The sequence below is a fragment of the Paraburkholderia sp. BR10954 genome, from assembly GCF_040965775.1.
Taxonomy (GTDB): domain Bacteria; phylum Pseudomonadota; class Gammaproteobacteria; order Burkholderiales; family Burkholderiaceae; genus Paraburkholderia; species Paraburkholderia youngii.
The window spans coordinates 115,344-173,014 of the sequence record NZ_JBFRCK010000009.1 but is presented as its reverse complement, the minus strand read 5'-3'; the positions used below and the strand labels follow the sequence as shown (position 1 = coordinate 173,014).

Annotated in this window: 46 protein-coding genes, 3 tRNA genes and 3 pseudogenes (2 of these 52 cut by a window edge); 26 read left to right on the top strand and 26 right to left on the bottom strand. The window is 61.5% G+C overall.

Annotated features, from left to right (window positions below):
• The 4 genes from AB4Y34_RS15920 to AB4Y34_RS15905 all read right to left on the bottom strand — a co-directional run.
• Positions 1–37, bottom strand: the 5' end (the start) of a protein-coding gene (locus AB4Y34_RS15920; protein WP_368716569.1) for an acyl-CoA dehydrogenase family protein. Its footprint begins 1,748 nt before the window's first position; only the first 37 of its 1,785 coding nucleotides appear in the window; it begins with the start codon at positions 35–37; its stop codon lies beyond the left edge, outside the window.
• Positions 38–54: 17 nt separating this feature from the next.
• Positions 55–1,935: a feruloyl-CoA synthase gene (locus AB4Y34_RS15915; RefSeq protein WP_368716568.1), complete on the bottom strand. Its 1,881-nt coding sequence runs from the start codon at positions 1,933–1,935 to the stop codon at positions 55–57.
• A 162-nt stretch (positions 1,936–2,097) separates the two neighbouring features.
• Positions 2,098–3,549 carry an aldehyde dehydrogenase gene (locus tag AB4Y34_RS15910; RefSeq protein WP_176107414.1) on the bottom strand — a complete coding sequence of 484 codons (1,452 nt, stop codon included), beginning with the start codon at positions 3,547–3,549 and terminating at the stop codon, positions 2,098–2,100.
• A 38-nt stretch (positions 3,550–3,587) separates the two neighbouring features.
• The gene (locus AB4Y34_RS15905; RefSeq protein ID WP_176107413.1) at positions 3,588–4,415 is read right to left on the bottom strand and encodes a p-hydroxycinnamoyl CoA hydratase/lyase; all 828 of its coding nucleotides are present in this window, start codon (positions 4,413–4,415) and stop codon (positions 3,588–3,590) included.
• A gap of 175 nt (positions 4,416–4,590) precedes the next feature.
• Here AB4Y34_RS15905 and AB4Y34_RS15900 point away from each other — a divergent pair, with 175 nt between their 5' ends.
• Both AB4Y34_RS15900 and AB4Y34_RS15895 read left to right on the top strand, forming a co-directional pair.
• On the top strand, positions 4,591–5,034 hold the full coding sequence (locus AB4Y34_RS15900; protein ID WP_368716567.1) for a MarR family winged helix-turn-helix transcriptional regulator: 444 nt from the start codon (positions 4,591–4,593) through the stop codon (positions 5,032–5,034).
• Positions 5,035–5,067: 33 nt separating this feature from the next.
• The gene (locus tag AB4Y34_RS15895; RefSeq protein ID WP_368716566.1) at positions 5,068–5,973 is read left to right on the top strand and encodes an amidohydrolase family protein; all 906 of its coding nucleotides are present in this window, start codon (positions 5,068–5,070) and stop codon (positions 5,971–5,973) included.
• Between the two features lie 51 nt (positions 5,974–6,024).
• Here AB4Y34_RS15895 and mhpT read toward each other — a convergent pair whose 3' ends face one another.
• Positions 6,025–7,254, bottom strand: coding sequence for a 3-(3-hydroxy-phenyl)propionate transporter MhpT (gene mhpT / locus AB4Y34_RS15890; RefSeq protein WP_176120509.1), 1,230 nt, complete (start codon positions 7,252–7,254; stop codon positions 6,025–6,027).
• Between the two features lie 223 nt (positions 7,255–7,477).
• Here mhpT and AB4Y34_RS15885 point away from each other — a divergent pair, with 223 nt between their 5' ends.
• The 3 genes from AB4Y34_RS15885 to AB4Y34_RS15875 all read left to right on the top strand — a co-directional run bounded on the left by AB4Y34_RS15885 (position 7,478) and on the right by AB4Y34_RS15875 (position 9,243).
• Complete coding sequence (locus AB4Y34_RS15885) at positions 7,478–7,963, top strand: MarR family winged helix-turn-helix transcriptional regulator (RefSeq protein WP_176107409.1); 486 nt, start codon at positions 7,478–7,480, stop codon at positions 7,961–7,963.
• Between the two features lie 233 nt (positions 7,964–8,196).
• Positions 8,197–8,775: a DJ-1/PfpI family protein gene (locus AB4Y34_RS15880; protein ID WP_368716565.1), complete on the top strand. Its 579-nt coding sequence runs from the start codon at positions 8,197–8,199 to the stop codon at positions 8,773–8,775.
• 129 nt (positions 8,776–8,904) lie between these two features.
• On the top strand, positions 8,905–9,243 hold the full coding sequence (locus AB4Y34_RS15875) for a ribbon-helix-helix domain-containing protein (RefSeq protein ID WP_176368476.1): 339 nt from the start codon (positions 8,905–8,907) through the stop codon (positions 9,241–9,243).
• Positions 9,244–9,336: 93 nt separating this feature from the next.
• Here AB4Y34_RS15875 and AB4Y34_RS15870 read toward each other — a convergent pair whose 3' ends face one another.
• Entirely contained in the window at positions 9,337–10,575 is a 1,239-nt protein-coding gene (locus tag AB4Y34_RS15870) for an MFS transporter (RefSeq protein WP_368716564.1), read from the bottom strand.
• A 374-nt stretch (positions 10,576–10,949) separates the two neighbouring features.
• Between AB4Y34_RS15870 and AB4Y34_RS15865 the strand changes: the two genes are divergently transcribed.
• From AB4Y34_RS15865 to AB4Y34_RS15830, 8 genes are all read left to right on the top strand, one after another.
• On the top strand, positions 10,950–11,327 hold the full coding sequence (locus AB4Y34_RS15865) for a hypothetical protein (protein WP_368716563.1): 378 nt from the start codon (positions 10,950–10,952) through the stop codon (positions 11,325–11,327).
• A 59-nt stretch (positions 11,328–11,386) separates the two neighbouring features.
• Positions 11,387–11,605, top strand: a complete 219-nt coding sequence (locus AB4Y34_RS15860; RefSeq protein ID WP_246391999.1) for a hypothetical protein — start codon at positions 11,387–11,389, stop codon at positions 11,603–11,605.
• A gap of 824 nt (positions 11,606–12,429) precedes the next feature.
• Positions 12,430–14,976, top strand: coding sequence for a phosphoenolpyruvate--protein phosphotransferase (ptsP, locus tag AB4Y34_RS15855; protein WP_368716562.1), 2,547 nt, complete (start codon positions 12,430–12,432; stop codon positions 14,974–14,976).
• A 22-nt stretch (positions 14,977–14,998) separates the two neighbouring features.
• On the top strand, positions 14,999–16,792 hold the full coding sequence (gene ptsG, locus AB4Y34_RS15850; RefSeq protein ID WP_368716561.1) for a PTS glucose transporter subunit IIBC: 1,794 nt from the start codon (positions 14,999–15,001) through the stop codon (positions 16,790–16,792).
• 25 nt (positions 16,793–16,817) lie between these two features.
• On the top strand, positions 16,818–18,407 hold the full coding sequence (locus AB4Y34_RS15845) for an aspartate:alanine exchanger family transporter (RefSeq protein ID WP_368716560.1): 1,590 nt from the start codon (positions 16,818–16,820) through the stop codon (positions 18,405–18,407).
• A gap of 106 nt (positions 18,408–18,513) precedes the next feature.
• Positions 18,514–19,818 (top strand): cytochrome c, encoded by a 1,305-nt coding sequence (locus AB4Y34_RS15840; RefSeq protein WP_368716559.1) that lies wholly within the window; start codon positions 18,514–18,516, stop codon positions 19,816–19,818.
• Positions 19,815–20,297: a (2Fe-2S)-binding protein gene (locus tag AB4Y34_RS15835; RefSeq protein WP_368716558.1), complete on the top strand. Its 483-nt coding sequence runs from the start codon at positions 19,815–19,817 to the stop codon at positions 20,295–20,297. Before AB4Y34_RS15840 ends, AB4Y34_RS15835 begins: the two co-directional genes overlap by 4 nt.
• A complete protein-coding gene (locus tag AB4Y34_RS15830; protein WP_368716557.1) occupies positions 20,294–22,594 on the top strand; it encodes a molybdopterin cofactor-binding domain-containing protein in 2,301 nt (766 codons plus the stop codon). The genes AB4Y34_RS15835 and AB4Y34_RS15830 overlap by 4 nt, the downstream gene beginning before the upstream one ends.
• Before the next feature lie 63 nt (positions 22,595–22,657).
• Here AB4Y34_RS15830 and AB4Y34_RS15825 read toward each other — a convergent pair whose 3' ends face one another.
• On the bottom strand, positions 22,658–23,131 hold the full coding sequence (locus tag AB4Y34_RS15825) for a carboxypeptidase regulatory-like domain-containing protein (protein WP_368716556.1): 474 nt from the start codon (positions 23,129–23,131) through the stop codon (positions 22,658–22,660).
• 404 nt (positions 23,132–23,535) lie between these two features.
• On the opposite strand from AB4Y34_RS15825, the gene AB4Y34_RS15820 reads away from it, so the two are divergent.
• Together AB4Y34_RS15820 and AB4Y34_RS15815 are read left to right on the top strand one after the other, a co-directional pair.
• Positions 23,536–24,546 (top strand): dienelactone hydrolase family protein, encoded by a 1,011-nt coding sequence (locus AB4Y34_RS15820; RefSeq protein WP_368716555.1) that lies wholly within the window; start codon positions 23,536–23,538, stop codon positions 24,544–24,546.
• Positions 24,547–24,918: 372 nt separating this feature from the next.
• A pseudogene (locus tag AB4Y34_RS15815) lies at positions 24,919–25,050 on the top strand (aldo/keto reductase); the annotation flags it as partial.
• Between the two features lie 272 nt (positions 25,051–25,322).
• On the opposite strand, the gene AB4Y34_RS15810 reads toward AB4Y34_RS15815, so the two are convergent.
• From AB4Y34_RS15810 to AB4Y34_RS15800, 3 genes are read right to left on the bottom strand one after another with little or no spacing between them, the layout of a single operon-like run.
• On the bottom strand, positions 25,323–26,327 hold the full coding sequence (locus tag AB4Y34_RS15810; RefSeq protein ID WP_176107395.1) for a substrate-binding domain-containing protein: 1,005 nt from the start codon (positions 26,325–26,327) through the stop codon (positions 25,323–25,325).
• A gap of 29 nt (positions 26,328–26,356) precedes the next feature.
• A complete protein-coding gene (locus AB4Y34_RS15805; protein ID WP_368367219.1) occupies positions 26,357–27,397 on the bottom strand; it encodes an ABC transporter permease in 1,041 nt (346 codons plus the stop codon).
• Positions 27,394–28,167 carry an ATP-binding cassette domain-containing protein gene (locus AB4Y34_RS15800; protein ID WP_368367220.1) on the bottom strand — a complete coding sequence of 258 codons (774 nt, stop codon included), beginning with the start codon at positions 28,165–28,167 and terminating at the stop codon, positions 27,394–27,396. The genes AB4Y34_RS15805 and AB4Y34_RS15800 overlap by 4 nt, the downstream gene beginning before the upstream one ends.
• 312 nt (positions 28,168–28,479) lie before the next feature.
• On the opposite strand from AB4Y34_RS15800, the gene AB4Y34_RS15795 reads away from it, so the two are divergent.
• From AB4Y34_RS15795 to AB4Y34_RS15785, 3 genes are all read left to right on the top strand, one after another.
• Positions 28,480–28,665, top strand: coding sequence for a hypothetical protein (locus AB4Y34_RS15795; protein WP_176379764.1), 186 nt, complete (start codon positions 28,480–28,482; stop codon positions 28,663–28,665).
• A gap of 179 nt (positions 28,666–28,844) precedes the next feature.
• Positions 28,845–29,297: a universal stress protein gene (locus AB4Y34_RS15790; protein WP_176379765.1), complete on the top strand. Its 453-nt coding sequence runs from the start codon at positions 28,845–28,847 to the stop codon at positions 29,295–29,297.
• A gap of 53 nt (positions 29,298–29,350) precedes the next feature.
• Positions 29,351–30,496 carry an alpha-hydroxy acid oxidase gene (locus tag AB4Y34_RS15785; protein ID WP_176379766.1) on the top strand — a complete coding sequence of 382 codons (1,146 nt, stop codon included), beginning with the start codon at positions 29,351–29,353 and terminating at the stop codon, positions 30,494–30,496.
• A 28-nt stretch (positions 30,497–30,524) separates the two neighbouring features.
• Here AB4Y34_RS15785 and AB4Y34_RS15780 read toward each other — a convergent pair whose 3' ends face one another.
• Both AB4Y34_RS15780 and AB4Y34_RS15775 read right to left on the bottom strand, forming a co-directional pair.
• The gene (locus AB4Y34_RS15780; RefSeq protein WP_368716554.1) at positions 30,525–31,367 is read right to left on the bottom strand and encodes a tetratricopeptide repeat protein; all 843 of its coding nucleotides are present in this window, start codon (positions 31,365–31,367) and stop codon (positions 30,525–30,527) included.
• Positions 31,364–32,293, bottom strand: coding sequence for a Ku protein (locus tag AB4Y34_RS15775; RefSeq protein WP_176120492.1), 930 nt, complete (start codon positions 32,291–32,293; stop codon positions 31,364–31,366). The genes AB4Y34_RS15780 and AB4Y34_RS15775 overlap by 4 nt, the downstream gene beginning before the upstream one ends.
• 463 nt (positions 32,294–32,756) lie before the next feature.
• Here AB4Y34_RS15775 and AB4Y34_RS15770 point away from each other — a divergent pair, with 463 nt between their 5' ends.
• Positions 32,757–34,520, top strand: coding sequence for a Rieske 2Fe-2S domain-containing protein (locus AB4Y34_RS15770; protein WP_368716553.1), 1,764 nt, complete (start codon positions 32,757–32,759; stop codon positions 34,518–34,520).
• A gap of 241 nt (positions 34,521–34,761) precedes the next feature.
• The gene (locus AB4Y34_RS15765) at positions 34,762–35,430 is read left to right on the top strand and encodes a Crp/Fnr family transcriptional regulator (RefSeq protein ID WP_368716552.1); all 669 of its coding nucleotides are present in this window, start codon (positions 34,762–34,764) and stop codon (positions 35,428–35,430) included.
• Between the two features lie 41 nt (positions 35,431–35,471).
• On the opposite strand, the gene AB4Y34_RS15760 is transcribed toward AB4Y34_RS15765, so the two are convergent.
• The 9 genes and pseudogenes from AB4Y34_RS15760 to AB4Y34_RS15720 form a co-directional block, all read right to left on the bottom strand.
• A complete protein-coding gene (locus AB4Y34_RS15760; RefSeq protein ID WP_368716551.1) occupies positions 35,472–35,822 on the bottom strand; it encodes a hypothetical protein in 351 nt (116 codons plus the stop codon).
• Between the two features lie 220 nt (positions 35,823–36,042).
• Positions 36,043–36,117 (bottom strand) — tRNA-Thr (locus AB4Y34_RS15755).
• 19 nt (positions 36,118–36,136) lie between these two features.
• Positions 36,137–36,212: transfer RNA gene (locus AB4Y34_RS15750), tRNA-Gly, on the bottom strand.
• 3 nt (positions 36,213–36,215) lie between these two features.
• Positions 36,216–36,291: transfer RNA gene (locus AB4Y34_RS15745), tRNA-Asn, on the bottom strand.
• A gap of 150 nt (positions 36,292–36,441) precedes the next feature.
• On the bottom strand, positions 36,442–37,686 hold the full coding sequence (locus AB4Y34_RS15740; protein ID WP_368716550.1) for a hypothetical protein: 1,245 nt from the start codon (positions 37,684–37,686) through the stop codon (positions 36,442–36,444).
• A gap of 381 nt (positions 37,687–38,067) precedes the next feature.
• A pseudogene (locus AB4Y34_RS15735) lies at positions 38,068–38,496 on the bottom strand (IS6 family transposase); the annotation flags it as partial.
• Between the two features lie 64 nt (positions 38,497–38,560).
• A complete protein-coding gene (pqqA, locus tag AB4Y34_RS15730; protein ID WP_176379822.1) occupies positions 38,561–38,635 on the bottom strand; it encodes a pyrroloquinoline quinone precursor peptide PqqA in 75 nt (24 codons plus the stop codon).
• A 151-nt stretch (positions 38,636–38,786) separates the two neighbouring features.
• Positions 38,787–38,971: pseudogene (locus tag AB4Y34_RS15725) on the bottom strand (IS6 family transposase); the annotation flags it as partial.
• 194 nt (positions 38,972–39,165) lie between these two features.
• Positions 39,166–41,190 (bottom strand): hypothetical protein, encoded by a 2,025-nt coding sequence (locus AB4Y34_RS15720; RefSeq protein WP_368716549.1) that lies wholly within the window; start codon positions 41,188–41,190, stop codon positions 39,166–39,168.
• A 621-nt stretch (positions 41,191–41,811) separates the two neighbouring features.
• Here AB4Y34_RS15720 and AB4Y34_RS15715 point away from each other — a divergent pair.
• Together AB4Y34_RS15715 and AB4Y34_RS15710 are read left to right on the top strand one after the other, a co-directional pair.
• Entirely contained in the window at positions 41,812–42,825 is a 1,014-nt protein-coding gene (locus AB4Y34_RS15715; protein ID WP_368716548.1) for a hypothetical protein, read from the top strand.
• Between the two features lie 45 nt (positions 42,826–42,870).
• Positions 42,871–44,079 (top strand): acyltransferase, encoded by a 1,209-nt coding sequence (locus AB4Y34_RS15710; protein ID WP_368716547.1) that lies wholly within the window; start codon positions 42,871–42,873, stop codon positions 44,077–44,079.
• 491 nt (positions 44,080–44,570) lie between these two features.
• Here the strand turns inward: AB4Y34_RS15710 and AB4Y34_RS15705 are convergent, their stop codons facing one another.
• The 5 genes from AB4Y34_RS15705 to AB4Y34_RS15685 form a co-directional block, all read right to left on the bottom strand.
• Entirely contained in the window at positions 44,571–47,963 is a 3,393-nt protein-coding gene (locus tag AB4Y34_RS15705) for a beta strand repeat-containing protein (protein ID WP_368716546.1), read from the bottom strand.
• A gap of 448 nt (positions 47,964–48,411) precedes the next feature.
• On the bottom strand, positions 48,412–48,804 hold the full coding sequence (locus tag AB4Y34_RS15700) for a hypothetical protein (RefSeq protein ID WP_368716545.1): 393 nt from the start codon (positions 48,802–48,804) through the stop codon (positions 48,412–48,414).
• A 190-nt stretch (positions 48,805–48,994) separates the two neighbouring features.
• Entirely contained in the window at positions 48,995–50,461 is a 1,467-nt protein-coding gene (locus AB4Y34_RS15695; protein ID WP_368716544.1) for a TolC family outer membrane protein, read from the bottom strand.
• 1 nt (position 50,462) lies between these two features.
• Entirely contained in the window at positions 50,463–51,827 is a 1,365-nt protein-coding gene (locus AB4Y34_RS15690) for an HlyD family type I secretion periplasmic adaptor subunit (RefSeq protein WP_368716543.1), read from the bottom strand.
• Positions 51,828–51,841: 14 nt separating this feature from the next.
• Positions 51,842–53,680, bottom strand: a complete 1,839-nt coding sequence (locus tag AB4Y34_RS15685) for a type I secretion system permease/ATPase (RefSeq protein ID WP_368716542.1) — start codon at positions 53,678–53,680, stop codon at positions 51,842–51,844.
• A 248-nt stretch (positions 53,681–53,928) separates the two neighbouring features.
• On the opposite strand from AB4Y34_RS15685, the gene AB4Y34_RS15680 reads away from it, so the two are divergent.
• From AB4Y34_RS15680 to AB4Y34_RS15665, 4 genes are all read left to right on the top strand, one after another.
• Complete coding sequence (locus AB4Y34_RS15680) at positions 53,929–55,095, top strand: glycosyltransferase family 4 protein (protein WP_368716602.1); 1,167 nt, start codon at positions 53,929–53,931, stop codon at positions 55,093–55,095.
• A gap of 138 nt (positions 55,096–55,233) precedes the next feature.
• Positions 55,234–55,923 (top strand): ABC transporter permease, encoded by a 690-nt coding sequence (locus tag AB4Y34_RS15675; RefSeq protein ID WP_368716541.1) that lies wholly within the window; start codon positions 55,234–55,236, stop codon positions 55,921–55,923.
• A complete protein-coding gene (locus tag AB4Y34_RS15670; RefSeq protein WP_368716540.1) occupies positions 55,920–57,173 on the top strand; it encodes an ABC transporter ATP-binding protein in 1,254 nt (417 codons plus the stop codon). The genes AB4Y34_RS15675 and AB4Y34_RS15670 overlap by 4 nt, the downstream gene beginning before the upstream one ends.
• Positions 57,170–57,671 carry the 5' end (the start) of a methyltransferase domain-containing protein gene (locus tag AB4Y34_RS15665; RefSeq protein ID WP_368716539.1) on the top strand. 800 nt of this gene lie beyond the right edge of the window, so 502 of the gene's 1,302 nt are visible here — the first part of the coding sequence; it begins with the start codon at positions 57,170–57,172; its stop codon lies off the right edge, out of view. The genes AB4Y34_RS15670 and AB4Y34_RS15665 overlap by 4 nt, the downstream gene beginning before the upstream one ends.

Sequence of the window (57,671 nt, the reverse complement as noted above, 5' to 3'; positions counted from 1 at the left end):
GCATGTCGCGCAGCGGCGCCTTATAAGTCAACGTCATTTCTTCGTGTCCCCGGACTAGCTGCCTTTGCGCGCATGGATCACCGTCGCGTCGGCTGCGTCGGCTTCGTGCATGGCTTCCACGAGCGCGGCGCGGTGCTGGAGCACGGCGCGCTGATTGATCGAGCCTTTGTCGGTGATCTCGCCGAGGTCGAGCGACGGTGGCACGCTCAGCAGGTGCATGCGGGCAATGAACGACGCACTGCCCGTCGCACTCCGATTCAGCCGCGCGACGAGTTCGCTGAAGAAATCGCGCACGGGGGCCGTGTTGAGCACCTCCTCCGTGCTCGCATCCGCGGGCGAACCCGCCAATGCGCGACACGCGTCGAGGCGCGGAAAAATCATCACGCCGACTTCGTCACGGTTGATCCCCGTAATGACCGCATCCTGAACGTAGGGCGCCCCTTCGCTGATGATGCGCGCGCGCATCGGCCCAACGCTGACGAAGGTTCCCGACGCCAGCTTGAAGTCTTCCGCAATGCGGCCATCGAACATCAGGCCCAGTTCCGGACGTTGCGGGTCGACGAAACGCACGGCGTCGCCGGTGCGGTAGTAGCCTTCGTCGTCGAACACGCTGCTCTGAAGCGCCGGCGATGCGCGCCAGTAACCGCCCATCACGTGAGGGCCACGAAAGCGTGCTTCGAATTTGCCATCGACGGGCGCGATCTTGGCCTGGCACCCCGGCGGCGGCAAGCCGATATAGCCGGCGCACGATACGGGTCCGGTCGTGAACAGACACGACGGGGCGGTTTCGGTCATGCCGAGGCCGGCCATGATGCGGATGCGTTCTCCGCAATGTTCGAGCGTCACGCGTTCGAGACGCTCCCACGCCGCCTGCGACAGACCGGCGCCCGCGAAGAAATACATCTTCACGCGCGAGAAAAACCGCTCGCGCAGCACCGCATCCTTTTCCAGCGCGATGGTCAGTTCTTCCCAGCCCTTCGGCACGTTGAAGTAGATGGTCGGCGCGACCTCTCGCAGATTGCGCAGCGTCTCGTCGAATTTGCCGGCGATGGGTTTGCCGTCGTCGATATAGAGCGTGCCACCGTTGTACAGCACGATGCCGACGTTGTGGCTGCCGCCGAACGTGTGATTCCACGGCAGCCAGTCGACGAGGACCGGCGGCTCGATGCCGAACTGCGGAAAGGTTTCGAGCAGCATCTGCTGGTTTGCGCCCAGCATGCGATGCGTGGTCGGCACGGCTTTCGGCAGGTTCGTCGAGCCGGACGTGAACAGGAACTTCGCAATCGTGTCGCCATTCACGCGCGCGTTGGCCGCGTCGACGTTGCGCGGGACGGTGTCGAGCAATGCGTTAAAGCGCGTCACCCTGGACGCGTTCGGCGCGGGCGCCGCGCTGACACGTTCAACTTCGCCATCCAGCGCGGCATCGAGCGCCGTTGTATATGCACCGATATCGTCCGCGTAGACCAGACCCGGTTTGAGCAGTTCGAGGACATGGCGCAGCTTTCCGTAATCGCCCGACATCAACGAATAGGCCGGCGACACCGGTGCATAAGCGATACCGGCCCACATCGCGCCGAGTGCGAGCTGCATATGTTCGACGCTATTGCCCGACAGGATCACCAACGGGCGCTCGGCGCTGAGATCGCGATCGAGCAGCGCCTGCCCGATCGCACGCGCGCGCTCGAGCATTTGCGCATATGTGATGCCTTGCCACGCGCCATTGGCATCGCGTCGCGCGACGAGCAGCCGGTCGGGATGCGCGCGTGCGCCGCTCAGCAAGCGGTCGGTAAAGCGCTCCGGAAACGGGCCCAGAGGTTCAAGTGACTCGAGGTACCAGCAGTCGCCGCGTTTCTCGATCCGCGAGGAAGGCGCTCCGATGGCGACGCTCCGGTATCCGGTCGCCAGAGAGCTTGCGTGGCTGTGCTCCGATTCCAAAACCTGTCTCCTATGTCGACCAGAGTTAGCGCTTTAGCGCTTACTCTGGTCCCATGCGATCTATCGCGGTCGACCAGAATTAGCGCTTTAGCGCTTACTCTGGTCCCATGTTGGTTGTATCGCTTTTCCTACCCGTAGGGCATTGCGGCCGGAAGCCGACGTCTAGATCGGATAATGACGCGGGCTCGTCTGCACCGTGATCCAGCGCAACTCGGTGAACTCGGGAATCGACGCCTTGCTGCCGAAGCGCCCATAACCGCTCGCCTTCACGCCGCCGAACGGCATCTGCGCCTCATCGTGCACGGTCGGGCCGTTGATGTGGCAGATGCCCGACTCGATGCGTTTCGCGACGTTCATCGCACGCGCAATATCGCGGCTGAACACGGCCGCCGACAAGCCGTACTCGCTATCGTTGGCGACCGTCAGCGCCTCTTCGTCGCCGTCCACGCGCTGTACCGTCACCACCGGGCCGAACGATTCGTCAGCATATAGCTTCATCTCGCGGGTAACGTTCTCGACAATCACCGGCTGCATGATCGCGCCGTTCACCTCGCAACCGAGCGGCAGATTCGCACCCTTTTCGCGGGCATCTTCGACGAGCGCGCGAATGCGCCGCGCGGCGGCTTCGCTCTCTAGCGTGCCGAGAATCGAGCCCGGCTGCGTCGGATCGCCTGCCTTCAGCGTGCGCGCTTTCGCGACGAGCTTCTCGACGAACGCATCGGCAACCTTGCGATCGACGATCACGCGTTCCGTCGACATGCAGATCTGGCCTTGATTGAAGAACGCGCCGAAGGCGATACCTTCGACCGCGGCGTCGAGGTCCGCGTCGTCGAGCACGAGCACCGGCGCCTTGCCGCCCAGTTCGAGCAGCGCGGGTTTCAGATGGCGCGCCGAAAGCTCGGCGACGATGCGGCCGACCCGCGTCGATCCGGTGAAATTCACGCGCTTCACGGCGGGATTCGCGACCAGACGCTCGACGATCGCGGGCGCATCTTCCGGCGCATGCGTGAGCACGTTGACGACGCCTTCGCCGAGACCCGCGTCGTTCAACACTTCGCCGATCAGCGCATGCACGCCGGGACACCCTTCCGACGCCTTCAGCACGACCGTGTTGCCGCACGCGAGCGGCATCGCGAGCGCACGCGTCGCGAGAATCACGGGCGCGTTCCACGGCGCCATGCCGAGCACGACGCCGCACGGCTGACGCACGGCCATCGCGAGGCTGCCCGGCACGTCCGAAGGAATCACCGCGCCGTCGATCTGTGTCGTCATCGCCGCGGCTTCGCGCAGCATGTTGGCCGCGAGCATCACGTTAAAGCCGTACCAGTTCGCCATCGCCCCGGTTTCGGCCGCGCCGATCGCGATGAACTCGGCCGTGCGCGCGTCCATGCGGTCGGCGGCGGCGAGCAGGCGTTTGCGCCGTTCCGTCGGCGTGAGCGCCGCCCATGCCGGGAACGCGCGCGCCGCGGCGGCGACGGCCGCATCGGCGTCCTCGACGGTGGCCGCCGCGGCGCGGGTGGCCACCGCGCCCGTCGCGGGATTGATGCGCTCGAAAGTCTTGCCGTTCGACGCGGCACGTTTCGCGCCGCCAATCAACAGGTTCGTTTGATGCATGTGTTCGTCTCCTCAGTCGTGGCGGTGAAGTGCGCCGCTTAGCGCTTGTAGGTCTGCAAGCCCGGCTTGATGCTCTTGTCGTCGAGGAACTGCTTCAGGCCCTGTTCGCGGCCGCCTTCCGGATCGCGGTAGTTCGCCTGGTCGAGCTTCGCGTACAGGTAGTCCTCGTTCTGCTCCCACGTGAGTTCGCGCGAACGCTTGAAGCCATGCTTCGCGTTGCGCAGCACGACCGGGTTCTTGTTCAGCAGTTTCGCCGCGAGAGCGATCGTTTCGTCGCGCAATTGCGCGAGCGGCACGCTCTTGTTCACGAGACCCATCTTCGCGGCTTGCGGACCCGTGAAGGTGTCGCCCGTCATGATGTAGTACAGCGCTTCACGATGCCCGACAGTATCGGCCATCGCCTTGCTCACGAGGTTGCCCGGCGGAATGCCCCAGTTGATTTCGGACAGGCCGAACACGGCTTCGTCCGCTGCGATCGCCAGATCGCAGGCGACGAGCGGCGAGAAGCCGCCGCCGAAGCACCAGCCGTTGACCATCGCGATGGTCGGCTTCGAGTACATGCGCAGCAATTGCCATTGCCAGCGGCTCGCGTCGCGGCGAATCCGCTCCTGCAGCACGTCCGGACCCGCGTCCACTTCGCGGAAATATTCCTTCAGGTCCATGCCGGCCGTCCACGCGCTGCCTTCGCCGGTCAGCACGAGAACCTGGGCTTCGGCGTCGAGTTCGAGCGTCTCGAGAACGTCGATCATTTCCTTGTTCAGCGTCGGGCTCATCGCGTTGCGCTTCTCCGGACGGTTGAACGTGACCCAGGCGATTCCGCCTTCCACCGCGACCTTGACCGTTTTCCAGCGTCCTTCGTAACTCATCTGCATCTCCGTATCAATGCCGCCCTCGCGGCCTGAGCTCAATTTAATATCAGGCGACCTGATAAGTAAAGTACAATGTAGAGGTCTTGGTACAAACCCCTAACCGCCTATGCCGACGATCAAGAGAAAGCCGTCAGGGTTCGAAACCACGCCAGGCGCCACGGTGCGGCGCAACGTGCGCGATCGAAGGCATGCTGCCGCCCCGGTGCGTCTGACCTACCTGGCCGGGCAGCTCGACAAGTTTCTCACGCGGCAGCTTTCCGAAGCGCTCGCGTCGCACGGTCTGACGTTGCCGCAATACACGGCGCTGTCGGTGCTGCGGGCGCGCGCGCGTTCGTCGAACGCGCAGCTCGCGCAGCGCTCGTTGATCACGCCGCAAGCGGCCAGCGCGGTCGTCAAATCGATGGAAGCGAACGGATGGGTCACGCGCGTGGCCGATCCGTTCAACCGTCGCGTCGGGCTGCTGTCGCTGACGCGGGCCGGCGAAACATTGCTGGATCAGTGCGACGGTGCCGCCGACAGGGTCGAGCAATCGATGCTTGGCGAAATCGATGAACACGGTTCACAGATGCTGAAAGACCTGCTGTCGACGTGCGTGCGCAATCTTCGCGCAGCCTGACGCATCAGCCTTAATTACACATAGGAGACGCCATTGAACATCGATCAACTGAAGGCCATCGACACCCACGTGCATGCCGAGGTGTCGTGCTGTCAACCGCCAGACCTGTTTGCCAAAGAATTCGACGAAGCCGCCGACAAGTACTTCGGCACCGTGCTCAAACAAGGGCGCCGCCCGACCATTCCCGAAACGATCGAGCACTATCGGGAGCGCAAGATCGGCTTCGTGATGTTTACCGTCGACTGCGAAGCGAACGTCGGGCGCCGTCGCATTTCGAACGAAGAGGTCGCGCAGTTCGCGCAGAACAACGCCGACATCATGATCGCGTTCGCCAGCATCGATCCGCACAAAGGCAAGTTCGGCGCGCGCGAAGCACGGCGGCTCATCGACGAGCACGGCGTGCGCGGCTTCAAGTTTCACCCTACGATGCAGGGCTTTTTCGCCAACGACCGCATGGCGTACCCGCTATATGAAGTGATCGCCGAGTACGGGCTGCCGGCGGTCTTTCACAGCGGACATTCGGGCATGGGCTCGGGCATGCATGGCGGCGGCGGCCTGCGCCTCAAGTATTCGGAGCCGATCTATCTCGACGATGTGGCCGTCGACTTTCCAGACATGAAGATCGTGATCGCGCATCCGTCCTGGCCGTGGCAGGAGCAGGCGCTGTCGATCGCGCTGCATAAGCCGAACATGTATATCGATCTGTCGGGCTGGTCGCCGAAGTACTTTTCGCCCGAGCTGGTCAAGTATGCGAATACGCTGTTGCGCAACAAGGTGCTGTTCGCGTCCGACTTCCCGCTGATCCGGCCGGACCGCTGGCTGGAGGACTTCGACACGCTCGACATCAAGCCCGAAGTGAAGCCGCTCGTTCTGAAAGAGAATGCCGTCAGCTTGCTGGGTTTGCGGGCCGACGCAAGACGAATCGCGAATGACGCATGAAAAATGGCCCGGCGCGAAAGCGCCGGGCCATCTCGGTCCATCAACGAATGCTTAGCGTTTCGCGGCGTTGGAGCGAATGACGAGCAATGCCGTAATCGCCGCGATGATGGTCACCGGCACGCTCGCGCCGATAACGAGGGCCGAGCTTTTTCCCATCGACAGCAATTGCCCTGCGGCGGCGGGGCCGACGATCGAACCGACGCGTCCCACCGCCACCGCGGCGCCGACGCCCGTACCCCGCACGCTGGTCGGATAGCTCGCGGCGGACAGCGCATACAGCATAGACTGCGCGCCGACGACGCCCATGCCGGCGAACAGCACGGCAACGGATAACGTCTCGATGCTGGCGACCTGCGAAAGCGCGACCAACGCACCGACGATGCACGCGTAGATTGCCGTGACCGACAGGCCTTGTCTGAAGCGATCCATCAGCAGACCGATGCCGAGCACGCCAATCACGCTGCCGACGTTGAAAAAGATCTGTGCAATCCCGGCCTGCGAACGACTCATGCCGCGCCCGACGGTCAACGAAGGCAACCAGTTCAGCAGGAAATAAAGAACGATCAGCGTACAGAAGAAACTGATCCAGATACCGATCGTCGCCGCGGCGCGCCCCTCGCCGAACAGGACTGCGCGCGTCGAAAGCAGCGGTTTGTCCGCTTCAGTTGATTCCCGCGACTCGGCGGCGAATTCGCGTGACTCAGGCAGCAACGCGATCAGCAGCGGAATGATGAGCAGCGGTCCGACTCCGCCTACGTAGAAGATATGACGCCACGCAGTAGCACCCGCGCTCAGCACGGCGATCAATGCGGCAAGCGCGCCGCCGACCGGCATACCGCAATACATGACACTGACCGCCGTGTTGCGGTGACGCGGATCGACCGCCTCGGAAGACAACGCGATCAGGTTCGGCATCGCGCCGCCGAGCCCGATGCCCGTCAGCAGGCGAGCAATCAGCAGACTTTCGAAGCTCCAGACCTGCGCGGTCGCAATCGAGAAGATGCCGAATACCGCCATTGAGATCATTAGGACGCGCTTGCGGCCGATCCGGTCGGCAAGTCTGCCGCCGATCATCGCGCCCGGCAAAAGCCCCAACATGCCGGCGCTGAAAGCGAGCCCCAACTGGCCGACCGACAAGCCGAACTCGTGCGCCATCCGAGGCGCCGCAACGCCGGTGGACTGCAGGTCGATACCCTCCAGCACCGCGACGAGAAAGCACAATGCCAACGTTAGTGCAGTACTGGAGCCCACGGCACTCGACCGATTAGCAACACTTGACATGACGTCTCCTTGACCTTTGATTGAATTACCAGTGGCCAGCTACGCTTCGTCGTTCGACGAAGCGGCCATGGGAAGGAGAAGATTTCTGACAATGATCTTTGCGTCACTTATCAGAACTCTTCCCACAGCACCCCCGGAATTAGTGATGAGTCTAGTCTCAGGACACCTGATATTGAAAGTAGAATATGATATGCCTGGTAGAAACACCTAAGCTAACCTGATAATGACCAAGACAATGGAGAAGCGGCGAACGCCCCTTGCCAAACAGGCCGGTTCAACGAAAACCGGTGCGCCACCTGCCCGCGTTTCCTATGTGGTCGGCCAACTGGACCGCCTGCTCAAACGCAGTTTGATCGATGTGCTGGGTGAATTCGGGCTGACCTTGCCTCAATTCACCGCGCTCTCCGTAATCAGCGCCAGCGGCGCGATGACCAACGCTAAACTCGCCGAACGCTCGTTCATCACGCCGCAGTCGGCCAACGAAGTTGTCAAAACGATGGAGGCCAACGGTTGGGTCGGACGCGCTGGACATCCTACGCACGGCCGGCTGATCCATCTGTTTCTGACCGACGAAGGGCGCCGGGTACTGAAGGAATGCGATTCGGCGATCGACACGCTCGAAGCGTCCATGCTGGACGGAGTAACGGAAATCCCGGTCGATACGCTGCGCAAGGTGCTGCAGCGATGTGTGTCGAATCTGCGTGGTTGAGTGGACCTTTCCAATGACAAAAGAGCAGTCGCGCTCGAATCGAGCGCGACTCTTTTTCTTTCGCCTGAGGGCTGAATTGCGTTCAGCTCGGTGAAATCCCTGGTCGGCATTTAGCCGCGTATTACCCCGCCCACTGCGTCGATCGCTATATTGCTTGTCAACGGCCGCTTTGCGCACACCGCGATAGCGCGTCCGCCTCGCCTTTCCCAACCCGATTCGAGAGGACACGAAGCATGTCAAAGCGCATTCTTATCATCGCCGGTGATTTCGTCGAAGACTATGAGCTGATGGTGCCGTTTCAGGCACTGGGGGCAGTCGGTCATCAGGTGGACGTGGTTGCGCCCGACAAGCGCGCCGGCGACGCGATTCGCACCGCGATCCACGACTTCGAAGGCGATCAGACCTACACCGAAAAGCGCGGACATAACTTCACGCTGAACACCGACTTCGCATCGGTGGACCCCGCGAAATATGACGCGCTGCTCGTGCCCGGCGGCCGCGCCCCCGAGTATCTGCGGCTCAACGACAAGGTGATTGGGTGGGTGCGCCAATTCGCCGAAGCGAAGAAACCGATTGCCGCGGTCTGCCACGGCGCGCAACTGCTTGCAGCGGCGGGCGTGATCGAAGGCCGGCGCATCTCTGCGTATCCGGCCTGCGCGCCCGAGGTGAAGCTGGCGGGCGCGGAGTACGTGGCGCTCGACTGGCCCGACGCGATCACCGACGAGAACTTCGTCACCGCACCCGCCTGGACCTCGCACGTGAACTGGATCGCGCAATTCCTTGCGCTGCTCGGCACGCGCATCGCGCATTGAAGGAGCGCCAGGACCGAAGCGCGGCATCGCGGGCGAGCAACCGTGTTACGCTCGATCACGACGGCATGAGCGACCGCACCGCGCGCTTCGCGTCCTGCGACGTCAACACTTGCGAGAAGGGCTGACCGAATGTGCAACGTCTATGTCAACGCTGATCCGATCCTCTACGAGTCGCGTACGCGCGCGCTGCGCATTCACGGCGTCGTGACCACGGTGAGGCTCGAAAATCTCTTCTGGGACGTGCTTCAGGAAATCGCCAACCGCGAGGACGTGACGACGACCCAGTTCGTCGTGAAGCTTCACGACGAACTGATCGCGTTGCGCGGCGAAGAGCCGTTGAATTTCGCGTCGTTTCTGCGCGTGTGCTGTTTGCGCTATCTGTCGACGAGCGCTGCCCGCAACGAGGCCGCTGGCGACGTGCAGCTCAACGCCCCGTTTCAACCCAGAGTCGTGAAGACGGCTGTGTGACGGATTCGTCGCCTGGCGGGCCGCGGCGTCGCCTCGGCCCGGTATCGCGAGTGCGGTCTCGCGCCGTATTTGTTCTGTTTTTGTTCCGTTGCGTCAGTCAACCGACGCATCGCATGCGCAATCAAGAGAAGACGCAGCGGCCGGCCGTTCCAGCACAGCAAGCCGTTGCAGTGTCACGAGACCGAGCAGTGCGAGTCCAAGTCCCAGCGTGAAGTCAGCGTGAATCCCCGCGCGGTCGACAATAGTGCCTCCCACTGCCGAACCCGCCGCAATCGCGACCTGGATGATGCTGACGAACATCGCCGAGCCCGCTTCGGGCAGGTCTGTCGTGCTGCGCTGAATCCATACGCTGAAGCACAGCGGCAGCGCTCCGAACGCGATTCCCCACAGCAGCATCCCCGCAGTCTCGCCGGTCGGCGAATGCTCGAGCAGCAACATCGACGACATCGCGCCCAATAGCAGCAGAACCATCGCGGCGACGGATTTCTTCAGATGGTCCGAAATCACCATCGACGCCAATGCATTCGAGAAGAAGCCGATCAGACCGAATCCGAACAGCAACAGGGTGATGGCGCTCAACGAGAAGTCGTGTTCGAGCAACGGAGCAATGTACGTGTAGGTCGAGAAATGCGCGCCGAAGACGAGCGCGACCATCGCCATGCTCAGCCTCGTATGAGGCCGGCGAAGCAGTGTTTTGAAATCGGCGATCCGCAATGCCGATGCCGACGGCAACGAAGGCACGAGGAACGCCTGCGCCAGCAAGGCGAGCGACACGAGGCCCGCGGTCGCGGCGAACGCGTGGCGCCACGATGCAAACGACGCGATGAACGTCCCGAGCGGCACGCCGATCACCGTTGCGCAGGTCACGCCGGTCAGAATGGTCGCGGTTGCTTTGGCGGCATCCTTTGCTTGCACGAGTCGAGGAGCCGCCGCCGTCGCCAGAGTCCAGAAGCCACCCAGCGCGCCGCCGAGCAAAGCCCGTCCTACAAGCATGATCGCGAGGTTCGGTGCGATCGCGCACACGACGTTCGCGATCAACAGTACCGCGGTGAGGAGCAGGAAGACGTACCGGCGGTCCATGCGGCCCGCGCTGACTATTAGCGTCGGCGCCAATATTGCGGCCATTACGCCGGGCGTGGTGACCATCAGACCAGCGACACCAGTCGACACGCCGAGGTCGTGTGCGATCTGTGGCAACAGCCCGACGGGCAAAAACTCGGCCGTGACGAACGCGAACGCGCTTACCGCAACAGCGATGACGGATAGCCATTGACCTGCGGAGGTTGAATTCCCTTCCAGGGACGCTGAAGTCGTAGGTGTATCGATGTGCATGATGACCCTGATGCCAGATTGAAGCCTGACACTTTAGGCGGGGTCTCACGTTGGAAAAAGAGTCGTCCGATGAAAAGACTAGAAGGTGTGGCTGAACAATGCGCGGGCGACGATATTCCGCTAACGGCCGAAACGACCGCGTAGCCTCTTTCATATGCGCCGGCATGAAAGCGTTCGTCATCAGCGGCGTGATGCGTTTCGTTGACAGTCTTCCACGATGTTAGAAAATCTCGTAAGTGGCGCCGAAGTGCTTGCATCGGGCTGCCAACGCGGTATTGCATTGTTCGCGGCGGCTCGAGGACTTCATTTTTGCCGTGTCCAATAGGGCTCCGTGATAGTTATACCGACTGGCCTGATCAGTACCTGGGAGACGGATGGCGATTGATTTGAAAGTGGGAGCCCACCGCAGTTGCACGCTCCAAACGCGGCACGAATATCGCGGCAGCACGTCCAGCGACGAAGTGCGCACCGGCCGCCAGCTCATTGCTTCAGCAAGTCCATGGGAGCTCACGCGCGACGCGAGCCAACTAGCCCCGCACTTCCAATCTTCCCCTAATGACATCAACCAGGAGGCGGCCTCCTTTCGGCTTTCTCCGGCCGAAAAGACCGAGTGCATGCAACGATGGGAAGACGATCACAATTTGTGTTGGGCTATCGGGAAGCCAATGGGCGGATACGGAACAGTCCAGGCGTGCATGGACCATGCGCGCTACAACTACAACATTTGCATGGGATTCACTCAAGCAATATGAACACTCCACGCTCACCCCAGCCACCAAAATCAATCGTTGTCGGCTTCGTTCCTGAGGACATGGAACTGACCATTCAGATGGTTGATGAGGCGGCTCTCCAGCCACTTTTGACCGGGACGGTCTTCCCCATTCTGTTGTCAGACTTTGGCGACAAGATTGACGACGAAATCGCTCGCCGTTTCGGTGTCGCCATCCTCAACTGCCTGGCTCGATACAAACCCGAATTAGTGCCGCTCATGTCGTCGGTCACGCAAGAGCCGCAGAAACGACCGGAATAACGCATCTAAACGGCAAGTCTGCGCTCTGAAGGTACCTTAAAGCTCACTTGGCACCCCCCGTCAGCGTAACAATTCCGTTTTGCTCGATATGGACCTGATCAACAAATTCAATGCACGTATTTCGGGAAAGAAAACCGCCCCAATATGCCGATTGCATCCGTAACCGCCTAATTGGGCGCGGAATTGCTTGTCGAGTTCGATACGGTGAATGTCGTTGCAGATGAAAGCAGACGCTGCCTTTCGCTAAGCGAATAAAACAGAGAAGTAAAAACCGCGCGACGCGCCAGTTAATAATTGCCGTGCCGGTCTTCCGCCTGGAATTAGAAAAATTCGGAAAATCCCCTTCCGAAATCGTCTCGTCTTGCAATCTGCGCTCAGTAACATATGCTCTCTTTCAGAGCGCTTTCCGGGTTCTTTTCCCGGGACCACGGTGCAAGCCGGGCGCCCACAGGCGCGAGGCGGCCGACACACGCAAACAACGCCGTCCCAGCGCGCCCGACGTTTCTCCGCCCACCCCCGGTCGAGGCGTGGGCGGCAACCATCCTGAAAGCCGACATGTCACGCACAAACGAAATCAGACTGCCGCGCCTTTCCGGTGAGAAGAATCGCATCGAGGAGTAACCAGCAGTTTGCGCATACGGGCGACATGCGCGACCTAGTTGGGTTTCCCGAGTTTCTGTCACCGAGCTTTTGTAACGTGCGCCGCTCACAACTGGGTGAGCGGCGTAACCGGCAATGATGCCGACCGCACGGATGAATGTCGCGCTCACGCGGCTCGAGTCGAACCACCGCAGGCGAGCGTCAATGTACAAGGAGTCTTGGCGATGAAAGCTCCTCAGCGTCCTCAGCGCATCGAGTTGATGGCGCCGCTCTCGGGCGTGCTGGTTCCTCTCGACAGCGTGCCCGATCCGGTCTTCGCCCAGAAGATGGTCGGCGATGGCGTATCGATCGATCCGACCTCGGATGAACTGCTATCGCCGCTTGCCGGCAAGGTCACGCAACTCCACAGCTCGTGCCACGCCACAACGATCACCGGCGACAACGGTCTGCAAGTGCTGCTGCACATCGGGCTCGACACCGTGTTGCTGCGCGGCGAGGGCTTCATGCCGTTGGTCAAGGAAGGCGACGCCGTCGCGGCGGGCACGCCGCTGATCCGCTTCGACCCGATCGTGGTCGGCGCAAAAGCAACCAGCCTGCTCACGCAAATGGTCATCGCCAACGGCGATCTCGTCACGCGCTACGTTCCCGCGAAAGGGCTCGTCGTCGCCGGCACCGACGTCGCGCTGTACGTCGAACTAGTCGGCAGCGTGGAGAACAAAGATACGGCCAGCGTCACCGGCGCGGTCCTCTCCGGCGAGATCACGCTGCCGAATCCGGCGGGCCTGCATGCGCGGCCCGCCGCGGTCGTCGCGGTCGAGGCGAAGAAATTCAAGTCCGAGATCCGCTTGCTGCGCGGCGACGCCAGCGGAAATGCCAAGTCCGTCGTCGCGCTCATGGGGCTCGCAACGAAGTTCGGCGACAAGCTGCGCGTCGAGGCCCGCGGTCCCGACGCGGCGGAGGCGGCCAGCACTGTCGCGCGACTGCTTGCCGAGGGATCGGGCGAAAAGCCCGGCGATGCGCCCGCACCCGCGGCGGCCGCGTCAAGCGCGCCGGCTGCGGCAGTGCCGGCACCGAGCGAGGCGGCTCCCGCCGACGCCAACGAATTCATCGGCGTCTCCGCTTCGCCGGGGCTTTCGGTCGGCAAGATCGTGCAGTTCCGCCAGCAAGTGATCGAGGTGAACGAAGCGGGCGAGTCGCCGCAACGCGAACGGGCGCAACTCGAAGCGGCGCAGCATCAGGCGCGTCAGCAGATCGAGGGGCTCAAGGCGACGCTCGCCGATCCGTCGAAAGCGCAGATTCTCGACGCGCATCTCGAACTGCTGGACGATCCCGACCTGAACGACGCCGCCATCAGCAGCATCAGCGAGGGAAAGGGCGCGGGGTTCGCGTGGCGCGATGCGTTCCAGAACCAGGCAAGCATGCTCGAAAAGCTCGACAATCCGCTGCTGCGCGAACGCGCCGGCGATATCCGCGACGTCGGCCGCCGTGTGCTCGCGCTGCTCGCCGGCGTGAAGCAGGCGCAGATCGACGTGCCGGAAGAGTCGATCCTGATCGCTGAGGAACTGTCGCCGTCCGACACCACGTCGCTCGATCGCAGCAAGGTGCTCGGCTTTTGCACGACGACCGGCGGCGCGACGAGCCACGTCGCGATCCTCGCGCGCTCGCTCGGCATTCCGGCGATCTGCGGTATCGACGCGCGCGCGCTGCAACTCGCCGACGGCACGCCCGTCGTGCTCGACGGTTCGCGCGGCAGCTTGCGGCGCAATCCGAGCGCCGAGGAACTGGAAAAGGCGCGCGAACGCATCAGGCGCCAGGCCGCCAAACGCGAAGACGAAAAGCTCGCGGCAAGCAGAATCGCAATGACCGCCGACGGCCACCGCGTCGAAGTCGTCGCGAACATCCGCAATGCGCAGGAAGCGCGCGACGCGGTCGCTGGCGGTGCGGAAGGCGTCGGACTGTTGCGTTCCGAGTTCCTGTTCGACGCGCGCGACACCGCGCCAAGCGAAGACGAACAGGCCACCGAATATTGCGCCGTCGCGGAAGCGCTCGGCCGCGAGCGCACGCTCGTGGTCCGCACCCTCGATGTCGGCGGCGACAAACCGCTGTCGTATATGCCGCTGCCGAAGGAAGACAACCCGTTTCTCGGCCTGCGCGGTGTGCGCGTGAGCCTCGAGCGTCCCGACATCTTTCGCACGCAACTGCGCGCGATCCTGCGCGCGGCGCCGCTTGGCAACCTGCACGTGATGTTCCCGATGATCACGACGGTCGAGGAAGTGCGGGCGGCGCGCAAGATCCTGCTAGAAGAAGCCGGCGATCGCGCGGCAAGCGTGAAAGTGGGCGTCATGATCGAAGTCCCGGCGGCCGCGCTGATCGCCGAGCCGCTCGCCCGCGAAGTCGACTTCTTTTCGATCGGCACGAACGACCTCACGCAATACACGCTCGCGATGGACCGGGGCCATCCGCAACTCGCGAAGCAGGCCGACGCGCTGCACCCGGCGGTGTTGCGTCTGATCGGCATGACGGTCGACGGCGCGCATCAGCATGGCAAATGGGTCGGCATTTGCGGCGGCATCGCGTCGGATGCGATGGCAGTGCCAGTGCTCGTCGGCCTTGGCATCGACGAGCTTTCGGTGAGTATTCCGGCAGTCGGTTCGATCAAGGCCCAGCTTGCACGCATCACGACCGACGAAGCAAAGAAGCTCGCCGCCGAGGTGCTGCGTCTGGGCACCGCCGCGGAAGTCCGCGCGCATCTGTCGCGCTTTGCCGACTGAGCGGATCAACAGGAGATCAGCCATGTTCTCGCATGCGTTCGGAGTCTTGCAGAAGATCGGCAAATCGCTGATGCTGCCCGTCGCCGTACTCCCGGTGGCCGGCCTGCTGCTCGGTCTCGGCGCCACCGACTTCCACGGTTACGTGCCGACCGTCGTGCTCGCGCTGATGAAGAACGCGGGCGACGTGATCTTCGCCAACCTGCCGCTGATCTTCGCGATCGGCGTCGCGCTCGGCTTCACCGAGAACGATGGCGTCTCGGGTATCGCCGCAACGATCGGGTATCTGGTGATGACGGCCACGCTGGGTGTGATCGCGAAAATACAGGGCATCGAAACCGACACGATCATGGGTATTCCGTCGATCCAGACCGGCGTGTTCGGCGGCATCCTCGCCGGTGGTCTTGCGGCCTGGATGTTCAACCGCTACTACCGGATCACGTTGCCGCCGTATCTCGGCTTCTTCGCCGGCAAGCGCTTCGTGCCCATCGTGACCGCGATCGGCTCGATAGTGCTCGGCGCGATCCTGTCCTTCGTGTGGCCGCCGATCGGCAGCGCAATCAAGGCTTTCTCGCATTGGGCGGCGGTTTCGGACCCGCGCACCGCCGCGACGGTCTACGGTTTCGTCGAACGTCTGCTGATTCCGTTCGGTCTGCATCACATCTGGAACGTGCCTTTCTTCTTCGAAATGGGCAGCTTCGTCGACCCGACGACCGGCAAGGAAGTTCACGGCGACATCACCCGCTATTTCGCGGGCGACCCCACCGCCGGCATTCTCGCGGGGGCGTTCCTGTTCAAGATGTTCGGCCTGCCGGCCGCGGCGATCGCGATCTGGCATTGCGCGAAGCCGGAGAAGAAGGTGGCCGTCGGCGGCATGATGGTGTCGGCCGCGCTGACTTCTTTTCTCACCGGCATCACCGAGCCGATCGAATTCGCGTTCCTGTTCGTCGCGCCGGTGCTGTACCTGATTCACGCATGCCTCGCGGCGTCGGCGCAGTTCGTTGCGAACACCTTGGGCATGCGCATGGGCTTCACGTTCTCGCAAGGCGGCATCGATTTTCTGATGTTCAACCTGATCGGCGGAAAGGCCACGCACGCCTGGTATGTTTTCATTCTCGGTCCAATTTACGCGGTGATCTATTACGGCGTGTTCCGCTTCGTCATCACGCGCTTCAACCTCAAGACACCCGGCCGCGAGGACGACACGGCGGATACCGTGGCGGTCGCCGCGAGCGGCGCGGGCGGACGCTCGCGCGAACTCGTGCTCGCCTTTGGCGGCCGCTCCAATATCACCAGTCTCGACGCTTGCATCACGCGGCTGCGCATCTCCGTGAAGGACCCGGCGCGCGTCGACGAACACAAGCTCAAGGCGCTCGGTGCGGCAGGTGTGGTGCGCGTGGGCAACGGCGTGCAGGCGATCTTCGGGCCGTTGTCGGAGAACATGAAAACCGACATGCAGGACTATCTGAAGACAGCGGGCGCAGAAGCGGATCTGCCGGCGGCTGGCGCACCCGGCGTGGAAGGCGCAGCAGCCGCGACTGCCGCGGCTCCAGCGGCCGTGGCCACCTCGGCGCAACACTCTGCGCAGGAAACGGAGCGCGCGGAAAAGATTCGTGCGGCGCTGGGCGGCGCGGCCAACATCCTGAAGCTCGACGCGCTGGCGGCCACGCGGTTGCGTGTCGAGCTATTGGATGCGTCGCGCATCGACGCGGCCGGCTTGAAAGCGGCGGGCGTGGCCGCCACGCAAGCATTGAAGAACGGTGCACTCGATCTGATCGTGGGTCTCGGCTCGGGCAGCCTCGCAGGCGCAATGCGATAGGAGCGACGCGTACATAGGGGGCGGTATGGAAGCAGTCAGAACTTTCCTCGAAACTCAGCCGCTGCTCGCGCTTTTTCTGACCATTGCGCTCGGCTACCTGGTCGGCGAAATCACTATCAAGGGCGTGGCTCTGGGCTCGGGGGCCGTGCTGTTCGTCGGACTCGGGCTCGGCGCGTTCGCGCCGAAATCCGCGCCGCCGGCGTTGCTGGGCACGCTCGGTCTGCTGCTGTTTCTGTATGGCATCGGCATTCAGTACGGCGCGCAGTTCTTCCGCGGACTGACGAGCCGGGAAGGCATGAAGGCCAACGCGGCCGCCTGTCTGGGCGTGATCGCTTCGGGTCTGGCGGCGTGCGCCTTCATCCACTTCGGCATCACGCTCGCCGATGCGCTCGGCATGTTCGCCGGCAGCGGCACCAGCACGGCGAGCCTGCAGGTTGCCATCGCATCGATGAAAAGCAGCAATGCCGCCGTGGCTTATAGCGTCACCTATCCATTCGGCGTGGCTGGGCCGATCCTGTTCCTCTATGTGCTGAACGCGGCCCTGAAAGCCAAAATACCGAAGCCGACCGCGAAGGTGCTGGAGACCGCGGAAATCGCATTGCGCAATGCCAGTCTCTTCGGTCTCCGGCTGTCGGAGCTCTCGACCCGCCTGCCTGCCGGCGTGGCGATAGCGGCCGTGCGGCGCGCGCATCACAATCAGTTGCCCAGCGACGACTTCACGCTGCGCGCCGACGACGTCCTTCTTGCCACCGCCACCGAGCGCCGCCCGCTCGACGAAGCAACCGCACTATGCGGCGAGTCGCAGCCCGGGCGTATTTCGAGTCATCGCGAAGACCTCGACTATCTGCGCGTGTTCGCGTCTAGCCCGGCGGTCGTCGGCACGGCGCTCGGCAATCTGCGCTATCCGGACGGCGTGAACTGCGCGATCGCGCACGTGCGGCGCGGTGATACCGATCTGCTGTCGACCCCGGATCTGATTCTCGAGGCAGGCGACCGCGTCGGTCTGCTCGTCGACAACGCGCATCGGGCGACGGTCCGCGCGTTCTTCGGCGATTCGATCAAGGGCACGGCCGAGCTGAGTTTCATCTGTCTGGGCATCGGCGCGGCAGCGGGGCTGCTGGTCGGTGCGATCCCGTTGCGCGCGCCCGGTCTCGGCGCGTTCAGCCTGGGTCTCGCGGCGTTGCTACTGGTCGCACTGTGCCTCGGCAAGGTTCGCCGCAGCGGACCTTTCGTGTGGGTGATGCCGCTCTCCGCAAATCTCGTGCTGCGCAATCTCGGGCTGACGATTTTTCTCGCGCAGGTGGGCCTGTCTTGCGGACCGAAGTTCGTTGCGACCGTCGGCACCGCCGGACCGCTGCTGCTGCTTTATGGCGTGATCACGCTGCTGGTGCTCGTCGGCGTCACGGCTGTGTGCTGCCTGTGGATCTTCAGACTGTCTTTCGATACATCGGTCGGCGTGATCTGCGGCGCGACCGGCAATCCCGCGATTCTCGCCTTCGCCAACCGCATCGCGCCGACGGATCAGCCCGACGTCATGTACGCGATGATTTTTCCGTCGATGACCATCGTCAAGGTGCTGTTCGTGCAGATCGCCATCGCGGTCGCTGCCGGCTAGGAGAAGCCGTTATCGCGACCCGCCGCTATCGGGAACGCCGCTTGCTCGATTTAGAGCCGCGACGCATTCTGCAACGATGCGCGGACGGTCCGGCGATGGAGGCCAGATGAAAGGACGGGTGGCAAGTGCGGGCGTGGCCGTTGTTCTGGTCGCCCTCATGGCCGCGCACGGCCCCACTGCGCATGCACGGGAGCCCGCGCCGGGTGCCGTCACTGCGCCGCTCGCGGCCGCCAGCGATACCGCGGCCGCGGCGCGCGGCGCGAAGCTCGCGGCCATTGGCAATTGCGTCACGTGCCACACCGCGACGGGCGGCCAGCCCCTCGCGGGCGGCCTGCCGCTGCAAACACCTTTTGGCATCATTTACTCGACCAACATCACCCCGGACAACGAAACCGGCATCGGAGGCTGGACGCTCGACGCGTTCGAACGTGCGATGCGGCGCGGCGTGTCCAGCGACGGTCATCTGCTCTACCCCGCGTTCCCGTATCCCCACTTCACGCACCTGAGCGATGCCGATATCGGCTCGCTGTATGCATGGCTGATGAGCCGCGCTCCGGTCAGCGCGCCTGCGCCGCACAACGAGCTGATCTTCCCGCTCGGCTTCAGGCCCCTCATCGCCGTGTGGAACCTTCTTTACCTGCATACCGCCAGCGAAGCCGCACCGTCGCCGACCGGAGCGCCGGAGCTCGCACGCGGGCGTTATCTGGTCGAAAGCCTCGGTCATTGCGGTGCGTGCCACACGCCGCTCGACCACCTCGGCGCCGAGCGCCGCGACCACGCGCTGCAAGGCGGCACGATCGACGGATGGGACGCACCCGCGCTGACGGACCTCGCTTCACGCCCCACGCCCTGGACGCCGGCTCAGCTCGTCGGCTATCTGCGCACGGGCCTCGCCAGCGCCCATGGCGCGGCGGCGGGTCCGATGCGCCCCGTCACGCGGACGCTCGCCGACGCATCCACTTCCGACGTCGAGGCGATGGCCGCGTATCTGCTGGCGTTGCCATCCGGGGGCCGAGGCGCGCCGGAGCATCCGGTCGCCTCGCCCTCCGCTACCTCCGCGCCCGTGTCCCCCGCGCCCGGCGGCGGCGCGAATCTGTTCGCCGCGGCCTGCGCATCGTGCCATGCCGAAGGCGCGCCGATGTCGAACGGGGGCGCTCGACCGTCGCTGTCCCTTTCCACGGCCGTCAACGCCGACAGCCCTCGCAACATGGTCCGTTTCATCCTCGATGGCATCGACTGGCACGAAAGCGATAGCGAGCCCTTCATGCCATCATTTGCCAACACCTTCACGGATGCGCAGATAGCGGAGCTCGCCAACTACACGCGCGAACGCTTCACCGCGCGCGACGCGTGGCCCACGCTCGACGCCCGTGCGGTCGCGCAATTTCGCAGGGACGGCCTGCCACGATGATCACACTCAACGTCAACGGCGTCAGTCAGACGGTCGATGTCGACCCGTCCACGCCGCTGCTCTATGTGCTGCGCAACCAATTGCAGCTCGACGGCGCGAAGTTCGGCTGCGGTCTCGGTCAATGCGGCGCATGCACGGTCAGCGTCGGCGGCGAACCGGTGTTCTCGTGCCTCATGCCGGTCGTGGCCGTGGGCGAGCGGCCAGTGCGAACCGTCGAAGGACTCGGCAGCGCGCAACATCCCGGACCACTTCAGCAAGCCTTCATCGACGAACAGGCCGCGCAATGCGGCTATTGCATCGCCGGCATGATCATGCGAGCGCAAACGCTGCTGGACCGAGTCCCGCACCCAAGCGATGAACAGATCCGCCGCTACATGCAGCCGAACCTGTGCCGCTGCGGCACGCACCTGCGCATTCTCGCGGCGATCCGGCAAGTCGCGAGCGGTTCGCCGCGTACGGGCGGGGGAGCGCAATCGTGAGCGACGGCCGCCCATTGTCCGCCGCCCACGGCACCGGTCCGGATGACCCCGCGCGGCGCCGCTTCCTCGTTGGCGGCTCGCTGATGGTGAGCTTCGCGATCGTGCCAGTCATGGCCGCGCTCGCGCAAACCACCACCGAAGCGGGCACCTTCAACGCGAGCGCCCCGAAGCTGCCGGGCAGTCTCAAGACCACGCCGTTGCTCGATGCGTGGATCAAGGTCGCCCCCGACGGCCGCGTGAGCGTATTCACGGGCAAAGCGGAGCTTGGCACGGGCATTCGCACCGCGCTGCTGCAGGTCGCCGCGGAAGAGCTGGATCTTGCGCCTGATGCGATCGAGCTGATCACCGCCGACACCACCAGAACGCCGAACGAAGGCTACACCGCCGGCAGTCACACGATGGCCGACAGCGGCACCGCGATCCTCAACGCCGCGGCTCAGGTGCGCGCGCTGCTGGTCGCGAGCGCGGCCTCGCAGTTGGGCCTCGACGCAGCGACTCTGACGACACGCGACGGCGCCGTCATTGCCGCCGACGGAAGACGCGTGAGCTATGGCGAAGCCGTGCAACACGCGGACCTGCATCAGAACGCCCAGCCCGACGCGCCGAGAAAGCCGCCATCGGCCTACGCGCTGATTGGCCATATGCTGCCGCGTGTCGATATCCCGGGCAAGGTGACGGGCGGTGCGAGCTATGTCCAGGACCTGCGGCTGCCCGGCATGCTGCATGCCCGCGTCGTGCGGCCGCCGTCTTATGGCGCGAGCCTCGTTGCAGTCGATCGCGGGCGTGTCGAGGCGCTGCCCGGGGTCGTCAAGGTCGTGCGCAACGGCAACTACCTCGCGGTGGCCGCCGACGACGAATGGCGCGCGATCCTCGCGATGCGTGAGCTGGCGCTCGCCGCGCAGTGGCGGCCCGGGCCGCCGCTGCCCGATCCGGCGAACGTCCACGCGTTGCTGATGAGCCTGCCCGCACAGGAAATCGCGGTGGCCGATCGGGGCGCGGCGACCGGCGCGGCCGCACCGATGGCGACGCTGCGGGCGCGCTATTCGAGGCCGTATCTGACGCATGGCTCGATTGGGCCATCGTGCGCGGTCGCGCGACTCGACAACGATGTGATGACCGTTTGGACGCATACGCAAGGCGTCTATCCGCTGCATGCCGGCATCGCCGAAATGCTCGCGATGCCGCCCGGCAAGGTGCACTGCGTGCATGTGGAAGGTTCGGGCTGCTACGGACACAACGGCGCGGACGATGTCGCGGCCGATGCCGCCCTGATCGCCCGCGAGTTGCCTGGTCGACCGGTGCGGGTGCAATTGATGCGCGAACAGGAACACATGTGGGAGCCGTTCGGCCCGGCCATGACAGTCGACGCAAAGGCAACGCTCGATGCGGCAGGCATGATTGCCGACTGGCGTTACGAGCTATGGAGCAATACGCATAACAACCGCATCGAGAATGCGGGCCGCCTGCTGCCCGCGCAGCTCCTTGCGCAGCCGTTCACCCCCGCGCCGCCGAAGCCGATTCCGATGCCGGAAGGCGGAGGCGACCGCAACAGCATTCCGCTCTACCGCGTGCCCAGCCTGCACGTGCAGCATCATTTCGTGCCCACGATGCCGATCCGCGTCTCCGCGATGCGTTCGCTCGGCGCGCACATGAACGTGTTCGCGATCGAGAGCTTCATCGACGAGCTAGCCAGAGCCGCGCACGCCGATCCCGTTGCGTTTCGCCTCAAACATCTCGATGATCCGCGCGCACATGGCGTGATTCGCGCCGTAGCCGATCAATTCGGCTGGCATGCTCACAGCGCGCTAACGGGCGACGCTAGCCCGCGTTCACACGGTACCGGCTTTGCGTTTGCCCAATACAAGAACCTGATGGCCTACTTTGCCGTCGCGATGGACGTGACGGTAATGCGCGATACCGGCGAGCTCAGCATCGAGCGCGTCGTCGCAGCCGTCGATTGCGGACAGATCGTGAATCCGGACGGTGTGCGCAATCAGATCGAAGGCGGCATTTTGCAAACCGCGAGCTGGACGCTCTATGAAGAAACGCAATTCGATCCGCAACGCATCACGAGCTATGACTGGAGCACTTATCCGATCATGCGCTTCTCGTCCGTACCCAAACGCGTGGACGTGCTGTTGATCGACCGGCCTGGCTTGCCATTCCTGGGTGTCGGAGAAGCGGCGCAAGGCCCGGCCGCCGCGGCGCTCGCGAACGCGATCGACGACGCGACGGGTGTGCGGATCCGTGACTTGCCGTTGCTCGGGGCGAACGGCAAGAAGATGCTCGAGGCGTGACGGGGCTTTCGCGTTAACAAACGAACGCGCCGCGCGATCTTCGGCGCGGCGCCGGGACTGCGCTCAGTGGCCGCCGGACGGAAACGAGAACGTCGCGCGCGCGCTGCCATTGCCGCGGACGTTCACCGTCTGCTTTCTGGTCACGCCGCTGTAAGTGGCGCTGATCGTATAACGCCCTTGAGGCAGCCGCACGAGCATGTACGGCCCCTTCGACGTGGCCTCGAACACGGAAGCGCCGCCTTTGGCGATCTGCACCTGGACGTCGGCCACATAGCTCGCACCGGGTCCCGTGAACTGCAGAGACAGCGGCCACTGCCTGCGTGCCTGCCGCAGCGCGGTCGACTCGTCGCGGCCAACTCCGCCGGTCACGAACGATATGTCGCCCTGCTGCTGCGTCGGTGGCATGCCGGTCCGGTGGATCTCGCTGGCGCTCTGCGGAGCAGCCGTCTGCGCGACCGCGACGCCTGCCTGAACCAGTGTGAACGCCGCGGCGAGCAGGGTCGACGCGATCCAGGGAGCGTTTCGTTGCATTTTCATCGTGACTGCTCCTTACAGTATTGCCGACTGCCGGTTAGAGTGCGTGCCCGGTTCGTCGGGTGGAAGAACGCTTGCACCAGGTTGGAAACGCATCGCGCGCCGGGGGCCGGCCACGAGCGAGGGCACCTCACGACCACGGTCAGCAGCGGACTTATCACGAATAATACGACATAGGGCGCGTAGGAGAGTGTAGATACGCCAATGGGTCACTGCCATGCATACCGCGCAAATGGTCCCCGGCATCGGTCAGCAATGTTTGAGCCAATCCCGGACCAGAACTTATAAGACATTCTTCAGAACGCCGGAGCTAGGCGCCGCCTCGATCTTGAGAAGCCCATTCAATCGTCTATGTTCAAAGAGACGTTATTGGGCAGACGCGCCGTCGCGGTCAGGAGGATGTCGCCATGTCATTACTCGCGCCATCCGGTGCTGGACTGCGGCACCTATGCCTGGTCGCATCGATAAGTGTGGGTGCGGCCTTTCCCGCTTCAATCGCTGCACAGGTAGTGCGGACAGAGGTTCTACCGCTGCAGTCGGTCACACTCACCGACGAACAGTTCCTCGGCGGACAAGAAGCGGGCAAGCCGGTCACCGTTGCCGGAGTGCTGAGCCTACCCAAGGCGGGTTCGGATCGTCTTCCTGCGATCGTCATGCTTCATCCATCGGGCGGCATCAACAGCGGTATCACCGACTGGCAGCAGGAGTTCCTTGCGATGGGCGTCGCCACGTTCGTTGTCGACAGTTTCGCGGGGCGCGGTGTCGTCAGCACGCTCAACGACCAGGGGCAACTGGGCCGGCTCGTGCAACTCGAGGACGCGTATCGCGCACTCGACCTGCTCCAGAAGCATCCAAGAGTCGATCCGGAGCGGGTGATACTGATGGGCGAATCACGCGGCGGACAACCAGCGTTATATGCCGACCTCAAACGGTTTCAACAATTGCATGGCTCCACTTCCGGCAAGGGCTTCGCCGGGTACATCGCGTTCTATCCGAACTGCAACACGACCTTTAGAGCCGATGACGATTTCGACGACAAGCCCGTGCTCGTTTTTCATGGCAGTGCAGATGAGTTTGCTCCAGTCGCGTCATGCCGCGCATACGTCGAAAGACTGCGCGCCAAGGGAAAAGACATCAAGTTCGTCGAGTACTCGGGCGCCCAGCATATGTTCGACTGGAAAGCCGCGGCGAAGCCAATCGTTCTCGCCAAGGCGCAGACCATAAGAAGCTGTCAACTGAGCGAAGCACAGAACGGCCAAATCATGGACGCAGCGACTGGCCAGCTTTTTACTTACAGCGATCCCTGCGTCGAGTATGGAGCAACCCTCGCGTACGACGAAAAGGCCGCGATCGATGCCAGGAAGACCGTCCGCGAGTTCGTGACGGGTACGCTCAAACTTGGCGCGCCCGCTCCGTGACCCGGAAGGCCGGTTCGTTTGCGAACTTGGGTTGTCCTGAGCTTCGACGAACGGCCGTCTCCTGACAAGAGCCAGTTTCACTTTCAATGCGTCCTTATGCGCGTTTCAGGTATGAAGCGCACATCGGCGCTGTAATAGCCATAACACTCGCTGCTTTCCCGGCTCCCATTTTTGGGCCGCTATTTCAATGCGTCCGTCCGGGTGTGCGGAGAGCTCGCTTTACCTGTCGGATGTCTTTTCGCCTTCCGGACAATTAACCAAGTCTTCTGGGGTTGGCAATTTTTAACCATAACATTCAGGAGTAGCATCGTGCGTGTATTGCATTGATGGGGTGGACGCCGTTCATTAACCAATACACCACGGAGAAACAGCATGAAGATGCGTACTCTGGGCCGCAACGGCCCCACGGTTTCGGCACTTGGGCTGGGCTGCATGGGCATGTCGGATTTCTACGGTCCTGCGGATCGCACCGAAAGCATCGCCACGCTGCACTCGGCGCTCGAAGCCCGCTGAGCGAAGTCCCCGGCGGCCCACTGAGGCGGCGTGCCATTGCAGCCGCGCGCGCGAAGGCTATCGACCTTCGTAATAGAGACGTCATCGGGGATCACGCGTACCGAACACTCGTACAAGAGCTGGACTGGGCTGAACTGTCCGCTGGCGGCAACGCGCCGTCATAGCGTCCTGACGAGCGGAGAACGCCCTTTAAGGAGACCTTCTTGATGCTCGCGGACACGGTGCGCAGAGGTAACCGGTCCGCGTCTGGAGGGCACGAGTTCCTAGCGGATCCCGCGCTTGATCAGCGGAATCAGCGAGTCGATCGTCGCGGGTGTCTGCACACCTGCGCCGGTGTTGATGGTCAGTCCCGCGAAATGATAGGCAGCCGAGAGCACGCATTGCGTAACCGGCAGGAAACCCTGCAGATAGAGCTGCTGGTCGAGCGTCGCAGTGAGGTACTTGTTCTGCAACCCGGAAATCGTGGCGGGCGCCAGATCGATGCCGCCCACGATGATTTGCCCCGGCTTCTTGCCAGCCTGCTGGAGCGCCTGCGGAATGAACCCGGTCACGCCGCCGTGCTGCGTGCCGATCGCCTTCAGATCAGGGTGCGCCTGGATAAAGGCGACCAGGATCGGCACGGCAAGCGATGAATCGGCATCCACCTGCGGTGAGATATTGAGCCTCGTCACCTTCACACCGGCCTTTTCCAGCGTCTCGGAAAGGCCACGGTCAGACTGGCTGCGCACGCTCTCGTTGAAGACGCCATATTCGAGCGCCTCGTCGCCCTTCTTGAGCCCGGCGTTGAGCATTGCCTGAGCAGTGATCTGCCCGCCGATGTAGAGCTCGACGCCGGCGTAGCCGAAGCCCTTCGCGTCGTAGAGCTTCTGGTTTTCGGGCAGCGGCGTATTGCCGACGGTAACGATGATGCCCTGGTCTACCGCCTGTTTGATCAGAGGTGCGAAGGCTGGATCGCCAGGATGGCCCATGATGCCGATACACGTCGGATGCGCCGCCATCGCCTGGCGAAACTGCGCAAGCATCGTCTCCGGACTCCAGGCCGAAAACTGCTCGATCACCTTGATGCCGAGGGCATGTCCCGCGTCCGCAGCGCCGGTCTGACGTGGCAGCGTCGCGCCGTCGCCGGGGTTACCGCCCATCTGCATATACATCGTCATCCCGGCGCCGAGCGGCCCCGTCGTGGTCGGCTCGGTGGCACCGGCGGTTGGCGCGAGGCCGAACGCAACAACGCTCGCCCCTAGTAGGAATCCCGTCATGATCTTGATCATTTCTGCTCCTATCTCCTGATTTAACGGCTTTATCTCCCGCCAAACCTGAGTTTTTCGCGCAATACACGCAGCCTGGCGGGATTCTCGACCAACAGATGCAGGATCACGGCGACGATGAACACCACTCCTTCGATCGCCTGTACCCAGAAGCCGGCGATACCTGTCGCAACGATTCCCGCCTCCAGCATGCCAATCACGAAGGTGCCGAAGAACGTGCCCACGATCGTCGCCGTGCCACCGAACACCGAGGTTCCGCCGATGAACACGCCGGCCAGCGCCGGCAGCAGGTAGCCTTGCCCCTGGGTCGAGAAGTAGTTCAGATTCTCGAGCGTGAGCAGAACCGTTGCGAATCCGGCCAGCACACCCATCAGCGTGAACAGTTTCACCGTCTCACGCGGCACGTTGATGCCCACGACCTTCGCCACGTTGCGGTTGTCTCCGATGAACAGCACGTGCTCGCCGAAACGGTGGCGATTGAGGATGAACCACATGAATACTGCGAGCCCGAGCGCCCAGAGCGCTTGCATCGGGACCACGTCGAACAGCGTGCCCGCGAATACTGCATAAGCCGAACCACTGGCGAGTTGCTGTAGCGCATTGGAAAGCCCGCCGGAAAGGATCGAAGCAACACCGGCCCAGAGGAACTGCGTGCCAATCGTCACGATGATCGACGGCACACCGACCACCGCGACCAACACCCCGTTCACCACGCCGACCAGCGCGCCGCCAGCCAACGCCGCAATAACGGCAAGCCAGGCCGATCCAGTGGTGTTCACGCACCAGGCGAACAGAAAGCCGGCGAATGCCATTACCGACGGGAACGACAGATCGATCTCGCCGGCCGCAATCACCAGAGTCAGCCCGATCGCCAACACCACCAGCGGCGGCACGGTGGTCAGGAAGGAGAAGTAGATTGGCCAGCCTAAAAAGACCCGCGGTGCGGTCGCCATGAACAGGCCGACCACCAACGCAAACACGACCACGCTCGGCAATCCCTCTACGCGAGCAAAAGCTGGTAGGCGAAAAAACACTAACCGCGCCGGCCGTTTTTCTTTTATCGGATCGCTCACGTCCGTGTCCCCGCAACCGGCGCCGGCCCGTGCCCGCTCTGCTGTAGCGAAATCAGGAACCGGGTGAGTTCCTCGAGGCTCATCTCACCGGACTTGAATTCCGCGACGATCCGGCCACGATCGAGCACGACCAGTCGATCGGCGAGCTCGTGCACATGGGCGAGGTTATGTTCGATGTAGATGCAAGCGCGGCCGGATTCCTTGATCGAACGCACAAAGTCGAGAACCTTGCGCACCTCGCTGATGGCTAGCGCCACCGTCGGTTCATCGAGAATGATCAGATCGCTTTCGAAATACATTGCCCGTCCGATCGCGATGCCCTGGCGCTCGCCACCGGAGAGTTTCGCAATCAACGAATCCGCGTCGATCCCCACGCCGCGGAAACCGAGCTGGTGCTTCAAGATTTCGTTGGCGATGCGCCGTTGTTCGGCAACATTGATGAAACCGAACCGGTTGGTGATTTGCCGGCCGACAAAAAAATTACGCCACAGCGGCTGCTTCTCGCCCAGCGATTTTTCCTGATAGACCGTCTCGAAGCGCAATCGGTGCGCCTCGCGCACGGAAAAGCGGCTCCAGTCGACCTCCTCGTCGCGGATGAACAGCTTGCCCGTGCTCGGCCGCACGACACCGGTCAGCACCTTGATGAGCGTCGATTTGCCCGCGCCGTTGTCGCCGATCAGGCCGACGATCTCGTTGCGCCCAATGGCGAGGTCGATGCCGGAAAGCGCGCGTATTTTGCCGTAGGACAGGCTGATGCCCTGCGCGCGCACGATATGTCGCCAGGCGCTCGTAGCGGGCGCGGCATCGCTCGCCGTCACGCTACGCCCCAGCTCGAAGAAACCACAGTGATGTTGTGTACGACGATAGCCATAAAACCTTCCTTTTGCTTATCGATCGCCGCATCAACTTACATTGAAACTGTCTATGCAATTCAGCAAGATTTAAAGTCTAGTTCAAGAATCGCCCGACCGTGGCTAGAAAGTGCCGGCGGCGTGACAGCGCGGGCGTCACGGCGTCTATCACTCAAACTGGCCAGGGGACTATGATGATAGAAGCTGCATTCATCAGCGCAGGAGCACATCATGACCTCCAATCCATCCGCTGAGCCGACCGGCACCTCTCGCGATCCCGCGCAAACTTCCGCCGGCACGACTGGCCATCCCGATCCGAAGGGTTCGCAAAAACCGACCCTAGACGACCTTCCTAACGCGGACGCGGCAGAGCCCGAGCCTCACGAGCATCTCCCGTCCAGAAGCGACGACAACTGATTCAACACCACAGGTGCCGACGCCGTCCGCGTGACGATCCACGCCGCGGGTTCGCGAGTGGATCGCCATGCTTTCGCGCCGACGCCGCGAAGTCGGGGAAGCTCGCGGTTCACTCAAACGGCCCGATGGATTTCGTCAGACGAAGTCGCGACCCGGTGGGAACCGCACAGGAGCAGATCATGCAGAACGTGCTGGTAGGTTATGACGGGTCGGCATCCGCGCAATATGCCGTGACTTTCGCGGTCGATCTGGCCAAGCGTTTCGACGCGCGCTTACATGTGCTCGTCGTCGCGCGCACGCCGGACTGGGGCGCGATCGAAGTCGAGCGAAAAAATCTGATCGAGCTGGAAGTGCGCCATGCCAACGAGATCCTCGACGACGTGAAGGCGAAGCTCGCCGCTTCGAACGGGGCCGTGGAGTTCGATCTCGTGGTCGGGCCGCCCGCGAAAGAGATCGTGCTGTATGCGGAGCGGCATGCTATCGATCATCTCGTGGTGGGGCATCGCGGACATACGCCGTTCGATCGCTGGCTGATCGGCTCGGTCGCCCGCCAGGTGCTCGCCTACGCGCCGTGCGCGGTCACCATCGTGCGCGATCCGGCGACCATGAAAAAAACGCGGCATGAGAATTGACCGTCCCTGAAGTTTGGTCTTCCAGGAGGCCAAATCAGCGACTGCCTCGCAATATGCAAATAAGCGATTGCCATAACTTTCACGACTTCCGTGAACTGGCACGGCTCAGACTGCCGGGCCCGATCTTTAACTACATCGATGGCGCCGCCGACGACGAAGTGACCTATCGCCGGAACACCGCGAGCTTCCAGCAATGTGACCTGGTACCCAATGTGTTGCGGGGAGTTGGTGACGTGGATCTCTCGGTGCACGTGCTCGGCCAGCGGCTGGCGATGCCTGTGTATTGTTCCCCGACCGCACTGCAACGCCTTTTTCACCATGAAGGCGAACGCGCAGTGGCCGCCGCGGCGTCGAAGTACGGAACGATGTTCGGCGTTTCTTCGCTCGGCACGGTCAGCATGGAAGAGTTGCGCAAAGCGTTCCCGACACCGCAGGTGTACCAGTTCTACTTCCATAAGGACCGCGGTTTAAACCGTGCAATGATGCAACGCGCCAAAGAGACTGGCATCGACGTGATGATGCTGACGGTCGACAGTATCACCGGTGGAAACCGCGAGCGCGACTTGCGTACGGGTTTCACCATCCCTTTCAAACTCACCTTGGGCGGTATGCTTCAATTCGCGCTGAAGCCCAAGTGGGTTTTGAACTACGTCACGCATGAGCGCTTTTCCATGCCGCAACTGGAGACCCACGTCGACTTTGGCGGCGGTGCGATGTCGATTGGCCGCTACTTCACGGAAATGTTGGACCCTTCGATGAATTGGGACGACGTCGCCGAGATGGTCCGTGACTGGGATGGCCAGTTTTGCCTCAAGGGCGTGATGTCTGTCGAGGACGCGAAGCGTGCGGCCGCAATTGGCTGTACCGGCATCGTGCTGTCCAATCATGGCGGCAGGCAGCTGGATGGATCGAGAGCCGCGTTCGATCAGCTTGCGGAGGTTGTAGATGCCGTGGGCGACAAGCTGGACGTCATCATGGATGGAGGAGTGCAACGCGGAACACATGTTCTGAAGGCTCTGGCTCTAGGGGCCAAAGCCGTTGGCGTCGGACGTTACTATTTGTTCCCGCTGGCAGCGGCTGGGCAGGCCGGCGTTGAGCGGGCGCTGGCCTTGATGAGAACAGAGTTAGAGCGGGGCATGAAATTGATGGGATGTAGCTCGGTGAGCGAGCTCTCTCGCGAAAGTCTTCGCTTTCGATAGCCTGCCCCGCAAAGCAGTTGAGTACGCGTCACCTGCTGAGACGTCGATACGCACTCAGGTGCCTCAGAAGTCCCCGCTTGTCGCCTCGGATCTCGCTCAGGCGTGCAATATTGAAGTGAGCGTCGGCATGAGTGGGGTTGAGCTCGATGCATCGTTCATAGGCTTGCACCGCTGCGTCGTAGCGCTCCAGTTCTTCCAGAGCGACCGCACGATTGAAGTGCAACAGAGCGTCCTGCGGAAAATGCTCGAGCGCCCGGTCAAAGACGGACAATGCCTCGTCGTACTTCATTCCGACCTCGCAAAGCAGGACGCCCAGGTTGTTATAAGCGTCGTAGTGCGGAGTCGGCGATAACTCCAGCACCTTTTTATAGGCCTGCTCAGCACCGATGACGTCGCTACCGGTAAGTTCCTCTGCAAGAGCAAACCACTCCTCGGTTTGCTTTTCCCGGCCAACGATGTTCCGGGGCGCAGCGTCGAGGAACGCCACTTCGCCCTTGACAGGCGCCACTTCCAGATCGAGCAGAAGCTGGCCCGAGGTCGCATCCCATTGTGATTCACCTGTCTTGACGACCACCGAGTCACCGACAGCCGTAATACGGATGCCGGTCAGTGGAAGCTCTTCAGGCAATTCCGCTTTGAGCCGCGCAAGCGCTCGTAGAATCTTTCGCGACGCGATTTTGGCCGACTGAAGCTGGAAAGCTGTGCGCAACAACACGACGTCGCGGAACGTGAACCGGAGCTCGTTACGACGACCGCGCGACGGCTGCACGAATCCAGCGTCTATCAGGCCGGACAGCACTCGTCGTGAGACACCCAGCAGCGACTGGAGACTGCGCAACGAGTAGTCGTGCGAGGCATTGCGCCTTTTCACTTGCGCGCCCGAACCTTGGCCGGAGCCGCTTCTTCAACCTTGGCGGGCGCCCTCTTCGCCGGTCGCCTCGGTTTGGATGCGAGCTCATCGGAAGCGGCTGCGGGCGCCTTTTTTACGGGCGCGGCTTTTGCGGATGCGGCCTGTTTGGTCTTGTTGCGGCCAAGGCTCGCACGAAGGGCTTCCATCAGGTCAATCACTTCGGCGCCCGACTCCATGCCCGGTTCGGCCGGAGACACTATCTGCTTGCCGGCGATTTTCTGGTCGATCGCTGCCAGAATCCGCTTCTTCTCCTCATCCTCGTATGCCGTTGGGTCATACGAGTCTTCGGAAACCTGGTCGATTATTTGCAGCGCGAGCTGCAGCTCGGTGCCCGTCACTGCAACATGCTCGATGTGCAATTCGCTAAGCGAGCGAACCTCGTCCGCGAACAACAGTTGCTGAAACACCATGCCATCTTCGGCTGAGCGAATCTGGACGATGCGCGTCTTCCCCTTGTATGACCATTTTGCGAGCGCGCACCGTTCGCTTTCGCGCATCGCCTGCTGAAGCAGACTGTACGGTTTGCCGCCGCGCTTGTCCGGCGCGATGAAATAAGCCTTGTCGTAATACAGCGGGTCTACTGACCTCTCCGGCACGAAGGAGACAATCTCAACGACATGCGTTGCGCCTTCCTCGAGCGCTTTCAGTTCGTCTGGCGTGAAAACGACGAACTGGCCTTTCTCAAACTCATAGCCTTTCTTCATGTCGGCTCGCGCCACGACCTCGCCTGTCGCCTCGGAGATGTACTGCTGTTTGACCCGCCCGCCGTCAGGCGTCAGGAGATGGAATCCCACACCTGAAGCACTGTCGGTCGCCGAGTAGAGCTTGACCGGAATTGATACCAGACCGAAGGAAAGCGTCAGAGACGCAATTGAACGCGCAGCCATGACTGTCTCCCGATAACCGGCGACCGCTGGTCGCACAAACTCGGTTGGATCGCACGAAGGTGAACTACGAAGGTGAACTGTGCTTGGGGAATTCTACGGCGTTTTAACGCGCTAACGCCCGGTGAGATCGCAAAGCATAGGTCGTGCCTGTCGGTATAGATCTGGGTGCAGTGTCCTGGGCTTAGCACATCAGCACGTGCAGCAATCCGGGTGCGGAGGTTGATATTTCTCAATTGGCAAACGTTAAAACGAAACAAGTTTCGTCAATAGCCGCATTGACCTCAAATGGAGCATTTGGCCATGCCAGTTACTCAAATATTTACCGACGCGGGGCACCCTCACGTTGGCGGAGTGTTCCGGCCCGCTGCCCGCGCCTTTGGCATTTTGTCCGGAGAGTATGCTCATGTTTGGGGGAAGCGGTCGCATCTGAAACGCCTTTAGGACTAACGCGGGAGGCTCGCACATGAATCCCCGGGACGAAGAATTCGTGCTCGCTGGAAGCCTCAACGAGCTGCGAGCGAAAGGGCGGTGCATTGTCCAGGGTGGACATGGTCCGATCGTCGTGATCTGCGACCGCGAGCGTGTCTTTGCCGTTGATAATCGATGCCCGCACATGGGATTCCCGCTCGAGCGAGGCACTGTCGAAGACGGCATCCTGACCTGTCACTGGCACCATGCCCGCTTCGATCTGGAAAGCGGCTGCACGTTCGACCTTTGGGCAGATGATGTCCCCAGCTACGCGGTCCAAATTCGCAATGGCGACGTCTGGGTCGCAACCAGGTCTGATCATCCCGATGCTGCCGCGCACTGGCGTCAACGGCTTGCGGATGGCCTCACACATGATCTTGGACTTGTCATCGCCAAAGCCGTGCATGGCCAGCTCGCCGCCGATGTGCCAAGGGTCGATATCGTGCGGCAGGTCGCGCTGTTCGGAGCGCAAAACCGTGACGGCTGGGGCGTTGGTCTCACGGTACTCACAGCACTCGGCAACCTGTTGTCCGTGCTGCCCGCAGACGAAACCTATCTCGCCCTGTTCCACGGCGCGCGCCGTGTAGCGGCGGACTGCAACGGCGAGGCGCCGCGGCGAGAACGTACGCCGCTTGCGAGCCGGCCGGACCCTGCCACGCTCGATCGTTGGCTGCGCCTGTGGACAAACGTGCGCCACCGCGAGGCGGCCGAGCGCACGCTGTTGACTGCGATTGCCTCCGGTCTCGCACCCGCCGTGCTCGCGGATGCGTTGCTGTCCGCCGGGACGGAGCGGGCCTTCGCGGACTCCGGGCATTTGCTCGACTTCATCAACAAGGCGTTTGAATGCCTCGATCTGATCGGCTGGCAGCACGCGTCGGCTGTGCTGCCCACTGTCATCGCCCAAATGGTGAGCGCCCGGGGTGCCGAGGAATCGACCGCGTGGCGCCAGCCCCTCGATCTCGTCGCGATGTGCGACGAAGCGGCCAGCCAGATCTCGAACCTCTTCTCTGCCGGGCGCAGCGTGCAAGGCTGGTCGGATCACGCGGCGCTTGCCTGGGAACTGCTTTCAGACGATCCAGCGAGAATCATTGACTCGCTGAAGGAGGCGATCCGCGCAGACGCTGCGTCTGCCGACCTGGGACAAGCCCTCGCTTACGGAGCGGCGTTGCGCGTGGCCCGCTTCGGCAATGCCAACGAGTACTCCGACTGGGAGACCGCGCATCATGTGTTTACCCATGCCAACGCGCTCCATCAGATTCTCAGGCGTGTCGGGGACGCAAGCTTCGACACTCGAGTCATCGGCGTTCGCGGCGTACTGCACGGAGCCATGGCGCTCTACCTGGCGAGATATCTGAACGTTCCGCCCGCCCGCATCCCGGGCGAGGACGATGATCCGCTCGGCGACCTTCCTGCCGATGAGGGGACGATCCGAACGGCCTTGCTCGACGCTTTCGATCGGCAGCGTCAGGTCGATCTTGCGGCGAAGCTGGTGGCGCGCCATCTTACGCTCGGTCATGCGCCGCAGGCGCTGATTGCCACGCTTGCGCTTGCCGTGTTGCGTGAAGATGCCGGCTTTCATGCCTATCAGATGCTGGAGGCAGGTGTGCGGCAGTTTGCTGCGTGGGGCAATACTGCCGAAGGACGGCACATTCTCATTGCAGTCGTCCGCTATCTCGCGGCGCATTCACCGACTGAACGTGGAATGCTGCAGACGGCCGACATCGCGCGGCGGCTGATGCTGGGAAGCGAACTGCATTGACCTGCCAATCTCGCTAATGGTGTCAGTCCGGACGAGTTTTAAAGGCAGTTCCTCACGGGTTCATGCAGCACGCATAAAAGCGGCGCAGCGCCGCGCAGAAAACACCGAGCAATTTTTTCTTATGCGCCTGCCTCATTCTCTTCATTGCTTACTTTTAGTTTGCGTTACATTTAGTTACCAGTATCCTCCGTGCCGAGTTTTTCTGCTCTATCTAAGTAGGCCGCATACGTAATTCGAAATAATGTTGAGAAAACAAATTCTGCTTCGCGAGGCACGAGGCGAAATAGTCGGCAACACGACCAGGCTCACCAAGGTTGTACACGTCAAGGAGGGCGATTACGTTTGCTATCAGGGGGCCATAGAGTCGCCGCTGATCTTCCTCGTCGAGGGACAGCTCCGCGTGTCGACATACTCCGAGGATGGTGTCGAGCTCCCGCTCTACGTTGTCAATCCCGACGAGTGTACGGGCGAGATTTCGATCCTCAACAGCGCGCCGAGCGTGGGCAATGTAATTGCGACGAAGGGCAGTATCGTCGGCCTGCTCGACCGGGCGCACGCCCGACGGCTTCTCAGCGACCCGGATGTGGCGCGCTCGCTGAATAACCTGATCGCGAGTCGCGCCAAAACGCTACTCGTGGCGCGCAGCTCGCGAAGCCAGCCGCGTGCGGATGCGCGTGTGACCGCCGTGATCGAGGCGGCCATCAACCAGAGTCAGGCCTTCGATTCACCGCTTGTCGAACTGCCCAGTCAGGTCACGATTGCGGGCATGGCGGGTGTGAGCCGCGAGACGGTGTCGCGTGTGATCACGTCGCTCGAAAAGCGTGGGATTGTCGAACGGGAAGGCAAGGCGATCCGCATTCGGGATCGTGTCGGGTTGCACCATCTCGCAACCGGCCGGACGCCAAGTTGAAGCGACTCAGGCTCGCGCAGAGATCCCTACCGGTTTTTGAGTCACTGTAAAGCAAATTGCGCCTTGTCGGCGGCGCGGCGGCCGCGGCGTGCTCCGCGTGGCGTCTCGTCGCTTTGAAGAGGATCAGGGAGATCGACTGCTTGTTCGACGTGTCGCTGAAGCTCCAGTGCCAGCACCGCCGCACTCAGGTCACGGATCATCTGACGTGCCTGCTCCGCCTCAAGTACGAAGCCACGCTGATTGGGCGCGACAGGGCTCGCGGGAAACCCGTCCGCGTCGAGGTGGACCGTCACGTTAAAGCTCGTCGAATCGATGCGCCATCGCTGTACCGTTGCAAGCGGCATATCTCGTGCGTGTTCGTCGTGTGACGTACCGTTCTTTACCTGTTGCATACCAAGGGCTTCTGTCAGTGCGCAGAATATACGTCAGTGTTCGACAGAAGCTGTGATCCCAATCACAAACAGGTCATCATTGACCGAATGGGATGACCTTCGATGGACGTCAATGTCTGAAATATCCGGCCGCTCGAGCGACGTGACTGGTCATTTACAAGCGAGCGTGGGGATTGATCGCGAAGAAGCCGGCAGATTGATTGCCGGTGCGAACGTTTGATGGTGCCCATGGGCAGGATCGAACTGCCGACCTCTCCCTTACCAAGGGAGTGCTCTACCACTGAGCCACATGGGCCGTCTAGATGACGTAACGCTGGAGCGGGAGACGAGGCTCGAACTCGCGACCTCAACCTTGGCAAGGTTGCGCTCTACCAACTGAGCTACTCCCGCATTTGGCTCCCCGACCTGGGCTCGAACCAGGGACCTACGGATTAACAGTCCGGCGCTCTACCGACTGAGCTATCGGGGATCAGGCTTTGTGAAGCGGACCGGATTGTACAACATCAGTTATGCAAACGGGGCAGCGACATGATCTTTCTGAGCGAGAAGTTCGGCTCGTGGTATTCGCCCAACACGAAACAGCCGAGCTGCTGCGTTCCGGCAGCAGCCACTATCGTTGTTACGGTTGGCGTGCCAGCGTGCCGCGATAACCAGCAAACGAAGCAAGCGGCAATTCCGTGGCTGGGTTGAAGGGCTGCCATGCAACGCCGGGCGCGTTTTCAAGCACCGAACCGACGTGTGGAGCACCAAGCGCGATGCTCAATGATGGAAATGTCCAGTTCCAACTGGCAGGGTGCCGGTCCAGTCGATGCACGCTGGCCGGCACCAGTCCGTCGTCTCCCCTGGCTACCCAGTTCGTGACTTGGCTTGCATAGTCGCGCCACACATTCGTGCTGGCCAGATCGACGGCCAATGGTGCAACAGACACCACGGCAAACCACAGCGCTACGCTGAACGTCAAGGTGTACGCTTCAAACCTCCATACACTGAGAGCAATGAGCGGCGGCAACCAAAGCAGGGTCAGCACGCGCGAGTCGAAGCTGATCTGCGCATTGAAGAAATCGAACCGTTCACGCCAGCATAGATAACTGATCGCAAGCAGCACCACGACCAGCACCCCACGTGTTTTGGGTACTCGCAGTCCGATAAAAAAGCACAGCGCTGCAAGCATACTCATGTCAAATACTGCGTTTTGCACCGTATGAGCGAGCCCATGCAGAAACGCGCCCCGGTTGGCCGGATCACGCGGATAAACGATCCAATACGTTGCAATTGCAGCACCGAGCACCCATAGTGCAATACAGAGACAAATAAGGCCCAGCACCAGATAACGTCGCTGCCGTGCGAGAGCAGTCAATTGCGCACGTGAACGAAGTACCAGGATCAAACCGAAGAGCGCAAGTGTGACGGCCTGGGTTTCGTACATGCGCGTGAGAAGCACAGATAGCGCAATCGGTAACAGCCATGCGGCCGAAGAAAATCGGCCAGGCTGCAGTAAGTATGCGAGCATCGGCCACGCAAGCGGCAATAGGAACTGACTTTCGCCGACCAACAGAAAGTCGCTCGGCAGCGCAATCGACAGCATGCCGAATAGATAGCCTGGTAGCAGCGCGGGGACTGCGCCTTTTGTCACCTGCACGCGCACAATCAGGTAGGCGGCTATGAAAGGCAGCACATAGCCGAGCCCGAAAATGAAGCGAAGCAGTGCGGCATTCGACAAGCCGCAGTGCAGGGCCAGCACTAGTGGCCATTGACCCAGGTCGTACGAAAACTGCCGCGACCATGCGATATGGTTCACATCGCGTGAACGCAGGATTTCGATGAAAAATGATGCGCCATCGGCGGAGAACTGTTTGTTCGACAATACCGACCATAACAGCGTCCCGAGGATCGCTGCGGCGACACAGTCGAACGGAAGCAGGGGCGAACAGCTGGATTTTTGGTGCAGTCTGGGTGAACTCGCTGAGGTCATGTGGCTAGTTTTTATAGGTGTTATTCGGGTCCGAGGGTGTGGCTTTGTCGGTATCCACGGAAATCGATGTTGGCGCGCGGCCCCGATCCACTTCTGATAAATCGACCGAGCGCGCTACTCCTCAATGCAATCAGGAAGGACGGATCGTACAAGATGCTCCTTCAGATTGTCGACGGTCTGGGTGTGCATTTCGATGGACTGGCCGTGTTGAGTCCGACGGCGTTCGGCTGAATTCGATCGAGCGGGAGCGACGAGAAAATGCGATATCCAAAGGATCATGTGCATGGTCTCAATGCCACTGGGAATAACGCGAGCGCAGTCAAAGTCCTTGAATCCCTGCATCGGCCGAGTGATGTGTTTGATGGCCCCGACGGTCCTGTTTGACCACGTTGTTCAAATACTTGACTTGACTAATCTTGATGGGCGTCTCGCGCTCGGCATTCACCGCATGAAGCGCTGCCAGATTGGAGCCGCTCTTGTCGATGGTCACCGTCTCGGGCGAGCCGTTCTGACCGATTGCCTTTTCAAAAAACCGCCGGGCAGCAGTCTTGTCCCGCTTGGCTCTAACAGAAAGTCGATGGTGTTGCCCGCCTTGTCCACGGCGCTATAAAGATATTTTCACGAGCCTTGGACCTTGATATAACTTTCATCCATGCGCCAACTCCTGCCCACCGGGCGCTTGTGCTTGCGAAATGTCTTTTCGAAGCAGAGGTCAAACACAAACCGAAACCGCAACCGGGCCGCGGCGTGCGGCCCGGTTGCGGGCTTAATGCGTAGCGACGTACATTGCGATTTCAAAACCGAGGCGTACGTCGGTGTAGCTCGGAGTCGTCCATTGCATACGTGCTTTCTCCTTCGGTTGGAACAGCGGTCGGAACAGCGTTGCGCCGGCGGCCCGGCGAAATTTCGTGCCCGGTCTCGACAGCAGCCGGCATCACGCAAACTCGATGCCCACGTTTACCGGCCAGCCAGGTGGGCGTGCGTTAACAAAGCACCAACTTGATGGACCATCGATGCACTGTTGAACGATCCACGCCAATGGCGCGCTCAGCCATCATCTCCTCAAGATGCCGATGACTTAGCGAATAGGCCACATACCGCCGCACGCCAACAACGTCACGTCCAGCGGATAGTGCAACCGCTGCAGCACCTTGGCAACGCCAGCTGCAACGGCCATTCGTGGCGTTTGCGGTCTTCTTCATCGTGGGCACAAGCAAAGTTTTGGCAACCTCCCCTCAGTTATTTCATGTATGACCTATCAGCCTTTTCGGCCATGTCTGTCTTCCTTGCCTCGTTCAGATTGAAACCGATTGCAGCAGTTCTTCCATTAGCGCCAATCGGTTTCGGCACAAACTGGAATTGGCAAAGGCGTCAGTTCGTGGGCACCCAGGATTCAGGGTCGTCCTTGGCACGAAGAATTTTTTCGGCGTGCCACGCTCCACTGCTGAATGGGCCGAAGACGTGGACGGCCTTTCCGACCACGTGCGGAACGCTCAGGTGGGCCTGGTCGGCAGCCGAAGTGTCAACGAGCACAGGGGCTCCGGTCTGAGGTTGGATGGTTATTTGCATCGTGCCTACCGAAGTGACAATTCCATAGATTTGGCTGGGCAGAGGTCCCGGCGGAGTAGTCGGGGGCGGGACTACGACGGGGGCGAGCGTCCCGCCCGGAGCGAAGATGTTCAGGGCTGCGAAGCTGGCCACAAAGACCTTGCCGTTGGCGACAGTGGGCACGATGTTGGCGTTGGCGCCGTTGCGAGGCCAGGAGCCGGCGACGGACGAGAAGATCGGTGTTGTGCCACCTGAGGCGTCGAAGGCGTATAGGGTCACGTTGGCCGGCGCAGTAGTGGAGGTGGGGCGACCGACGGCCCAGATGATCGCGGACCCGGATGTTGTGCCGTTCGATGAAACCGTCGTGAAAAAGCCACCATCCTGGCCGGATTGGATGCTAGAAAACGATTTTTCCAGTTGCAGCGTCGCCGTTGCCGGAACCTTCCATAGTTTGATGCTTCTGCCGCCGCTGCTGACAACGCGGCGGACGCCGTCCGATCCCATAAAATACGATGGGCCGCACCAGCAGGAACCGAAATCGGCGATGGAAACCGCTCTGCCGGAGTCGTTGTGACCCATCGAGGCCCGGTTGATGAGGTACAGACGGCCGCGCTTTCCGCCGGCAACGAGCGTAGAAGCCGATTGTCCAGGGATGTCCGGTATAACCATGGCCCCACCGGAACCGAAATCGTCGTCCGTTTCATCTAGCGATGCGACACCATTAGTACCTGAAGGGGTGAAATAGTCCTGCAAGGTGGTCAAGTCGGTAGAGAGCCTCACCACGCTTTCCTGGATGTTCTTTGGAGGAGCGTAGGTCGTACCAGACGGGTCTGAGTTCCCGGTGACAGCGTACAGCACCCCCGACGGACCTGCGGCAATGCCATACCCGGACATCCAGATGGATGACAGAAAAAATGTGTTGGGTGAAGTCGACAGCTTGTCCATCAACTGATTCGCAGGCAGCGGTGACAGCGTGCTCGCCGTCCATCCCAACAACCAGCCTCTCGACTCATCGGCGCGTATGTCGCAAAAGCTGCCGAAAGCGGCGTAGACGTTTCCGTTCGCCAAAAGAAGACCGGCACGCTGCCGGCTGAACTGTGCGGCGAAATGGTGGGTCGTGCCGTCCGTCAGGGTATGCGAAGCCGAGACCGAGGTCGGAGAACCCGCTTTATCAGCCAAGGTGGTGATGTCAAGAGCGTGGAGCCAAAAGCTCGGCGTGTCGCTTACCAGCTTGTACGAGACCACATATAGCGTGTGGGTGCTCAGATCGATCACCGGAGTGGAGTTGATTCCCACGGTGGGACCGTTGTTGCCACAGCCGCCGGGAAGCCTCGATTTCGGTACCGGAGTCCCGAGGTTCCGTTGGAGGAGCAGCTTGCCGGTGGAAGCCGAGTAGGCGTAAATGTTGTTGGCTTCGGTGGCGACGTATACGACATCCTGCGTTGTCCCGCTTACGCTCAACGCTGAAACAACCAATGGCTGCGCGTCGACCCAGTCGTTCACTGGGTCGCCGAGCTTGATTGCATGCAAGACGCCGAACGATCCGGCTCTGACGTTGGAAGGGGTAAGGGTCGTCTCGTTCGAATTCCAACCAGTACGATTCGTGTCGCCATGATAGGTCAACACGTTCGCGGACGTGGCCGCCAACGTATTAGTCGGAGATGCCGTCGCGGCAGGAGCTAAGTCGGGGACTTCTGGAGATAAAGGCTGTCCAGCCGACTGCCCGGACGCGAAGGACATCCAGGCACCTAAAAAGACGGCGGCGAACAGATAGGATAGGAACGAAAAATGCCTTGCCGAAACTGCGCCGGATTCTTCGTTGTTAGCATTGAGCTTCGCGTTTTTCATGACAGGTCCTGCCTTCTTTCCAAGGACGTTATGCAGCAGTTCGCTAGACGCGAAAATCTTCGCGTTTGATTAAACTTATTTCGTAAGCAATCCTGCGCCAGTCAGGACATAGGTGGCGTCCGCCATCCACCGTACGTGGGGCTTCCGCGCTGAATTGCCGGCGCACCGGATCGGGCGCGCGCCGCGCACCCGGGTGCTGCCGCGCGGTGTGGGCCAGCGCCGCCGCCTTACGCGGCACAAACCGGCAAGGCGCATCAGCGCCACGCGCTTGCGTCCCACATGCAAGCCCTCGCGGGGTCAATCGCATTTCTCTCAAAACTGGCCTCACGTCGCTGGATTCACGTTGAAATTGCACCTGCGAAAAGATCGCGCCGTCAGCCGCGCAGGTGGTGGTAAGCCGTTCCTGCGCGGCTGTATTTCAGCAGTCTGTTAGTCAAGACGCCCGAATGCGCCTGGATTGCCGTTCGATATCGATGGGCATTCCGTCGCATCGCCCGCCAGAACTACCGGTTCCAATTCGCGGAACTTTATTTTTCGGCTCCCGCTGAGCTGGTCTATGCTCAAGGAGTACGAAACGCTCCTCCGTAAACCCAGCCGAGGAACTTGCTGAGGGGGCCTATCATGAAACTCGCGCTATATGTCGCCATCTTCAGTGCGCTGTTCGGGGTTCGGCTGGCGCAAGCCGCCTGCCCCGACGACGCCGTCTTCATCGGTCTGAATGATCAGATTCGCGGTTACTCCTTGCGCGCCAACGGAGCAACCAAGCCCTGCCAGGTGCTCGAAGGGCCGCGCACCACCTTCGGCACCGCTCGGGCGATCGCCTTCAGCAAGAACGACTTCTTTCACGTCGCGCAGTTTCTCACCAACGGCACCGTCGCCATCTTTCCGCCGAAGGCCGAGGACAATGCGGCGCCCAGTCGCTCGTTCACGTTGCCGGGGAATGATCTGGTGAGCATCGCGGTGGATTCCCGCCTCAACGACTTCATCTTGAGCATCCGCGCCGGGGCTGGCCCGCTCTTTGTCGCTCCCGTCAACAGCACTGGGTTGCTGCTTCATCCGATTGTCATTTCTGATCCAACTCCAAATCTCCGGGTGTACGTGAGCCTTGCCGTCGATAACGAGGACAATCTGCTGCTTGCGGGTTATGACGACCGGGGAGCGGCGATCATCGACACGCTTGGCACGGCCCGGAGCCTCACCTCCCCGGCGCTTCTGCGCAGCCTCACTGGTAGCAACACCGGCCTGCTGGCGGGTGGGGGAGGTGGGGCAGCATCCGACAACCTGACGATCGCTGTCGATCCTCGTACGAACGAATTGTTCGTCTACAACACGACCACAGACCACACGCAGATCCAGGTGAGCGTTTTTGCCGCCGGGGCGAGCGGCAATGTGCCGCCGGTGCGGACGATCAGCGGTCCAGCCACGGGAATCACTGGGCCTGGCTTTCCGGGCGCCAACAAGATCAGCGTCTCCTCCGACGGGCGACTCTTTGTTGCCGAGCCGAACAGGCGCATTCTCGTGTTCGCGCCGGGAGCGACCGGCAATGTGGCGCCGTCTCAAGTCATCGAGGATTCCACCCCCGGTCCAGCCGACCAGGGAGGGATCGCGGTCCAGTCCTCCGGCCGCTGCCGATAGCCGCATGGCGGTCTGGTTGGCACTCTGTAATATTTCCGGAGTAGATTGACCAGCTTCTCTGGCGTACCAGCAAAATCGCCGATACGAAACGTGTCCATAGCGGCCAACGATCTGGCTTCGGGGAGCGAGGTTTCCCCGGCGAACTTCATTCAGACCGACAGGAATGTCGGCCTAGATGCGCTACGTGCATTTACGACATTACTGGTGGTGTTTCATCACTGCGCTATTACCTACGGGGCGATTGGCGGTTGGTATTACCACGAGGTCGCGCCGAGCCGGGACGTCGCAACCATCTGCCTTGTGTTGTTCTGCACCGTCAACCAGGCTTTCTTCATGGGCCTGTTCTTCCTTCTCGCGGGCTATTACTCACGTTCGTCTCTGGCCAGAAAAGGACTGCCTCAATTCCTTTTTGACCGCTTTTTCAGATTGGGCTTGCCATTGTTGTTCTACGGGGTGGTGCTTGGTCCCATTACCATTGCATTGGCGCAAACCAGCAAGGGACTTCCTTTTGGAGCGACGCTCAGGACGCTCGTATCGAGAGGAACATTCGACTCCGGTCCAATGTGGTTTGCTCAGGCGTTGTTGATTTTCACCTTGTTGCTCGCCGTCGGCATGGCCCTCCTCCGCTACGTAGGTGATCCACTTCGTGTTCGCGAGGTCTCGTTCCCGACAAACTTGACGCTTGGCGTCGGAGCACTATTGACTGGGGCGGCGGCATTCATCCTGAGGGTCAGGTGGCCGGTCGGCGTCAATGTGTGGGGCCTTCAGCTCGGGTATTTCGCGAGCTACGTCGTGCTATTCGCTGCCGGATTTGCGGCTGCAAGAGGGCGGCGGCTGGAATTCCTCCCAGCCCGACAGGTGAAGTTCTGGTCGCTTGTCAGCCTCGTGACGTTGCCGATTTTGCCGCTCGCCTACTATCTCTCAGGAGCGTCACCGAAATCGCACCACGACACGATGCCCATCGTGTATGCGCTTTGGGAACCGTTTGTCGCATGGGGCATCATCCTCTTCTTGCTCCGCTTTTTTCAGCGGAATTTCTCACGACTAGGCCGCTTGATGCGTCGCCTGTCGAGACGAGCCTACACGATATACATCTTGCATCCCCCGATTTTGGTGGCGATCGCACTCTCATGGAGCAGCGTGCATGCCAATCCCTTGGTCAAGTTTGGCGTGACCGGCGCTTTGAGTTGCGTTGCGTGCTATTTGATTGCTGGAGTCGTGCTTAAAGTGCCGGGCATCAGGGGATTCCTTTAGTTACCGCTGTGATGCTAAATCGTATCCAGCCTCAGCCGTCGGGGAGCAGGGTCCGATGTGGGGCAATCTCCAGTCGCTGCGCGGCGGCGAGCGAGTGATGCTTCCTGGCCGAACTGAGCCGAACGATCTGACATCGTCTGTCCGATCCAGTCCAGAGTTTTACACATGAACCGCTCTCAACCGTGACTTTACTTGCCCCGTTGGAGTGCCGCACCTTTGCCGCTCCTGTTTAGCTGGTTAGATCCAGTTCCTATTGATCGAGATTTCCATCTCGCGCCGCGCCGGATCGGACCTTTATCCGTCAGCACAGGCGAAGCACGGCTCGGTGGACACGGCCGGAATATTTCACGTACTTATCCAAGAAAAAAATCCCCGCCCTTCTTGCGAAGGACAGGGTTGAGACTAGCGGGCCAGCACCCGCCTAATTCAACGAGCGCTGTCACCCCCAGCCCGATGGTTGCTCCGGGCCAGTGGTGACTCAGCCAACTCGCTTACGCGAAGTGGATGCCAGCGCCAGCGCCGTCCACCGTGGCATGCGACAGGTCAACGAGGCCAGCAATCTTGACCACGTTTGCGGTCGCCGCAGCACCAGCGCCAGCAGCAGCGGCACCCGAATCAACGACGTAGGTGTTGCCACCATACTGGAACCAGTCCACGTGGTTCGCCGCAAGGGTCGTGGTCGTCGAGGCAGCACCGCCTGCTGTGCCACCCAGTGCGAGGAACACCGCCTGGTCGAACGTCTGCGCGGCAGCGACCGAGGTCGCCGCACCCAGAGCACCCGTGTTGACGATTGCCGCGCCAAACGCCAGCGTGTTGCCGTGCAACGTGCCGCTCAGCGTCAGCATATCGCCGTTGGTTGCGGCAGTCTGGTTACCCGAAGCTACACCGTACGCCAAGTTGTCCGTAATTGTTGCCGTGCCCGTGCCGAACGTAACCGCGTCGATGTTGCTCAGCGCTGCATTCGCGGAAACCGTGACTGCCACGCCCGTGCCCGAGCCGAGCGTCGCCGAGTTGTTCACGCCGCTCAGCGTGAGGCTGTCTGCGCCCGCCGATGCAGCATCGTTGATGCTTGCGCCCGCGCCGTCGACCAGCAGCGTGTTCGAGTGCGCTGCAGTGGTGGCACCTTCGATAATCACGCCGTTTGCGGCATGGTTGGTGATGGTGTCACCACCAACGCCGCCCTTGATGGTCAGGCCGGTGTAGGTCGTGGTGACGTTGCCAACGGTCAGGCTAGCACCTGCGGTGATGTCCAGTGCGCCAGTTGCCGCCGAGCCATCGATGGTCGTGAGCGCCGATGCCGTCGTCGTTGCCGACGCTGCGACAGCTGCATGGTTGGTCTGCAACCCACTCAACGTGAACGCGTTCGAGCCCGTGATGCTCAGCGTCGTCAGATGGTTATCCGTTTCCGTGAGGCTGAAGGTGTTCACAACACCCTTCGCGCCACCGGAAGCCACCGAAACCGTAGCATCGTCCGTCGACTGAATCGTCAGGGCTTGCGTACCGTTCGCGGTTGCGTCAGCAAAATTCACGGCCAGGCTGTTCGTTGCGGTACCAGCATGGGTCAGCACGAGCGAGCTGTTGTCGGCGTTGAAGCTGTCCGTCACCGAAACGGTCGCAGCTAGGTTTTGCACCGTTGCTGCGCCTGCCGTCGATGCGGTGCTGATGCTGATGCCCGAGACAGCGGTCGCCATCAGCGACGCATCCAGCGCACCGTTGCCATTGGTAGCGCCAAAGCCCGACACGTCCAGGATTTGGAAATCCTTAATATCGGCGGCGTTGCCCGCATTGACGAGCGATGCCGAGATAGTGTTTGCACCACTCGAGCCACCGTCAACGGTCACGCCCGAGGCGATGGAAGCAGCGGTGCCTGCCAGCAGGCTGTTGTTGCCCGAGCCGAACGTAATGGAACCGGTCGAGGTCTTGGTCAGCGCGCCATCCAGCGTAATAACGTTGGTGCCAGCGCCGCCCTGGAAGACCTGGCTCGTGCTAATCGTCGCCGTCACGCCACCCGTCGAGCCGGACGCGTTGATGGTCTTGACAGCGCTTGCCGAAACGTCACCCAGGTTCAGGGCACCCGAACCGGACGCCGTGATGGTCGTAAGATCTACGTCTGCCGCAACCGACGCTGCGCTGAGGGTCACCTTGGCCGCATTGTTGAACGTGAGCGATGTGGCGGTGGCTGCGTCAACCGTAACGTTTGCTGCAACCGAGCCCACCGTCGAAACGGTTACGCTCGTTGCCGTCGCGTCCGTAACGTTCGCGTATTCAACCGTCGGGGCATTCGCACCCGTGCCCGTCACGAGGTTCGCGCCAACCGTCAGCGCCAGCGCGTGAGCGTGAGCATTCGTGACCGTGACTGCAGCGGTGTTAGCCGCGTCCGTGTTGCTGTCGTCATCCTCGATGGTGAGGCTAGTCAGCGCGTTACTCTTGATGGCGGTCGGACCCGTGACACCATCCAACGTGACGCTCGCGAGCGTGCTGGTGCCAATCGGAGCCGTTGCCAAGCCATTCAGGGTGGTTTCCACATCGGTAATCGAGCCACCGGACGTGCCGGTGACCGAAACGCTGGTTGCACCGTTGGTGTAAATCGTTGCAGCACCAGCACCGAACGACGTAACGCCGGTAGCAGCCGTCAAGGTCGACTCATTGACGGTCACGTTGCCGGTCGGCTCAGCGGCTGCGCTGGCCGTGCTCAATGCCGTACCTGCTGCGCCTGCGCCGTTCAACGTCGGAGCCGCACCGATTTTAACGACGTCATTGTCCGCAGCCGTCGCAGTCACGTTGACCGTCGTGCCGCCTTGAATCGAAAGCGTGTTTGCAGCGCCATTAACGGCCTTATCGGTCACCGAAATCGCGCCCGTCGCTCCGGAGATGGTGACTGCACCGGTCGTGTTCACGGTAACAGCGTTGCCGCCCGTGACGGTCACGGCACCGGCGGTATCGGTCACGGAAACCGACGTCGTCGTAGCGGCGTTGATGACATCAGCGCCCGTCGAGGTCGCTACGTTGAAGTTCTGCAGACCCGTGAAGCCGCTTACGTCGAAGGGCGTTGCCACTGTGCCAACGGCGTTGACCGTCGACAGGTTTACGGTTGCGATGCCGCTAACCGTAATGCCCGTCGGGAGCGATTCCGCGACTGCTGCGCCCGTGTTATCCGAGTCAACGAGATTCAGCGTGTTGCCGGTGCCGTTGCCCTTGATGGAATCCAGAGCAGTCAACGTTGCCGACGATGTCAGAGTGTTGGCCGGAGCACGTGCATCCAACACACCGATCACAACGTTGTTGTTACCCGTCAGCGCGACGGCATCCACACCCGTAGTGAGCGTAACCGTCTGTCCAACAGCACCCGCATTGATGTTCGCCAGCGTCGTGTCCAGTTTCCCGACTGCAGTGCCCTCCGAAGCCGTATCGGTCACCGCTGCAACGGCTGCACGAGCATTGTTCGAAGCGGTCGTGCCCGAGTAGGCGATTTGCGCCGACACCGATGCCGACAGAGCATTCGTGAATGCGTCAGCGTAGGCCTGCTTTGCATCCAGTTGAGCTTTGTCGGTGCCCGTCGCGCCGTAGTAGATGTTCAGTGCGACCGAAGCCAGCGTGAATTCGCCGGTGTTAATGCCGTGTTGATAGAAGTTCAGACCTTCGGCGTCAGGAGCACGGCCGAACAGCGTCTGATAGATCGCGGTGATTTGCGCTGCCATGTTCGAGCCACCGTACAGGGCGGTCGATTCAGTCGACGTACCGAACTCGTTGATGATCGAGCTCAGGTTGCCCCCGGCGTTGTCCAACCGCATTGCCCAGTATTCTTGACCTGCGGGGTCAGCCGGGCGGCCATAATAAGCCAGATACGCCTGTTGTACTTCTTCGTAATATTGTGCTGCAGCCATTTGATTCTTCTCCGATAGAGTCCGAATAATCAACACATGTGTGATACGTCATGAGCCGTTAGGGAGACGACGCGTCAGATTCATTTCACTTGAATCACGCGACGGTTTTCCACAAAGCTACAACGCAGATGGATTTTCAACGTCGGGTTGTTCGCGAATTGTGATGGCGCGCACAAAAGCGCAAATAGTTGGAGACCCGGCGATAGAGTTGCTTTTTTTCTGGGCAACTCAAACTTGAGAAAGAGGCAACTGATGCCGAAAGGAGCTTGTCAAAACGCCTTGCAAAGAATCCGAGCGCTGGGCGCGGTAGCGCATGAGCACTTGTTTCCCCTCTCCAGCTAGCACCGGCCTTGCCAAACGGAAGGAACAACCAACACTGCGGGATGCGAGACGCAAACGCAAACGTTAAACTCAAGCATGACCCTAAAGAAATCGCATCCCGCTGCCGTCAATTACCCACAAGGCCATAAGCGCCGAGCGAGAAGTGATTCGACGTCAAATCCGGCTGATCCCTTTCCGCAAACTCCCCGGCAGTGTCCGCGTCATTACCCACGGCAGGATCCGCTGCGCGCGCCTGTTCTTCGAGCAGGCGGCTGGCATTTGAATGCTGCAGCGTCCCGTTCAGCGCATCGATCAGTTCGCTTAACCGATCCTGTCGGAGCAGGAAATGCCGGGTGGTCGACGAGCCAACGTTGTCGTCCGACTCGCCCGCCACGTATAACGACAGGCTGATATGGCCTGAGGCCGCAGCCGGCTCGATGGTCCAGTCCACGATCCAGCGTCGTAGACCGAGTCTTTTGCCGCTTGTGGCCTTTCGCTTTGTGATTGAATCGGGCTTCATGATCTGTTTCGGTGAGATTGCGCGGCACTCGGCAATTGGTAATGCTGCCGGACCACGATGCCACCTAATTTAGTGCAGATGCCCAAACAAGATTGGGCGTGCCAGCACAATCCTTAAGTAAAAGTAGGTAAAAAGAACCGCCACGCCAATGCCACGCCCACACGTGATCGGGCGTGGCGCACGGTATCGATTAATGAACCCGAGCTGTCGGCACCACCGCATTGGCGAGCGGCGCCGCCTGGGCAGGTGGAACGAACGACTGCGCAATCTCCACCAGATCCTGCTCGGTCAATATCCCGGCAGCGTGTTTGAGTTGCAGATCTGCCAGCAGGAACTGATAACGCGCGCGCGCCAGATCGCGTTTGGCCGAATACAGCTGCTGTGTAGCCGTCAATACGTCGGCATTGGTGCGCACGCCCGCCTGAACGCTTTTGCGGGTCGCCACGATCTGCAGCATCGCGGATTCGACGGCGCTTTTGAGGGAGTCGATGCGCGTCATACTGCTCACGCACTGGTTGTATTGTTTGCGCAGGTCGAGCAACACCTTGTCGGTCTTGTCTTGCAATTCGAATTGCGCACGTTCGTAATTAGCCTGCTCCTGTTGGGTCGACGCGCGCACGAGTCCACCGGAATACAGCGGTATCGTAACTTCAACACCGACCGATTTTGTCAGATAGCGAGTACCGATCGCATTGGTCTGGGTCGACTGATTCTGACCAACGCTCGCCACCAGATCCACGTGCGGATAAAAGCCCGCCTGCACGATCTTCATCTTTTGCTGCGCCGCTTCAACTGAGTGTCGGCCAGCAATCAACCTCGCGTTGTTTTCCAACGCAATATCGTGCCAATGATCGAAACTGAGCGGCTCGGGCAGCACCGGTTGAAAGTCGTCCTTCAGACGGTCAAGACCCGCCACATCGAGCGATGCCGGCAAACCGGTCAGCGCTTCGAGCGCATGCGCAGCGTTATCCAGGCTATCGCGGGCGTCGGCGACATCGGCCTCTGCCAGCGCGGCCTTCGATTTCGTTTCGAGAATATCCGTGCGGGTGCCCTCGCCGTTTTTGAACATCGCCTGATTGCCGGCGTACTGTTCATCGAACGCGCTTTTCTGCGCGAGCGCGAGCGACAACTGATCTTCCGCGAAGACCGTATCCGTATAGGCAGTTAACACGCGCACCAGCAAATCCTGCCGGCTATCGTCGAACGTCGCGTCCCCGGCGAGCGCGATTGCCTTGCCGTAGCGATAGCGCGCAATGCCTTCGAAGTTGATCAGTGGCTGACGCAGCGAAACGCCCTGGGAATAGGCACCGTAGACCTGATGTGTGGAAACATCCCCGTACTGCGTACCTAGGTACGTCGTACCGGTTACGTCGCGGTATCGCGCGTAATTCGCCGAAACGTTGGGCAACAAATACGAGCGGCCAATCCCGACGTTCGCATCATCGGCTTCCTTCTGCTTCGCCGCGCCCGCGAGAATCGGGTCATGGCTGAGCGCGGCTTCGTACGCATCGACGAGGCCGAGCGCAAGCGCTGGACGCGGCGCGATCAGTGCGGCACCAACCGACATCGCCAGCAACAACGTGCGCAGGCGTGGAACGGCCTGCGCCGTGCCGGTAGAACCGGCGTTGGACGACCGAAGTGAAAAAACGCGCTGCACTTCAGTCCTCCGTGAATGCAGTGTGTGCGCGATCGAAGATCGGCTTGAGCAGATAGCTCAGCATCGAACGCTGACCTGCATTGATGAATATCTCGACCGGCATGCCCGGCTTGATATCCAGCTTGCGCAACTGTTTCATGCCCTGCTCGGTCACTTTGGCGCGCACCCTGTAGTAAGGGGCGCCGGAGTGTTCGTCCACGAGGCGGTCGGCGGACACAAAGGTCAGCGTGCCGGACACTCTCGGGGTGGTGTTCTGGTTGAACGCGGTGAACATCATGTCGACCGGCATTTCCGTGCGAACCTTGTCGACCAGGTTCACCTCGAGGTGCCCTTCCGCTTCCAGCGGTTCGCCAGTCGGCACCACATCCATCAGCTTCGCGCCGGGGCCGATCGTGCCGCCTTCGGTGAAGACGCTCATCCCGACGACGGTGCCGTCAACCGGGGAACGGACCTCGCTGTTGGCAAGGTTGAATTCGCTTTCGTCCAGCCGGCTACGCAATGCCTCGGTGTCACGCTGCACGTCGCTCAACTGCGTGCGCACCTCTTTCATATAGTCTTCCTGCGCTTGTGCGATACGCAGACGCGCCTCGGCCGACTGGCTCGCCAATTCCCCGGCGGTGCCCGCCTGGCGCGCGATCTCGCCGTTCAGCACGGCTTCCTGACGTTGGAGGTCCTTCAGCTTGCTGCGCGGCACATATCCTTCGATCGCCAGCTCACGAACGCCGGTCAACTGGTCCTGCAGCGCCTGGTGCTCGAGCAGCCGTTGAGCATGCGCGTCGTTTTCGCCAGCCAGCTGCGCCTGGTATCCGGCGATGCTCTCCTGCAGCGCGCCAATCGACGCCTTCAATGCCAGCCGGCGCGCGCTCAGCAGTTGCTCCTGCAGCTGCACGTCGGCCTCGGCCTCCTGGTCGTGTGCGGCGACACCGTCCGTCAACTCACGCGGGAAGGCGATGGTCTTCGCATTGGTCGCCTCCGCGACGAGGCGCGCCTTGGTGGCGAGCTCGGTCAGGTACTGCGAGCGGATGGTCGCGTTCTGCGAACGCGTCTGCACGTCGTTCATCCTGACGAGCACTTGCCCGGCCTTCACCTGATCGCCATCCTGAACGAGGATTTCGCGAATGATGCCACCGGTCGGATGCTGGATCGTCTTGCGATTGCCGGCCACCACCACCGTTCCCTGAACCTCTGTGCCCTTGCTGAGGGGCGCGAATGCGGCCCACTGCAACGAGCCTACGATGCCGACCAGCACGACGGTCCAGCCAATCTTGACGTAGCGCGATTCATCGACATTGACGACCGGCGGCAATCCGGTGCCGAGCACCTCGATGGCAGGCGCCGCCGCTTTCTTGCTTGTGGAATTAACCATGGAAAATCTGCGGGTCAGACTGTGGCATCCGCATCCGCTGTTTGAGCGTCGGATGGCTGATGAGGGTTGGACGAAGCCGGGTTTGAGGCGGCAGGTTGAGCCGTAGCGGCGGATTGAGCCGTCGCGGTCGTTTTTGCAGCAGCCGCTTGCGCAGCCGCCGTATTCGCGGGCGCATTCTGCAACGCCGCCAGCACATGCGCGGTGGGCCCGTACATCCTGAGCTGGCCTTCGACGAGCAGCAGCAGCTTGGTCGTAGCGGCAATGATGCTGGTCCGATGCGTAATCAGCACGACGGTCTTGCCGGCTGCGTGCAAGCGCTCGATCGCCAGCTTGAGCGCCGCCTCGCCGGTCTCGTCGAGGTTCGAATTCGGTTCGTCCAGCACAATGAACGACGGATTGCCATACAGCGCACGCGCCAGACCGATGCGCTGCTTCTGGCCACCGGAGAGCCCGGCGCCGCGATCGCCAACCAACGTGTCATAGCCTTGCGGCAGACGCAGAATCATTTCGTGAACCCCGGCGAGCTTCGCCGCCTCGATGACCTTCTCCGATTCGATCTGCCCAAAGCGGGCGATGTTTTCCGCGATCGATCCGCCGAACAGTTCGATGTCTTGCGGCAGGTAGCCGATGTGCGGTCCGAGCTGATCCTTGTCCCACTGATAGATGTCCGCGCCGTCCAACCGCACGGTGCCGACCGCGGCAGGCCACACGCCGACCATCAGCCGTGCAAGCGTCGACTTCCCGGACGCGCTGGGTCCGATCACGCCGACCACATCGCCGGCCTCGATCGTGAATGACAGGCCCTGCACCACCGGCACCCGCATCCCCGGCGGCGCTGCGCTCACGCCTTCGAGCGTCAGCCGTCCGGTCGGCGGCGGCAGCGTCATGCCGATACGCCGCACCGGGTTGTTCTTGAGCAGTTCGACGAGGCGGTCGTACGCACTGCGAGCGCCGCTCCACTGACGCCAGACCGAAATCACCATTTCGAGCGGACCCAATACGCGGCCCATCAGGATCGAACCCGCGATCATCATGCCCGGAGAAATCTTGCCGTCGATCGCGAGCAGCGCGCCGATCCCCAGTACGAGGGACTGCAACGAGAGCCTGAAGAACTTCGTGACATTGCCGACCAGCGCCGCTTTCTCGCTCGCTTCAGCCTGGCGCGATAGAAAGCCCGCATTCAGGACTGACCAGCGCGCCATCAGGTTGGGCAGCATGCCCATTGCCTCGATGACCTCGGCATTGCGCAGATTAGCGGTGGCGAGTGTGGTCGAGCGAATCGACAGGCTGGTCGCCTCCGACAGCGGACGACGTGAAACACGTTCGTTGGCGATTGCCAGCGCTATCAGGATCGCCGAGCCCGCCAATGCAAACACGCCGAGCCAGACGTTGAAAATGAAGATAACCGCCAGATAAATCGGAAACCACGGCGCATCAAAGAATGCGAACAGCGCATTGCCGGTCACGAATTGCCGGATCGTCGTCAGGTCATTGAGAGACTGCCCCGCATTGACGCCCTGCTGTTTGAGATTCGTTTCAAACGCAGCGGTATATACGCGGCTGTTCAAGTGCATGTCCAACTTGCCGCCGATGCGGATCACAATGAAGCTGCGCACATATTCGAGCACGCTCGAGAACCCGTACATGCCGAGCATCATCAGCGTCAGCATCGCCAACGTGACGCCATTACGGCTTGGCAGCACGCGGTCATATACCTGCAGCATGTAAATGGACGGCACGAGCATCAACAAATTGATGAGCATGCTAAATGCGCCTAGCGTGCGAAACACGCGGCGGTAGCCTAACAACGCCTGAATGATTTCATTCGACGGCACTCTGACTTTACTGGTCATCTTTGCTCGTTACGCCGGTCTCGCAACGCCTCTCGATTCACTTCTAGTGTGGTCATTCTTTGGCCGACACCCCGTGCGTCGGTCCGTTCTGAAGGCGCTCATTCTGCTCGATCAATTGCGCGTGAAATGTGACGGCCGTCACATCTATTCGCGAAAACAAACCCGATACTTGCGCTGCTCTCAGAATCCTTATTGCAGACAGTACCTTGCTCGACAACAACTATTCCGACGCTCAGCTCGACATCGCAATGGGTGGGCGCGCTTTACTCACGCCGCTTACAGGTATTGGCCAGTACGCGTCAAATCTGGCTCGCGAATTCGTCCACCGGGGACATAGCGTGCGGTTCTTTTACGGCACGCACTGGTCTTCGTCGCATGAGAACGGCACGACAGCGCCCGCCGCGGGAGATGCACGAGCAACGAAGTCGTGGCGCACCATCGCGGCAGCCGGTGCCAAACGTTTTGCGCGCAAGTATTTGCCCTCCGCATACCGTTTCATGCCACACGTCGAGCAGTATCGTTTCGATTCGGGCATCCGGCGGCGGCGTGCTCCGCAGGTCTATCACGATCCGAACTTCATTCCGTTCCGCTTTCGCGGGCCGACAGTGATCACCGCTCACGATGTCTCGTGGGTGCGTTATCCGGAGTACCACCCTGCCCAGCGTCTCGCGCTATTGCGGGCGAACTTTCCGCGCGCGCTCGAACGCGCGGATCGGGTCATCGTGGTATCGGAGTTCGTTCGGCAAGAATTACAGGCCTGCTTTTCAGTCGCGCCCGATAAGATCAAGGTCGTGTATAACGGCGTGTCGACGCGTTTCCAGCCGTATTCCTCCGAAGCGACCAGTAAAGTACTGAGCCGCCACGGTCTCGCACATGGCCAGTACTTCGCGGCCGTGGGCACGCTGGAGCCACGCAAGAATCTGCAAACCGCGCTGGCCGCGCATGCGCGCCTGCCGGCCGCGGTCCGGCGCCAGTTCCCGCTCGTGCTGATCGGCATCGAAGGATGGCTGACGGACACGTTGCACCGCGCACTTGAACCGGGTCTGCGTGAAGGCTCCGTGCGCAAGCTCGGCTATGTGTCCGACGACGACATTCCGCTGCTGACCGCGGGCGCGCTCGCGATCGTCTATGTATCCGTCTATGAGGGGTTCGGGCTGCCCATCATCGAGGGCATGGCGGCTGGCGTGCCGGTATTGTGCTCGACGGCCGACGCGCTTAGGGAAGTGGCAGGTGATGCCGGCATCATGCGCGAGCCGACCGATGTCGAAGGATTTACCGAAGCGATGCAGTCGCTGATCGACGATCGCGCGTTGCGTGAGCGGTTGATCACGGCCGGCACCGCCCGTGCGCAATCCTTCAGTTGGCAGCGCACTGCCGAGGAAACGCTCGCCGTCTATCGGCAGGTTCTCGCCTGACGAAGCCGGTTCCGACGAGCGCCGCGATCCACCTCGAATCCGTTTCATGCATACATTAAGAACAAGCCTCGCGCATGTCCTCCTGCTGTCGCGTCAGGATCTCATCGACCGGCATCGGGAAAATACGCTGGGTGCCGCGTGGCTGCTGATTCAGCCGTGACCTTCGTGGTGCTGTTCAGCACGGTGTTTTCCCAATTCATGCGCGCGCGCATCGGCGCGGATGCCGATCCCTATCTGTACACCGTCTATCTGATCGGCGGCCTGCTCACGTGGAACCTGTTCGCTAACCTGCTGAACCGGCTCACCCCCGTCTATAGCTCGAAGGCGCATCTGATCCGCAAGATAAGCGTCGATCTGTGGGTGATGCCCATGCATATCGTGCTCGCCGAGTGGGCGGTGTATGCGATCACGATGGCGTTCTTCGCGATGTTCCTACTCGTCGTCGGCCATCCGATCGGCGTGCAATGGCTGATGCTGCCGGTCATCGCGCTGCTTCTAAGCGCGTTCGCGTACGGCATTGGCATCGTCCTCGGTACACTCGACGTGTTCATTCCCGACATCAAGAACGTGCTGAACGTGGTGCTGCAATTCGGCTTCTGGCTCACGCCGGTCGTCTACCTCGCTTCGATCCTGCCACCGTGGGCCGCGAAGGGGTTGCACTTCAGTCCGATCTTCTGGGCCATCGACTCGGTGCACGCGATCATCGTATGGCATCAATACCCGCAGCTGAAGGAACTGCTCGCACTGTTCGGCGCTGCGGTGCTCAGCCTGCTCGCGGGGCGCCTTCTATTGACCCGTCTGCAATCTGAACTGAGGGATACGTTGTGACGACACACGCGCAGAACGGTCCACCAGTTCTTGAGATCGAACGGCTCTCGAAGCGCTTCAAGATCTACAACCGCACCGCTGACCGCCTGATAGAAAGCTTTTCCCGCAAGCCGCGGCATCGCGTGCATGCCGCGCTGCGGGACGTTTCGTTCTCACTGGGACAGGGCGAGGCGATCGGCGTGCTCGGCCAGAACGGCGCGGGCAAATCGACCTTGCTCAAGCTCGTGAGTGGCGTGCTGTTGCCCGATGCCGGATCGATCGTGCGGCGGGGGCGAATCGCGGGTCTGCTGGAACTCGGCACCGGTTTCGACGGCAAGCTGTCGGGTCGCGAGAACATCGCGGTGAATGCGCGGCTGATCGGCATGACGACCGAAGAGATCGAACAACGTTTCGACGCGATCGTCGCCTTTTCCGAACTGGCTGACTTCATCGACGCGCCGCTGCGTACCTATTCGTCCGGAATGATCATGCGGCTCGGCTTCGCGGTGGCGATTCACGCGGACCCGGTGTGCTTCATCGTCGACGAAGCGCTCGCGGTCGGCGACGCGCGCTTTCAACAGAAGTGTCTGAAGCGCATTCGCGAGTTTCGCGACGCTGGTGGCTCGATCCTGTATGTGTCGCACGACATCAACTCCGTGAAGCTGCTATGCGATCGGGCCATCCTGCTTTCGGGCGGCGAAGTCGTCTACGACGGCTTGCCGGAAGAAGCCGCGCAGATCTATTACCGGCTGATTGCGGGCATCGATAGCGACGCGCCGCAAGCCAACCAGTCGACGCCGGAATCCTATGGTGCGTTGCGCACCCGCGTGCGCAACGTGGTGCTGTCAGGTCGCTTCGGGCCGGCCATGCGATTTGCGTCCGGTGAAGAAGTGACGATCGACCTCGAATGCGAGTCGGACCAGGACGTCCGGCTATCAGTTGGCATTCTGATTCGCGATCGTTTTGGCCAGGACGTGTTCGGCACCAATACCGCGTTGTTGCGCAAGGAAGCGCATTTCTCCGCCGGCAATAGCGTTTGTTGCCGCTTTTCGCTGCCGCTGAATTTCGCGCCTGGCAAATATACGGTCACGGTCGCCCTGCATTCGGACGACACCCACGTGCACGATTGCCAGCACTGGTGGGACGCCGCCGCGACTTTCGAAATCGCCGGCTTTCAGCATGTGCCCTTCTCCGGACTGTGCTACGTGCCGTCGCAATTTGCTCAATACCCTGTACGGGAATTGGAACAACCCACGTTAAGAGAATCATGACCAACGCAGTACTTCAAGATCTGATTGCGCGTGTCAAGGCGGAAGCAGCTGCCCATGCCGGCCCGAGCGACACAACTGCAACGGCTGCGCTGGGGCATGCCGTATCGCCCGCCGGAGCCGAACTGGATGTCGCCGGCCTTTGCGCTCCCGCATCGATCGAACAGCTGATGATTGCCGAGGACGAGGCTTTCGTCGATGGCGCCTATCGGCTCGTGTTACGCCGCGAGTCCGATCCAGCGGGCCGGGCCAATTATGTCGGTCAACTGAAGAACGGCGCCAGCCGGCTCGTGCTGCTGGCGAAGCTGCGCATGTCGGAAGAAGGGCGGCGCACTGGCGTGCAGGTGCCGGGGCTTCGCCTCGGCATTGGCGTGACCCTCGCGCAGCGGGTGCTGCGCCATGCAGGACTCAGCCCGCTGGCGTCACGAGTCGGACGATATGCCGACGGCGTCTATGCGCGGCGCCTGCTCTCCCGTTCACTGGTCGCGTGGCGGAGCCGCT

Bases quoted from the DNA above. Each gene is read 5' to 3' on its own strand.
- AB4Y34_RS15720 (WP_368716549.1), bottom strand. From the start codon at position 41,190: ATGAAAAACGCGAAGCTCAATGCTAACAACGAAGAATCCGGCGCAGTT.
- AB4Y34_RS15790 (WP_176379765.1), top strand. From the start codon at position 28,845: ATGCAGAACGTGCTGGTAGGTTATGACGGGTCGGCATCCGCGCAATAT.
- AB4Y34_RS15795 (WP_176379764.1), top strand. From the start codon at position 28,480: ATGACCTCCAATCCATCCGCTGAGCCGACCGGCACCTCTCGCGATCCC.
- AB4Y34_RS15870 (WP_368716564.1), bottom strand. From the start codon at position 10,575: ATGCACATCGATACACCTACGACTTCAGCGTCCCTGGAAGGGAATTCA.
- AB4Y34_RS15685 (WP_368716542.1), bottom strand. From the start codon at position 53,680: ATGACCAGTAAAGTCAGAGTGCCGTCGAATGAAATCATTCAGGCGTTG.
- mhpT (WP_176120509.1), bottom strand. From the start codon at position 7,254: ATGTCAAGTGTTGCTAATCGGTCGAGTGCCGTGGGCTCCAGTACTGCA.
- AB4Y34_RS15775 (WP_176120492.1), bottom strand. From the start codon at position 32,293: ATGGCTGCGCGTTCAATTGCGTCTCTGACGCTTTCCTTCGGTCTGGTA.
- AB4Y34_RS15785 (WP_176379766.1), top strand. From the start codon at position 29,351: ATGCAAATAAGCGATTGCCATAACTTTCACGACTTCCGTGAACTGGCA.
- AB4Y34_RS15845 (WP_368716560.1), top strand. From the start codon at position 16,818: ATGGAAGCAGTCAGAACTTTCCTCGAAACTCAGCCGCTGCTCGCGCTT.
- AB4Y34_RS15865 (WP_368716563.1), top strand. From the start codon at position 10,950: ATGGCGATTGATTTGAAAGTGGGAGCCCACCGCAGTTGCACGCTCCAA.
- AB4Y34_RS15825 (WP_368716556.1), bottom strand. From the start codon at position 23,131: ATGAAAATGCAACGAAACGCTCCCTGGATCGCGTCGACCCTGCTCGCC.
- AB4Y34_RS15875 (WP_176368476.1), top strand. From the start codon at position 8,905: ATGTGCAACGTCTATGTCAACGCTGATCCGATCCTCTACGAGTCGCGT.
- AB4Y34_RS15835 (WP_368716558.1), top strand. From the start codon at position 19,815: ATGATCACACTCAACGTCAACGGCGTCAGTCAGACGGTCGATGTCGAC.
- AB4Y34_RS15700 (WP_368716545.1), bottom strand. From the start codon at position 48,804: ATGAAGCCCGATTCAATCACAAAGCGAAAGGCCACAAGCGGCAAAAGA.
- AB4Y34_RS15690 (WP_368716543.1), bottom strand. From the start codon at position 51,827: ATGGTTAATTCCACAAGCAAGAAAGCGGCGGCGCCTGCCATCGAGGTG.
- AB4Y34_RS15760 (WP_368716551.1), bottom strand. From the start codon at position 35,822: ATGCAACAGGTAAAGAACGGTACGTCACACGACGAACACGCACGAGAT.
- AB4Y34_RS15810 (WP_176107395.1), bottom strand. From the start codon at position 26,327: ATGATCAAGATCATGACGGGATTCCTACTAGGGGCGAGCGTTGTTGCG.
- AB4Y34_RS15860 (WP_246391999.1), top strand. From the start codon at position 11,387: ATGGAACTGACCATTCAGATGGTTGATGAGGCGGCTCTCCAGCCACTT.
- AB4Y34_RS15765 (WP_368716552.1), top strand. From the start codon at position 34,762: ATGTTGAGAAAACAAATTCTGCTTCGCGAGGCACGAGGCGAAATAGTC.
- AB4Y34_RS15885 (WP_176107409.1), top strand. From the start codon at position 7,478: ATGACCAAGACAATGGAGAAGCGGCGAACGCCCCTTGCCAAACAGGCC.
- AB4Y34_RS15910 (WP_176107414.1), bottom strand. From the start codon at position 3,549: ATGCATCAAACGAACCTGTTGATTGGCGGCGCGAAACGTGCCGCGTCG.
- ptsP (WP_368716562.1), top strand. From the start codon at position 12,430: ATGAAAGCTCCTCAGCGTCCTCAGCGCATCGAGTTGATGGCGCCGCTC.
- AB4Y34_RS15820 (WP_368716555.1), top strand. From the start codon at position 23,536: ATGTCATTACTCGCGCCATCCGGTGCTGGACTGCGGCACCTATGCCTG.
- AB4Y34_RS15905 (WP_176107413.1), bottom strand. From the start codon at position 4,415: ATGAGTTACGAAGGACGCTGGAAAACGGTCAAGGTCGCGGTGGAAGGC.
- AB4Y34_RS15770 (WP_368716553.1), top strand. From the start codon at position 32,757: ATGAATCCCCGGGACGAAGAATTCGTGCTCGCTGGAAGCCTCAACGAG.
- AB4Y34_RS15705 (WP_368716546.1), bottom strand. From the start codon at position 47,963: ATGGCTGCAGCACAATATTACGAAGAAGTACAACAGGCGTATCTGGCT.
- AB4Y34_RS15840 (WP_368716559.1), top strand. From the start codon at position 18,514: ATGAAAGGACGGGTGGCAAGTGCGGGCGTGGCCGTTGTTCTGGTCGCC.
- AB4Y34_RS15680 (WP_368716602.1), top strand. From the start codon at position 53,929: ATGGGTGGGCGCGCTTTACTCACGCCGCTTACAGGTATTGGCCAGTAC.
- AB4Y34_RS15715 (WP_368716548.1), top strand. From the start codon at position 41,812: ATGAAACTCGCGCTATATGTCGCCATCTTCAGTGCGCTGTTCGGGGTT.
- ptsG (WP_368716561.1), top strand. From the start codon at position 14,999: ATGTTCTCGCATGCGTTCGGAGTCTTGCAGAAGATCGGCAAATCGCTG.
- AB4Y34_RS15880 (WP_368716565.1), top strand. From the start codon at position 8,197: ATGTCAAAGCGCATTCTTATCATCGCCGGTGATTTCGTCGAAGACTAT.